General features: G+C 67.5%; 47 protein-coding genes, 2 tRNA genes and 1 pseudogene (2 of these 50 running past the window's edge). 33 read left to right on the top strand and 17 right to left on the bottom strand.

What is annotated here, in order from left to right:
• The 7 genes from GTZ93_RS18015 to GTZ93_RS17985 all read left to right on the top strand — a co-directional run.
• Nucleotides 1-1814, top strand: partial view of a PD40 domain-containing protein gene (locus tag GTZ93_RS18015; protein ID WP_139914894.1) — the 3' portion only. The gene continues 1663 nt to the left of window position 1, outside the view; 1814 of the gene's 3477 nt are visible here — the last part of the coding sequence; its start codon lies off the left edge, out of view; its stop codon occupies nt 1812-1814.
• 215 nt (nt 1815-2029) lie between these two features.
• Nucleotides 2030-2527 (top strand): Spy/CpxP family protein refolding chaperone, encoded by a 498-nt coding sequence (locus tag GTZ93_RS18010; protein WP_139914895.1) that lies wholly within the window; start codon nt 2030-2032, stop codon nt 2525-2527.
• Nucleotides 2528-2623: 96 nt separating this feature from the next.
• The gene (locus tag GTZ93_RS18005) at nt 2624-2770 is read left to right on the top strand and encodes a hypothetical protein (RefSeq protein ID WP_158620562.1); all 147 of its coding nucleotides are present in this window, start codon (nt 2624-2626) and stop codon (nt 2768-2770) included.
• Nucleotides 2771-2907: 137 nt separating this feature from the next.
• Nucleotides 2908-2979 (top strand) — tRNA-Val (locus GTZ93_RS18000).
• Nucleotides 2980-2992: 13 nt separating this feature from the next.
• Nucleotides 2993-3069: transfer RNA gene (locus GTZ93_RS17995), tRNA-Asp, on the top strand.
• A 232-nt stretch (nt 3070-3301) separates the two neighbouring features.
• Nucleotides 3302-4483, top strand: coding sequence for an amidohydrolase family protein (locus tag GTZ93_RS17990; RefSeq protein ID WP_257978892.1), 1182 nt, complete (start codon nt 3302-3304; stop codon nt 4481-4483).
• A gap of 21 nt (nt 4484-4504) precedes the next feature.
• Nucleotides 4505-7459 carry an Lcl domain-containing protein gene (locus tag GTZ93_RS17985; protein ID WP_139914897.1) on the top strand — a complete coding sequence of 985 codons (2955 nt, stop codon included), beginning with the start codon at nt 4505-4507 and terminating at the stop codon, nt 7457-7459.
• 40 nt (nt 7460-7499) lie between these two features.
• On the opposite strand, the gene GTZ93_RS17980 is transcribed toward GTZ93_RS17985, so the two are convergent.
• Both GTZ93_RS17980 and GTZ93_RS17975 read right to left on the bottom strand, forming a co-directional pair.
• On the bottom strand, nt 7500-8927 hold the full coding sequence (locus tag GTZ93_RS17980; RefSeq protein ID WP_126933040.1) for a sigma-54-dependent transcriptional regulator: 1428 nt from the start codon (nt 8925-8927) through the stop codon (nt 7500-7502).
• The gene (locus GTZ93_RS17975) at nt 8917-10413 is read right to left on the bottom strand and encodes a HAMP domain-containing sensor histidine kinase (RefSeq protein WP_139914898.1); all 1497 of its coding nucleotides are present in this window, start codon (nt 10411-10413) and stop codon (nt 8917-8919) included. Before GTZ93_RS17975 ends, GTZ93_RS17980 begins: the two co-directional genes overlap by 11 nt.
• A 172-nt stretch (nt 10414-10585) precedes the next feature.
• On the opposite strand from GTZ93_RS17975, the gene GTZ93_RS17970 reads away from it, so the two are divergent.
• Both GTZ93_RS17970 and GTZ93_RS17965 read left to right on the top strand, forming a co-directional pair.
• Entirely contained in the window at nt 10586-12349 is a 1764-nt protein-coding gene (locus tag GTZ93_RS17970) for a SulP family inorganic anion transporter (RefSeq protein WP_161662893.1), read from the top strand.
• A gap of 120 nt (nt 12350-12469) precedes the next feature.
• Nucleotides 12470-12922: a YciI family protein gene (locus tag GTZ93_RS17965; protein ID WP_139914900.1), complete on the top strand. Its 453-nt coding sequence runs from the start codon at nt 12470-12472 to the stop codon at nt 12920-12922.
• 18 nt (nt 12923-12940) lie between these two features.
• Here the strand turns inward: GTZ93_RS17965 and GTZ93_RS42325 are convergent, their stop codons facing one another.
• The 3 genes from GTZ93_RS42325 to GTZ93_RS17940 form a co-directional block, all read right to left on the bottom strand.
• Nucleotides 12941-13588, bottom strand: coding sequence for a hypothetical protein (locus tag GTZ93_RS42325; protein WP_180945976.1), 648 nt, complete (start codon nt 13586-13588; stop codon nt 12941-12943).
• A complete protein-coding gene (locus GTZ93_RS42320; protein ID WP_180945977.1) occupies nt 13585-15582 on the bottom strand; it encodes an AHH domain-containing protein in 1998 nt (665 codons plus the stop codon). Before GTZ93_RS42320 ends, GTZ93_RS42325 begins: the two co-directional genes overlap by 4 nt.
• 358 nt (nt 15583-15940) lie before the next feature.
• A complete protein-coding gene (locus tag GTZ93_RS17940) occupies nt 15941-16294 on the bottom strand; it encodes a hypothetical protein (RefSeq protein WP_139914901.1) in 354 nt (117 codons plus the stop codon).
• 67 nt (nt 16295-16361) lie between these two features.
• Here GTZ93_RS17940 and GTZ93_RS17935 point away from each other — a divergent pair, with 67 nt between their 5' ends.
• Nucleotides 16362-16970 (top strand): hypothetical protein, encoded by a 609-nt coding sequence (locus tag GTZ93_RS17935; protein WP_139914902.1) that lies wholly within the window; start codon nt 16362-16364, stop codon nt 16968-16970.
• A gap of 22 nt (nt 16971-16992) precedes the next feature.
• On the opposite strand, the gene GTZ93_RS17930 is transcribed toward GTZ93_RS17935, so the two are convergent.
• Nucleotides 16993-18651: an amidase gene (locus GTZ93_RS17930; protein WP_139914903.1), complete on the bottom strand. Its 1659-nt coding sequence runs from the start codon at nt 18649-18651 to the stop codon at nt 16993-16995.
• 160 nt (nt 18652-18811) lie between these two features.
• Here GTZ93_RS17930 and GTZ93_RS17925 point away from each other — a divergent pair, with 160 nt between their 5' ends.
• A complete protein-coding gene (locus GTZ93_RS17925; protein WP_139914904.1) occupies nt 18812-19702 on the top strand; it encodes a hypothetical protein in 891 nt (296 codons plus the stop codon).
• A gap of 117 nt (nt 19703-19819) precedes the next feature.
• On the opposite strand, the gene GTZ93_RS17920 is transcribed toward GTZ93_RS17925, so the two are convergent.
• Nucleotides 19820-20725 carry a bile acid:sodium symporter family protein gene (locus tag GTZ93_RS17920; protein WP_139914905.1) on the bottom strand — a complete coding sequence of 302 codons (906 nt, stop codon included), beginning with the start codon at nt 20723-20725 and terminating at the stop codon, nt 19820-19822.
• A gap of 407 nt (nt 20726-21132) precedes the next feature.
• Between GTZ93_RS17920 and GTZ93_RS17915 the strand changes: the two genes are divergently transcribed.
• From GTZ93_RS17915 to GTZ93_RS17905, 3 genes and pseudogenes are all read left to right on the top strand, one after another.
• The gene (locus tag GTZ93_RS17915; RefSeq protein ID WP_139914906.1) at nt 21133-21930 is read left to right on the top strand and encodes a chymotrypsin family serine protease; all 798 of its coding nucleotides are present in this window, start codon (nt 21133-21135) and stop codon (nt 21928-21930) included.
• Between the two features lie 160 nt (nt 21931-22090).
• Nucleotides 22091-23236: pseudogene (locus GTZ93_RS42830) on the top strand (fibronectin type III domain-containing protein); the annotation flags it as partial.
• A 269-nt stretch (nt 23237-23505) separates the two neighbouring features.
• Nucleotides 23506-24183 (top strand): S8 family serine peptidase, encoded by a 678-nt coding sequence (locus GTZ93_RS17905; protein ID WP_167548169.1) that lies wholly within the window; start codon nt 23506-23508, stop codon nt 24181-24183.
• An 80-nt stretch (nt 24184-24263) separates the two neighbouring features.
• On the opposite strand, the gene GTZ93_RS42820 is transcribed toward GTZ93_RS17905, so the two are convergent.
• On the bottom strand, nt 24264-24398 hold the full coding sequence (locus tag GTZ93_RS42820; RefSeq protein WP_257978893.1) for a hypothetical protein: 135 nt from the start codon (nt 24396-24398) through the stop codon (nt 24264-24266).
• A 57-nt stretch (nt 24399-24455) separates the two neighbouring features.
• Entirely contained in the window at nt 24456-25052 is a 597-nt protein-coding gene (locus tag GTZ93_RS17900; RefSeq protein ID WP_139914909.1) for a macro domain-containing protein, read from the bottom strand.
• Between the two features lie 54 nt (nt 25053-25106).
• Between GTZ93_RS17900 and GTZ93_RS17895 the strand changes: the two genes are divergently transcribed.
• Entirely contained in the window at nt 25107-25832 is a 726-nt protein-coding gene (locus tag GTZ93_RS17895; protein WP_139914910.1) for an alpha/beta hydrolase family protein, read from the top strand.
• Here the strand turns inward: GTZ93_RS17895 and GTZ93_RS17890 are convergent.
• A complete protein-coding gene (locus tag GTZ93_RS17890; RefSeq protein WP_139914911.1) occupies nt 25819-26928 on the bottom strand; it encodes an energy transducer TonB in 1110 nt (369 codons plus the stop codon). The two genes, GTZ93_RS17895 and GTZ93_RS17890, sit on opposite strands and share 14 nt — an antisense overlap.
• 139 nt (nt 26929-27067) lie before the next feature.
• Here GTZ93_RS17890 and GTZ93_RS17885 point away from each other — a divergent pair, with 139 nt between their 5' ends.
• The 3 genes from GTZ93_RS17885 (at nt 27068) to GTZ93_RS17875 (ending at nt 29309) form a co-directional block, all read left to right on the top strand.
• On the top strand, nt 27068-27460 hold the full coding sequence (locus GTZ93_RS17885) for a RidA family protein (protein WP_121776252.1): 393 nt from the start codon (nt 27068-27070) through the stop codon (nt 27458-27460).
• 192 nt (nt 27461-27652) lie between these two features.
• Nucleotides 27653-28399, top strand: coding sequence for a hypothetical protein (locus tag GTZ93_RS17880; protein WP_139914912.1), 747 nt, complete (start codon nt 27653-27655; stop codon nt 28397-28399).
• A 76-nt stretch (nt 28400-28475) separates the two neighbouring features.
• Nucleotides 28476-29309, top strand: coding sequence for a sugar phosphate isomerase/epimerase family protein (locus GTZ93_RS17875; RefSeq protein WP_161662891.1), 834 nt, complete (start codon nt 28476-28478; stop codon nt 29307-29309).
• A gap of 14 nt (nt 29310-29323) precedes the next feature.
• Here GTZ93_RS17875 and GTZ93_RS17870 read toward each other — a convergent pair whose 3' ends face one another.
• On the bottom strand, nt 29324-29605 hold the full coding sequence (locus GTZ93_RS17870; protein WP_139914914.1) for a hypothetical protein: 282 nt from the start codon (nt 29603-29605) through the stop codon (nt 29324-29326).
• 290 nt (nt 29606-29895) lie between these two features.
• Between GTZ93_RS17870 and GTZ93_RS17865 the strand changes: the two genes are divergently transcribed.
• The 6 genes from GTZ93_RS17865 to GTZ93_RS17840 all read left to right on the top strand — a co-directional run bounded on the left by GTZ93_RS17865 (nt 29896) and on the right by GTZ93_RS17840 (nt 36533).
• Complete coding sequence (locus tag GTZ93_RS17865; RefSeq protein WP_139914915.1) at nt 29896-30465, top strand: hypothetical protein; 570 nt, start codon at nt 29896-29898, stop codon at nt 30463-30465.
• 68 nt (nt 30466-30533) lie between these two features.
• Nucleotides 30534-31010, top strand: a complete 477-nt coding sequence (locus GTZ93_RS17860) for an SRPBCC family protein (protein WP_139914916.1) — start codon at nt 30534-30536, stop codon at nt 31008-31010.
• A 163-nt stretch (nt 31011-31173) separates the two neighbouring features.
• Nucleotides 31174-32736 (top strand): sensor histidine kinase, encoded by a 1563-nt coding sequence (locus GTZ93_RS17855; protein ID WP_306464171.1) that lies wholly within the window; start codon nt 31174-31176, stop codon nt 32734-32736.
• Complete coding sequence (locus GTZ93_RS17850) at nt 32733-34085, top strand: sigma-54-dependent transcriptional regulator (RefSeq protein ID WP_139914918.1); 1353 nt, start codon at nt 32733-32735, stop codon at nt 34083-34085. Before GTZ93_RS17855 ends, GTZ93_RS17850 begins: the two co-directional genes overlap by 4 nt.
• Nucleotides 34086-34266: 181 nt before the next feature.
• Entirely contained in the window at nt 34267-35838 is a 1572-nt protein-coding gene (locus GTZ93_RS17845; RefSeq protein ID WP_120575193.1) for a SulP family inorganic anion transporter, read from the top strand.
• Complete coding sequence (locus GTZ93_RS17840) at nt 35835-36533, top strand: carbonic anhydrase (protein ID WP_139914919.1); 699 nt, start codon at nt 35835-35837, stop codon at nt 36531-36533. Before GTZ93_RS17845 ends, GTZ93_RS17840 begins: the two co-directional genes overlap by 4 nt.
• Before the next feature lie 148 nt (nt 36534-36681).
• On the opposite strand, the gene GTZ93_RS17835 is transcribed toward GTZ93_RS17840, so the two are convergent.
• The 4 genes from GTZ93_RS17835 to GTZ93_RS17820 form a co-directional block, all read right to left on the bottom strand.
• Entirely contained in the window at nt 36682-37872 is a 1191-nt protein-coding gene (locus tag GTZ93_RS17835; protein WP_139914920.1) for a tyrosine-type recombinase/integrase, read from the bottom strand.
• The gene (locus tag GTZ93_RS17830) at nt 37869-38120 is read right to left on the bottom strand and encodes a helix-turn-helix domain-containing protein (RefSeq protein WP_120561459.1); all 252 of its coding nucleotides are present in this window, start codon (nt 38118-38120) and stop codon (nt 37869-37871) included. Before GTZ93_RS17830 ends, GTZ93_RS17835 begins: the two co-directional genes overlap by 4 nt.
• A complete protein-coding gene (locus GTZ93_RS17825; protein ID WP_161662890.1) occupies nt 38117-40846 on the bottom strand; it encodes a bifunctional DNA primase/polymerase in 2730 nt (909 codons plus the stop codon). The genes GTZ93_RS17830 and GTZ93_RS17825 overlap by 4 nt, the downstream gene beginning before the upstream one ends.
• 432 nt (nt 40847-41278) lie before the next feature.
• Nucleotides 41279-41527, bottom strand: a complete 249-nt coding sequence (locus GTZ93_RS17820; RefSeq protein WP_139914922.1) for a helix-turn-helix domain-containing protein — start codon at nt 41525-41527, stop codon at nt 41279-41281.
• A 457-nt stretch (nt 41528-41984) separates the two neighbouring features.
• On the opposite strand from GTZ93_RS17820, the gene GTZ93_RS17815 reads away from it, so the two are divergent.
• From GTZ93_RS17815 to GTZ93_RS17805, 3 genes are all read left to right on the top strand, one after another.
• Nucleotides 41985-42887, top strand: a complete 903-nt coding sequence (locus GTZ93_RS17815) for a DUF2381 family protein (RefSeq protein ID WP_161662889.1) — start codon at nt 41985-41987, stop codon at nt 42885-42887.
• Nucleotides 42888-42898: 11 nt separating this feature from the next.
• Nucleotides 42899-44734: a serine/threonine protein kinase gene (locus tag GTZ93_RS17810; RefSeq protein ID WP_139914924.1), complete on the top strand. Its 1836-nt coding sequence runs from the start codon at nt 42899-42901 to the stop codon at nt 44732-44734.
• Nucleotides 44735-44910: 176 nt separating this feature from the next.
• Nucleotides 44911-46095, top strand: coding sequence for a serine/threonine protein kinase (locus GTZ93_RS17805; RefSeq protein ID WP_139914925.1), 1185 nt, complete (start codon nt 44911-44913; stop codon nt 46093-46095).
• A 621-nt stretch (nt 46096-46716) separates the two neighbouring features.
• Here the strand turns inward: GTZ93_RS17805 and GTZ93_RS17800 are convergent.
• The gene (locus tag GTZ93_RS17800; RefSeq protein ID WP_139914926.1) at nt 46717-48033 is read right to left on the bottom strand and encodes a PIN-like domain-containing protein; all 1317 of its coding nucleotides are present in this window, start codon (nt 48031-48033) and stop codon (nt 46717-46719) included.
• Nucleotides 48034-48625: 592 nt separating this feature from the next.
• Nucleotides 48626-49522: a hypothetical protein gene (locus tag GTZ93_RS17795; protein ID WP_120613130.1), complete on the bottom strand. Its 897-nt coding sequence runs from the start codon at nt 49520-49522 to the stop codon at nt 48626-48628.
• Between the two features lie 968 nt (nt 49523-50490).
• On the opposite strand from GTZ93_RS17795, the gene GTZ93_RS17790 reads away from it, so the two are divergent.
• The 6 genes from GTZ93_RS17790 to GTZ93_RS17765 form a co-directional block, all read left to right on the top strand.
• Nucleotides 50491-51831 (top strand): hypothetical protein, encoded by a 1341-nt coding sequence (locus GTZ93_RS17790; RefSeq protein ID WP_139914927.1) that lies wholly within the window; start codon nt 50491-50493, stop codon nt 51829-51831.
• Nucleotides 51821-53353 (top strand): DUF2380 domain-containing protein, encoded by a 1533-nt coding sequence (locus tag GTZ93_RS17785; protein WP_161662888.1) that lies wholly within the window; start codon nt 51821-51823, stop codon nt 53351-53353. Before GTZ93_RS17790 ends, GTZ93_RS17785 begins: the two co-directional genes overlap by 11 nt.
• Nucleotides 53350-53820, top strand: a complete 471-nt coding sequence (locus GTZ93_RS17780) for an NUDIX hydrolase (RefSeq protein WP_139920935.1) — start codon at nt 53350-53352, stop codon at nt 53818-53820. Before GTZ93_RS17785 ends, GTZ93_RS17780 begins: the two co-directional genes overlap by 4 nt.
• Before the next feature lie 515 nt (nt 53821-54335).
• Nucleotides 54336-55007 (top strand): DUF4476 domain-containing protein, encoded by a 672-nt coding sequence (locus tag GTZ93_RS17775; protein WP_139920936.1) that lies wholly within the window; start codon nt 54336-54338, stop codon nt 55005-55007.
• A gap of 142 nt (nt 55008-55149) precedes the next feature.
• Nucleotides 55150-56322 carry an esterase/lipase family protein gene (locus GTZ93_RS17770; RefSeq protein ID WP_139920938.1) on the top strand — a complete coding sequence of 391 codons (1173 nt, stop codon included), beginning with the start codon at nt 55150-55152 and terminating at the stop codon, nt 56320-56322.
• A gap of 118 nt (nt 56323-56440) precedes the next feature.
• Nucleotides 56441-57014, top strand: the beginning of a protein-coding gene (locus tag GTZ93_RS17765; protein WP_139920940.1) for a hypothetical protein. It continues 3608 nt past the right edge of the window; only the first 574 of its 4182 coding nucleotides appear in the window; it begins with the start codon at nt 56441-56443; its stop codon lies beyond the right edge, outside the window.

Raw genomic sequence — 57014 nt, 5'->3', positions numbered from 1 at the left:
ACGCCACCATGGCCCAGGCACTCGCGGCGGAGCCCCCCGGAACACCGTATGCGTTCGCCCTGGAGCTGGGCCGCCACGTCAATGCGTTGAACGAGGAGCGCCCTCCCCGCCCCGTCCGTGACGCCCTGGTCGCGTTCTACAAACAGCAGACGGATCCGCTCCGCCGCCGCATGGTGGTGCAGGACGCCGCCGAGCGCGCGGCGAGCCTGGGCGCCGACGGCGTGATGGAGGCCCTGGCGACGCTCTACGTCGACGACGCGCCGGCCGGCACCGAGGAGCGGCGACGGGCGGAGCGGCTGTTCCGCCGAGCACTGATGGGCCGCGCCTACCGCCGCATGGGGCGGGACCGGATGGACGAGGCGCGCGCGGACTTCGACCTCGTGACGCGGCGGACGGGCTCGCTGGAGAGCGCCGTCGAGTCCATGAGCCTGCGCCTGCGCGCGGGCGTCGCCCCCGAGGTGGTGATCAAAGAGGTCACCACGGAGGTGCCGAGCAAGGCCGTGTCGCTCTCGCACTTCGTGAAGGCCTACGTGACGACGCGCCGGCTGTCCAAGCTGGATGACGACGCCCACGCCCAGGCGGTGAAGACCGGCCTCGCGGAGCTGCGCGCGGCGTGGCAGGAGCTCAAGAACCAGCGCGAGGTGCAGGCCCTCATGGGAGCCATCCACCACGAGGACTTCCTGCGCGGCCGCAATCCCGCCGCCGCCGAGCGCGCCAACCGGCACTACCTGGTCGCCCTGGACCTGGTGCGCAACAACGCGCGCTACAAGGCCATGATCCTTGGCGCGCTGGGGTTGCTGCACACGCAGGTGGGCAACTACCACATCGCCCTGGGCTACCTGGACGAGCGCGACAAGCTGCCCTACGCGGACAGCGGAGCGGGGCTGTCCGTGGCCTTGGCCCGGGCCCGGGCGCTCCTGCACGTCAACCGCGAGGCGGAGGCCGCGCAGGCGGCGGACAAGGCCCTGGCCACGGTGGAGTCCGTGCCGAAGATGGCCCGGTTCATCCCGTTGGTGATGGACCGCGCGGCGCTCTACAACTTGGCCGCGGGCCGGTTCGAACGGGCCCTGACGCTCTACGACCGCGCGCTGCCCGGCATCGAAGCCGGCCCCCGAGACGAAGAGGGCCTGCGCAACCGGCTGGTGCTGCGGCTGGCCCGCTGCGGCGCGGCGCTGGGCGCGGACCAACCCCAGCGGGCGCTGGAGGACCTGGACCAGGTGGACCGGGACCTGGCGACGCCCGCCGTGCGGGCCACGCTGAAGCAGGCGCACGCCACGCCGAAGTTCGTCCAACGCGCGTATCGCATCATCGCCGCGGGGCTGCGCGCCAACGCGGAGACGCGGCTCGGGCGCATGGACGCCGCCGCCCGAGCGATGGAGCAGCGGCGCGCGCTGTTCCTGGAGCAGTTCGACGAATTGGATCGCGACGAGGACATCCGCGCGGTGACGTTGGCGGAGCTGCGGCTGGCGGAGAACGCCGTGGACCGCCGCGACCCGGCGCAGGCGGCGCAATGGCTGGGCAAGGCGCTGGAGCACGCCGACTCGCTGATGGCTCGCACGCACGCGCCGGTCGATGCGGGCCAGTTGGACGTGCTCTGGTTCGCGGCGCAGCTGCAATCCGAGGACAAGACGCGGATGCCTTTCAACGTGCCCCAGCGGATGGAGCAGGCGCGGCGGACGCTCATCGAGCAGCGCGACCCGGCGTGGCGCACGTACCTGGCGTGGTTCAACATCTACCTCGCGCTCGACGGCAAGGTCGCTGCCTCGGCGGACAAGCCAGCCCAGACGCAGGAAGTCCAGACCGCGTCCGAATAGCGGCTGCAAACACATTCGGAAACGCGCGGGACATTTTCGCGGCACATGGCGGGAGCACCTTGCACCGTGTCAGCCCGGAAGCCCCGGGCCTGAACGGCACGGGACGCCGTGGGGGCAAACCCCTCCCAGTCGGTCCCTCACGGTGTCCACCGTGCCATCAGGCCAATGGCCTTCCGGGTGCCGTCATCACGCGCAATCTGGAGGCATCCATCACCATGAAGCGCCATCTGTTCATGCTGGGCCTGCTGTTCGCCGTTCCCTCCTTCGCCGGATCCACCACCACGACGCAGGACACGTCCCAGGGCGCGCGCCGCCCGCCTCCGTTCGAGCGCAAGTCGCCCGTCCAGGTGCTCATCGACCACCGCCAGGACCTGGCCCTCACCGACGCCCAGGCCGCGAGCCTGACCCGGATTCAAACAGCGCTCGACGCGAAGAACGCGCCCGTGAAGCAGTCCCTGGAGGCCCTGCGCCCGCCCGCGCCGCCGGACCGCGGCACACAACAGGGCACGCCGTCCGCCCAGGACCAGGCCGCCCATGAGCAGGCGCGAGGCCTGTTCGAGCAACTCCGCACCAACGACATGGCGGCCTACCAGGAGGCCGAGCAGGTCCTGACGGATGCCCAGAAGACCCAGGCCCGCACGCTCCTGGAATCGGAGCGCCGCTCGCACGGCCCCAGCCACGGCGGCCGCGGCGGTCCTCCCCGAGGCGAGTAGCCTCTCACCGCCAGTCCGGCCCCCTGCGCGTCAGGGCGGCCGGAAACCCGGCGGCTTGGAGTGTCGTTTCCTGAAAGTCACGAACTCCCCGTCAGGATGTCAGACGGCCTCCGTATGGTGTCGGGCATGGAGGCGATGATGCAGACGATGTTGGTGTTCGTGCCGGTGGCCCTGTTGGTGGGCGCCGTGGTGATGATTCCCCGTTCCCGCCGCCGCGTGCGTCGGTGGAAGGTACGGGCCTAGCAGGCGGATCCGCGCCCGTCGGATCCGCCCCCTTCCGAGGGAGCGGAGCGTGATTCAGGGGGCCCGAAAACAGATGCTTGACGGGGCCGAACGAGGACGGTACAAGCCGCCTCACTGAATCACGGCGGGGCCGCGCAGGGCGGATAGCTCAGCGGTAGAGCGGCGCCCTTACAAGGCGATGGTCACAGGTTCAATCCCTGTTCCGCCCATATAGATTTTTGTGGGGAGTTAGTTCAGTTGGTTAGAACGCCGGCCTGTCACGCCGGAGGCCACGGGTTCAAGTCCCGTACTCCTCGCCACTAGAGAGGCCCGGAACCGAAAGGTTCCGGGCCTTTCGCTTTTCTGGGGAGCCACGCCTTGCCCTCCCGGTCCCGGCGCCTGTTGACGACTGTCGTTGGCGCGCTCCTCCTGTGCTGCGCTTCCCTGCCGTCATGGGGCCAGACGCCCTCTCCCTCGGAACCCCCGCGCATCGCCCTCCGCGCCGCCAGGCTCTTCGACGGGAAGAGTGAGCGGCTCCTTCCGGATGCGGTCGTGCTCATCGAAGGCTCGTCCATCCAGGCCGTGGGCACCGCCCTCCCCATCCCCCCGGGGACACGGGTCATCGACCTGGGCGACGTCACCCTGCTGCCCGGGCTGATCGACGCGCATTCGCACCTGCTGCTGGAGGTCGACCCGGAGAACGGGGTCGACGGCCTCCTCACCCCCGTCGCCCAGAACGGCACCACCGAGCGCGCGCTCATGGGCGCGAAGCTGGGCCGCGAGTTGCTCGAGGCGGGCGTCACCACGGTGCGCGACGTGGGCAACTCAGGGGTCAACGGCGACGTGGCGCTGCGCAACGCCATCCAGCGTGGCTGGGTGCAGGGCCCGCGCATCTCCGCCTGCACCCGCGCGCTCGCGCCCCAGGGCGGTCAGTTCCCCACGCTCCAACCTCCGGCGCAGTCCCTCATCGAGCAGGAGTACGTCACAGTCTCCGGTGCGGAGGAGGCCCGGCGCGCCGTGCGGCAGGCGCTCACGGACGGCGCGGACTGCATCAAGGTCATCGTCGACAACGGGCACAACCTCCTCTCCTTGGACGAGCTGAAGGTCATCGTCGAGGAGGCCCACCGCATGAAGCGCCCGGTGGCGGCGCACACCACCACCGACGACAGCATCCGCATCGCGGTCCAGGCGGGCGTCGACTCCATCGAGCATGGGTACTCGCTCCCCGATGACGTGCTGGCGCCCATGGTCCGCAATCGCATCTTCCTGGTCCCGACGGATGGCCCGATGGACGTGTGCGACTCCTTCGATACCCAGACAGGCAATGCGGAGCGCCTGCGCCAGGTGAAGGAGCGCTGCAAGAAGAACATGGCCAAGGCCAATGCCCGCCTCCGCCGCGCGGTGGCCGCGGGTGTGCGGATCGCCGCCGGCTCGGACATGTACATCGTGATGCCAGGGTTGACGCGCGGACAGGCCACCGTGAAGTGGTTCATCGCCTATGCCGAGGCGGGGCTCAAACCCGTGGACATCCTGCGTGCCGCGACCGTGAACGCGGCGGAGCTGCTACGCAAGCAGGACCAGATTGGCTCGCTCGCGCAAAGCAAGCTCGCGGACCTGCTCGCGGTGGAGGGAAATCCACTGAAAGACATTCGGGCGTTGAAGCAGGTCCGGTTCGTGATGAAGGACGGGCAGGTGGTCCTGGATGCCCGCGACCCGAAGAGGAAGGAGCGCTGATTCGGTAGGATGTAGCGTTTCATGTCCACCTCCCCACCTCTTTGGCGCAGTGTCCCGCTCGCGGTCCTCCTCCTCGTCGCGGCAGGCTGTCACTCCGTCCAGGACACCCCCGAGCCAACCCCATCTCCGCCAACCCGAAGCGGGCTCACGGGAGGCTCCGGCGACTGGTACACCGACCTGGATGTCTCGGATGAGGGCAGCCTGCCTTCGCCCCTGGACGTCATGGACTGGATGGACAAGGGCGGAGACCTCTTCGACTTCCTCAAGGACGTCAGCGCCTGCATGGACACCGGCTTCAACAAGTCCGGCTGCTCCGGCAAGGACATTGTCTGGAAGGGCTCCTGCATGCTGCTGGGCTGGCAGCTGGGCGACATGCTGCTCTTCGATCCGGGCATCCCGTTCGAGGACATCTGCAATGGCGATCCTCCGCTGAAGTGCTGCAAGTACAGCCCCTCCGAGGACTCCTGCCATTCAGCCTTCAATTCAGAGCGCCCCATCAACTGCGAGGGCAATCCCAGCGCCACCAGTGCGGTGAGCTTTGGCCCGTGCCTGCCCCTGACGCGCTACCCCGGGGATCCGGGCTGTCTCTGTGACTACATTCCCCAGTGCACCGCGTCCGGGGCGTTGATGGCCCGGTCCGTCACTCCGCCAGGAGTGGAGGCCTGGCGCGGCAACCAACTGGGCGTGATGCTGGCGAGGGCCGTCGAGCAGGGCCCCAGCGCGCTCTTCCGGCAGTCCCCTGGCGACTTCGTTGATTACGTGAGCTTCGTGGGGACCCAGGCCCACCAACAGGTCCTGCTCCAGTCCGCGCCCTTCGCGAAGCCAGACGCGTTCCCCGAAGGCTATCCGCTGAGCGCCGACTACCACGCCAACGACAACGACCCGGACGCGCGCTACCTGCGCGGGCTGGTGACGCTCGCCGTCCAGCGCGTCTACTCCGGCATCCCCAACCTCTATGCCCGCTGGAACGCCGTCGCCGCGCGCAACTGGACGGAGCCGGAGGCTGCCGCGTATCTGGCCCAGGTGCCGGATCCGGATGCCGTGCTGGAATCCTGCGTGGGGAACTTCGGCCTGCGGATGCTCCAGCGCGCGGACCCGGTGCGCTACCGGCTTCTGACCGTGCCCCTGGCGGGTGAGACCGAGCCGGACTGCCGCGCGGGCTGGAGGGGCGGCGCGGCCCTGGGCTCCGCGCCGTCAATCACCGCGACGACCACCGTGGCGGGCGCCACGGTCACCCTCTCCCCCGACATCACCGACCCGGATGCGGCCCGCAACGCCTCGGGGCGCTACGCGGTGCGGCTCGACTGGGGGGACGGACGGGTGGAGGGACGGCTCTACACGGTGGCGGTCCCGGCCAGCCATGCGTGGTCGCACACCTACGAGCACGCGGGCAGCTACACGGTGACGGCGCGGGTCCTCAACACGTCCGGCCTGATGGGTGAGACGACGGTGCCGGTGAGCGTCACGCAAGGGTCCGGCGTCCCGGTGGCGCGCTCCGTGGCGCGCGTCCGCTTCGACCTGGAGGCCACCGTCACCGCGGGCACGCACGGATACGTGCGCGTGGAGGCCTTCGCAACGGATGTGCAAGGCAAGGTCCATGCGCTGGGCGCTCACTGGGCGGCACTTTCCGGGGCGTACAACACGACCGTCACGGCGCCGCTCTCCGGATGGCTGACGAACCGGAGCCTGAAGGACATCCGCTCCCTGAGCCTGAAGCCCTTCCACTACGACAGCAACCAGGTGGCGCTGCGCGAGCTGCGGTTGAAGGGCGTCACGCTGGAGCTCCACGCCTCGCCGGGAATGGCGCCAGCCACGGCGTCCTACGCGCTCACCAACCGGGACGTGAAAATCCACGCGGCCGGGGCGCCGGTGCCCACCTCACCGCTGATGGAGCCGGCGACGGGCCAACTGAAGCTGCCCCTCACCAGCGCGGAGATCGTCATCGACCTGCCGGCGCCCGGCGTGCCCCCTGACGCGGCGTTGGCCTACGGCTGCCGCCCCGTGTACGGCTCGGAGGCGCCGCTCATGCGCTCGGCGCAGGGTGGATGCGAGGACATCGACAGCGGTCTTGTCTTCGCGGTCATCCCCGCTCGGATGAACTGGCATGACGCCGTCTGGGACTCGGCGCTCGCGGGCAGCCCTGAGCCCGACGTCCACGACCACGGCCGGATCAATGACTTCCCTGGCGGCTATCGGGTCACCCAGGGACCCGACCTCTCGCCCTCGGCGTACTGTCACGACCTGGACCAGGGGGGCTTCAGCGACTGGCGGCTGCCCACCGAGGAGGAGCTGCTCAAGGTCGCGAGCGGGGCCCGGGCAGGCGCCTATTTCCCCTACGCCATGGGCTATGCCTGGACCTCCACGAACTGGGACGCCACCACCGCCGTGCTGCGCGACCTGCCCTCGGCTGCGCGGGGCTACGGCAACAAGAGCACGGCGCAGCACCTGGCGGTGTGTGTGCGCAGCGCGCCGCCCCCCGCCCAGCATGTCTGCCGGGTGCCGGCGGACGGAGGACAGACCTTCCTGACGGAGGCCGGAGGCTGCAGGGACACGCGGACGGGGGGACGCGTCTGGAGCAAGGCCTTCGTGGCGCCCCGCAGCTGGCACGCCGCCGTCTGGGGCTCGGAGCTTCCGGGCAACGCGCAGCCGGACCTCCAGGACAGCGGGCGGATGAATGACTACGCCGGCGGCGTGGTGCCCGCGAACCCGGATGCATCAACGGAGAACCTGTGCCACGACCTGGTGGAAGGCGGCTTCAGTGATTGGCGGCTCCCCACGGACAGCGAGCTGCGCGCGGTGAGGGGCACCAGCCTGGCGGCGGCGTACTTCGCCTTCGACACCGCGGATTACTTCTGGAGCTCGAGCACCTGGTCCTCACCGACGACCACGGCCCTGGGCATCCACCTGACCTCGGGCGGGAATTCGTTCAGCCTGAAGACGGCGCCCCAGCGCGTGGTCTGCGTGCGGACGCCGTAGGCGCCGCGGCGGGGGCGGGCTTCAGCGTGGGGGCCCGCCCTCAGGGTGTTTCCTTGAAGTCAGCGGCGGACAGGCCGTGCCGCTTGAGCAAATCGTAGAAGTCGCTCCGGTTGCGCCCGGCCATTCGCGCCGCGGCACTGACACTGCCGCTGCTGCGGCGCATGGCCTCCGCGAGGTAGGCGCGCTCGAAGGCATCGCGGGCCTCGCGCAGCGATGGCAAGGCCTCGGCCCCGACGGGAACACCCGGCAGCTGCGCGCTCTCGGCGGGGGGCCGCTCCAGCGCCTGCCCCAGGCGCGGCACATGTCGCGGTTGAAGCTCGTCCGCGCCGGCCAGGAGCACCGCGGCCTCCATCTCGTGGATGAGCTCCCGGACGTTGCCAGGCCAGCCATAGCGCTGCATCAGCTCCACCGTCGCGGGCGCCAGGCGTGGCGGACGCAGGCCATAGCGGTTCGCGGTGCGCTCCAGGAAGAGCTGCGCGAGCAAGGGGATGTCCTCGAGCCGCTCGCGCAGGGGTGGCAGCTCGATGGGCACCACGTGCAACCGGAAGTAGAGGTCCTGACGAAAGCGCTTCGCGGCCACCTCCTCCGCGAGGTCCCGGTTGGTGGCGGCGACCACCCGCACGTCCACGGACTCCTCCACGTCCGCGCCCACGCGCGTGAGCCGCTGCTCCTGCAGCACGCGCAGGAGCTTCACCTGCACGGACGGGGACGCCTCGCCGATTTCATCCAGGAACAGCGTGCCGCCGTTGGCCGCGCCAAACAGGCCCTCGCGCTCGCGCACGGCCCCGGAGAACGCGCCCTTCACGTGCCCAAACAGCTCGCTCTCCAGCAGCTCTGGCGGAAGGGCGCCGCAGTTGACGGCGACGAAGCGCCCCGCGTTGCGGCGCGAGAGCACGTGGAGCATCCGCGCCGCCAGCTCCTTGCCGGTGCCACTCTCGCCTGTGAGCAGGACGGTGGCGTCGGTGGGGGCAATGCGGGCAATCACCTCGCGCACGCGCGAAATGGCCTCGCTGATGCCCAGGAGCAGGGGCTCGCCCTCTTCCCCCATGCGCCGCCGCAGCTCGGCCACCTCCCGGCGCAGCAGCGAGCGCTCGAGCGCATGCGTGAGCTTCTGCATGAGTTCGTGGTCGTGAAACGGCTTGGTGAGAAAGCCGTAGGCGCCCTCCTGCATGGCCTGCACCGCGGTCTCGATGGAGCCGTGCGCGGTGAGCATGATGACGGACAGCTCGGGGGCCCGCTGTCGCGCGGCCCGGAGCACGTCCATGCCATCCATGTCCTCCAGGCGCAGATCGAGAACCATCGCATCCACGCGCTCCTGCGAGAGCCGGCGCAGGGCGCTCTTGCCCTCGCCCTCCACGGTCACGCGGTAGCCGCGTGACGTCATCCGCATGGACATGAGCTCCGCGAGCTGGAGGTCATCGTCCACCAGGAGCACGTGGGGCTGCTGGACGGGGGACTCAGGCGTCAAGACGGCCTCCAGGGGACGCGGGGTCTTCAAGGGGAATCCAGAAGGTGAAGGTGGCGCCGGGCCCGGACGTGTCCGCGAGTGACAGCTCACCCCCGTGCGCGGTGATCATCTCGCGCGCGATGGTCAGGCCCAGCCCCGTGCTGCGGCGCCCGCCCACTTCGAGGCTCGCGAAGGGCCGGAAGATCCAATCACGCGCATGCGCGGGCACGCCCGGGCCCTGGTCCGCGACGGACAGCTGGACCGCGGGCACGGGGTTGGCGGCGCCAGGGCGCTTGCGGGTCACCAGCTCACACGTGATGCGCACCGTCTTGCCTGCGCTGGAGACAGCGATGGCGTTGCTCACCAGGTTGGACAGGGCACGTTCGACCAGGGGGTCATCGATGGGCGCACGCACGGGCTTCGAGGCCGCGTCGTACACCAGCTGGACCTTGCGCTCATCCGCTTCGAAGGCGAGGTCCCGAAGGACATTCTGGACAATCAGGTCCACCGAGGCCCCGGCATTGCGCTGCAGCGGCTGGCCGGACTGCACGCGAGACAGATCCAACACGGAGGTCACCATGCGAATCTCACGCTCGCACGCGGCCTGTGCGAGCTTCACCACGCGGGCCTGCTGCGGCGTCAGGGGGCCCGTGCTGCCATCGCCCAGGAGCGAGAGGGCCTCGCGCACCCGGGCCAGCGGCGTGCGCAGGTCGTGGGACACCGAGGCCACGAACGCGCTCTTGAGCTGATCCAACTCCGCCAGGCGCCCCCGCATGCGGTCCAGGTCCAGCGAGAGCGCGCGCAGCTCCTCGGGGCCGCGCAATGGAGGCAGCGGGCTGAAGTCACCCTGGCCAATGCGGCGCGCATGCGTGGAGAGCAGCGCCACCGAGTTCGACACCGCACGCGCCTGCGACAAGGCGAGCACTCCCGCGGCGACGATGCCCAGGAGGCCGAAGAGCCCGCCTGAGCTCAGCGCCGCCGACCCGATGGAGCGCGCCTGGTCCTCCTTCGCCTGGATGGCCAGGCGCATGTCCCGCGTGCGCTCGGACCACACCGTGGTGAGGACCTCATCCAGGTGCAGCCGCCGCTCACGCAGGGGAAACGACAGCATCGACTCACAGGTGCCGGCCTGCTCCAATTGCAGGGCGTACTGCACATAGTCCTGGGCGCTCGCGCGGATGCCCGCATCCAGATGCACCGTGCCGGTGCCGAGCGCGGTCTGCAGCACGTGGCGCGCGCTGGCGACAGCGCGGTGCACGGAGGCCGCGCTGCTGTCGTGCTGCTCACAGGCCACCACTCCGCGCCGCACCGCCAGCTCGAGCGCCCAGGCCGCGACGTACACGCGCTGCTCTCGCTCGAAGGAGGCGAGCTCCTCGCGGCCCACGCTCGCCACCACCTCGTGGGTGCGCATGAGGCCCACGGCCATCTGGGAGAAGGCGGCCACCAGCAGCGCGGTAACCACCGCGTAGGACAACAGGAGCCGGGCACGCAGTCGAAGCACCAACATGGCGCGCAATCTAACCCGCGTCCGCGCGCACGGCCCGTCACTTCACACGGCCGTCTGTCGGTCCCAACAGTGTTGGTCCGAGCCGACAGGGGCGCTGAGGGGATGGACCGACAGCGGGGCACGCTCCCCTCTGAGACGGCCCTTGGCACGGCACCTGAAAGGCGTGTCGTCCATGCGTTCGACGACCGCTCTCTCCAAGCCATCCTTCTCGACCCGGCGTGCGGGCGAGCTCATCCACAGCTGGCGCGAGATGGTACAGCCCAGCAGCCTGCCAGCCGACGCGGCCGCCGGCCTGAGCGTGGCGTGCGTGGCACTTCCTCTCAATGTCGCGCTCGCGACCGCCGCGGGACTGCCCGCGAGCGTGGGGCTCGTCTCCGGCGTGGTGTCAGGCGTCGTGGGCGGGCTGTTCAGCGGCAGCCGCTTCCAGGTCACGGGCCCGGAGGCGGCGCTGCTGCCCCTGGCCGCGGCCATCGTGGCGGCGCACGGGGCCGCGGGCCTCGCCATCGCCACGGTGCTCGCGGGCGCCATGCAGGTGGCGTTGGGGCTCATGCGCGCCGGCCGGTTCGCGCGGCTCATCCCACGGCCGGTGGTGATGGGCTTCACGGTGGGCATTGGTCTGCTGCTGCTCAACACGCAGCTGCCGCGGCTGTTCGCGGTGGAGGACACGCACGCGGACGCCGTGGCGCTCGCGCTGCAGCACAACTGGGGCGAGCGCGTGGGCTGGCTCGGGGTTGCCGCCGGAGCCCTCACGGCGCTGGCCATGGTGGCCCTGCCCAAGGTGCACAAGCGCATCCCCGCGGTGCTCGTGGGGCTGACGATTGGCACCGTGCTCATGGTCTGGCTCGGGGCGGGCTACGACGCGGTGGGCGCCCTGCCGCGCTCGCTGCCCATGCCGACGCTGCCGTCCTTCGAGGGCGTGCACCTCGCGAGCCTCCTGCCGGCGGCCTTCGGCCTCGCGCTGCTTGCGTCGCTCGGCTCGCTGCTCGCGACGAGCTCGCTCGATGCGCTCACGGGTGCGAGCACCCACAGTGACCTGGACCAGGACCTGATGGCGCAAGGCCTGGCCAACATCACCGCCGGACTGATTGGCGGCTTCCCGGTGATGGGCGCCATCGTGCGCGCCAGCGCTTCCATTCAAGCGGGCGCGCGCACCCGCGCCGCTTCCGTCATGCATGCACTGTGGCTCTTCGTGGCCATGGCGCTGCTCGCGCCGCTGGTGGCGCGCATCCCCATTGCCGCACTCACCGCCATCCTGCTGGTCGTGGGGGTGCGCCTGCTCAATCTGGAGGGCCTTGTTGCCATGTGGAATCAGTCCAAGTCGACGTTGAGCGTGGTGCTCGTCACCGCGCTGGGGATCGCTATGTTCAACGTGTTTGTCGGCATCGGGGCCGGGCTCGCGCTGGCGAGCCTCCTCTACGTGCGTCGCCATGGCGCCCTGCGGCTGGAGGTGCAGCGGGTGACGGATGCGTCGCTGCTGCAGCGCGGCCTGCACATGCAGGCGCCGGAAGCGACCAACGCCCCCGAGGCGCTGGACCTCATGGTGGCGCGCGTGGACGGGCCCATCCTGTTCATCAACCACCTCAAGCTCTACGACCTCGTGGACGGTCCGCCCTGGGCGAAGCTGGTGGTCATCGACCTGTCGAGGGTGTCGCTGGTGGACGCCGCCGGTTTGGCGACGCTCCAGTACCTGGCGGAGTTCCTCGCCGTGCGCAGCGCGCACCTGGCGCTGGTGAAGGTGCCGCCCCACCTGGAGGCCGCGCTCGAGCCGCTCTCGAAGCACCTGCTCGAAGGGCGGATGCACGGCTCGCTCGAGGGTGCGCTCCTGGGGGCGGGCCTCATGCAGCCCGCGCCCGTGGAGGAGCCTGTCGCCCACCCCGCGCACGCGTATACCGCCGCGCACAGCAGCGGGCTGGCGCTCGAGGGGCGGGGCGGATAGCCCGCCGCGCTCAACGGCAGAAGCGAGCCGGAGCCTCGACGGTTCCGGCTCGCGGAGCACCCGGTTTCACCGCGGGACAATGGCGCGATGTCGGGTCAGCCCCCTAGGGTGCCCCACACCATGCTCACCACCACGCTGCTGTTGCTCGCCCTCTCCTCCACTCCTGCCGCGCCAGGCGCGCCGGCAACGAAGGCCGCGGCCCCGGCCGAGGAGAAGGTCGAGTTCGACAAGCACTACCTCGTCCTGCTCAAGCGGGCGCCCAACGCGCCCAAGATGGAGCCCGAGGCCCTCCAGAAGCTGCAGGGCGAGCACCTCGCGCACCTCAATCGCATGGGGGAGAGCGGGAAGATGGTGCTCGCGGGCCCCTTCGACGAGCAGGACGACGTGGGCATGCGCGGCGCGTGCATCTTCCGCACGGCCACGAAGCAGGAGGCGCGGCAGCTCGCCGAGCAGGACCCGATGGTCAAGGCGGGCCGGATGCAGGTGGAGGTGCTCGCCTGGTACACCGAGAAGGGCTACCTCGCCTTCCCCAAGGCGCCGCCCGCGGAAGCGCCGAAGCCCCCGCGGAAGTAGCGGCTCAGGGCAGGTTCGTCACCGTTGGGGACGCCACCAGAGCCCCTTCAGTTCCGCGCGTTCACACGCCTGCCGGGCCTCCTCCGAGAAGCAGTAGAAGGAGAGTTCAGGGACGGAGAACACCGGAGGAAAACCTCCCACTGGGGGGTTGAGGACAAGGGGGCGCGCCTTCTCCTTGCCCAGCAATCCCGCTCTGGACTGGTGGAAGGGCACCCCTTTCACCAGGGTACGTTCGCGGTCGAGGCAGTCGGTCTCCTCCAGCAGTTGGAGGATGACGAAGTCCTCGTTCTTCAGGGTCGGGTCTTCTACCGCGTGCCAGGTCCGTTGCCCGGTGAAGCGGTCGCGCACCAGGGACTTGATGCGTTCCGCGTAGATGACCGTGGGGATGAGTCGGTGGCGGAACGGCCCCACGGATTCGAGTACCCCCATCATGCGCCGAGAGAGCAGCAGCAGCCCCCGGGGTGCGGTGAACAGGTGATCGAGCCGGGCCGCGTTCTTCAAGTTGCCGACGAACTCGATGACCTCGGGAGCGCCTCGCTCCCGTTGATAGTCGATGCCCGGCTTGTGGAACGTGACGGACTCGAAGCCGTCGAACTCAATGAGGGTAGCGTCGAAGACACCTTCCTCCTCGATGTGCGAGATGTCGGCCGTCAATGCGTAAATCATGCCGTGAGTGACTCCTCGTGGGAGGGCAACTCCAGCAGCGCCAGCTTCTTGCCCACGACGATTCCATCCTCGCTCAACTCCTTGAGGACATCCATGGGGAGGTTGCCAGACTCAATGGCCTCGCGAAGGTTCATCTCGATTTCGAGGAGCGCGTCTTCGATCTCTCGCGGCGTCAGGTTGGAGCCAGGATTGCGCTTGCCCAGGGCGTCATCCAGTGATTCCAGTGCATCATCCAGCAGCGTGGTGACGTAGCTGTTGTATTTGGGATGGCTGCCCAGGTGCATGATCTTCCCCTTCGGATCCTTGCAGGGCATGTCGAGGATGTTCGTGCCTCGGTCGATGGTGTAGCCCTCGATCCGCTCCAGGGCCTTGCGGATCAGCGGATGTCTCTGGGCAACCGCGTCCGGGATGAGGTGGTGCATGGAGTTGCCGCTGCCAATGCGAACCTCCGCCGCCTTTCGAGCTGCCCGGCCGTGGGTCTTCTCAACCCAATCCAGGTAGTTCTTCCGGTAGCGACTGTAGATGCTGATGCGGGACGTCCCCTTACCGACCTTGAGCACGACCAGTCCATCCTCGGTGACGGTGAGTGCTCCGAGCTCGTCGCCCAGGGCTTTTCCATCCAGGCGGCGAATCCGGTAGGGCTGGGAGCCCTTGCTCATCTTCTCCAGACGGTAGCCTGCTGCCTCCAGTTCCTTCTTGAGGGCGTTGAACCCGGGCGTTCCTTCCTTCGGAATCTTGCGTCCGACGAGCTCCTTGAGCTTGTCCCAGTTGGGCAGCCTCTCCAGCAGCTTCTCCCATTCGGCGTCACTGATGGTGCGCTCGGTCAGGGGCGGTTCGGCATCCGCATGGGAGCCCGAGCCGTCCTTGGTGGCCTTTGACATCAGGGCCGAGCCAGTCCCCCAGGGATTGAAGGGGAGGTAGGTGGACTGCGCGGCGGTGATTGTACCCGGCTGATAGATGGGGACGCCCGCATAGGCACCTCCGGGACCTTGCGCTGCCATCATGTAGAAGCGGGGCGGGGTAATCTTTACTGAGTTCGCCAGCTTGAGGCCGCGTCCCAGGTTGGTCTTCGCTCCCATGACCGCAAGCGCGGCCATGGCGATGCTCATCAGCATCCGGAGGAAGGACTTGCTGGCTTCCTTGAGCTGATCCGGAGAGCCGTTGGCCTCCCAGGCCTGGGTGAGCCACAGTTTGGCGTGCTTCAGGGCCTCCACTCCCGCATCGAGGATCCCTTGAGCGCCGAAGGCCGCCAGTCCCAGCTGGATGATCGCCGCAGCGAGCTGGCCGACGCCCGTGGGCGTTGCCGCCAGTAGGGTGGACAGGGCTTCCGCGGCGATGAAGCCCGCGACAATGGCGCTGATCTCCCGCCAATTTTCCTTGATGGCCTGAGCGTACTGCCCTGTGACTTCTCCGAAGTACATCCCCGACTTGTCGACGGAGGCAATGAGATCCTCCAGGTGCCGGGCGACCTCTCGCGCTCGTGCGAGCGCTCCGCCGGTGATGGAGCCGCTCGGTACTTCTCCCTGGAGGCGGTTGGCGTACGCGATGCTGACAAGCCAGATGCGTTTCCCGGCAACCAACTCCACGCCGCTCCTACCGCGCCGGACTCCAACCCTGCCGTGCTTCACGTTCACGTGGTGGATGACGTTTTCGTAGAAGCGCAGGTCGCGTCCCGGCGCGATGGCATCTTTGTAGATGCGCGCGGCGATTGGCTCCAGCCGATCTCCTGACTGGACCTGATAGAGGGTGGCGGCGGGCTCTGGCAGGTCGAGCGTGATGCGGAAGTCCTGCACGTGACCTCGCAGCAGGTATCCACCCACCAGGGTCGATACGTAGGACCATCCCGGAGTCTGGGCATTGCCTTGGAGCACCGTCACCCGCGTACCCGGGGGAAGGGGAACGGGGGTCAAACAAGAGGAGCCCTTCTCGCCAGCCGGAAGCGTTCTGATGTTGGCGCCTTCGCTGTTGTCGATGAAACCGAATCGGATCGTCATGGACCCCTCCCGTCGAACCGCCGGTGCGAGAAGGAACCATTCAATGGGATGCACCGGCAGTGAAGGACCGGGCGCGTGGGTATGACCTGGCGGCTCCCACTGCTCGGGGCGGGCATCTCCACCTCTCAACTCCTTTCATTCAAGGCGTGGACCAGAACCTCCTGGGACGGGTTCCTGTGCCTCGTCCGGAGTATCTGTCGTGAGATCTTCACGGAGTCATGCAGGACTGGAGGTAGCTGTTGGGACGCGTATAGGCGGGAGAGAAGCCATGTTGAGGGTAAGAGCTGGAGTGGAGGGGCCGAGGAGGACTGGCGCTGAGACGTAAGGGCAGACGCATCCCAGGTCAGTGGGCGCGGCGTCAGTCGGACGGTTCGTCGTCGCGAAGACTTCGGGTGAGTCGGTCGACCCACTTCGCGTCTCGACGTGCCACTCCCCGCCGCAGCCTGTCCAGCCAGGCCGGCGAACCGATGGGGTCCATCCAACCGCCGACATACGGTGAAACCAGCGCCTGGCTTTCACAGCCGGCCTCACGCAGGCGCATCACCTCATGCCATGCGGCCGCGCAGTCCCGGGTCATCCCGGCGACATCAAGGTCGCCGCCATTGCCCGGCACGGCCCCTTCCCACAGCGCCTGGTTCTGGAGGCCGTGCTCGCCCAGTTCGGCCAGCATCGCATTCAGCGAGCACACGATGGCTTCCTGTAGCGCGAGCAATGCATTGCCCCGTACGGTTGACGGTGCGGCTCGACTTCGAAGGGGGACGCATGGTGCAATGACGCACATGCCCAGAGTGTTTCTCTACAATCCCTTCAAGAGCGACTGCATCGAAGACCTCATCGACAGGTGGATCAAGGCAGAGGAGACGCGGGGCTGGACCAAGGACCTGGTGCGGGTGCGACACGGTCCGTACAAGCCGCTCGATGAGCTGGAGGCCGGCGACACGCTCTACATCATTGGCCACGGCGACGTGACGCCGAACCACATGGTCGACCGGGGGCCCACGGAAGGTGGCACCCAGGAAGTCCTCCAGCCGCACGAGCTTGCCGCGCGGGTGTTCTCGGACGGGCTGACCGACAAGGCGATCACCATCAAGATCTACAGTTGTCTGGCGGCCCGGGGCGTCCTGGACAGCTTCGCCACGAACGCGGCGATCCAGATCAAGCTCAAATGTGGAAGCATGGGAGGGATGTCGTGCAAGTTCGACATCTACGGCTACGACGAGATCGTCTCCATCCTGGTCCTGAATCCCAAGACGGGGGAGTACGGTAAGTTCGTCGGTGAGCTGAAGGAGGACGTCACCGGCGTGAGCGAAGACACCATCGAGCTCACCACCGTGAAGGCGAGCTCCTCCAGAAAGCTGCTCGTCAAGAAGGGCTTCGGCTTCATGTAGCGGCCGAAGCCTCCGCCCTCCCCTACGCGCCGCGCAGGTCCACGCTCCGGACGAATCCAGGCTTGCGCCGCGCGTGCGAGGCCTGCTCGTAGGCGTAGGCGAGCTTGAGCAACACGGGCTCACTCCAGGCCCGGCCGATGAAGGACACCCCCACCGGCAGCCCGTACACATCGCCCGCGGGCACCGTGATTGTCGGATAGCCAGACACGGCGGCGGGCGTGGAGCTGCTGCCCAGCCAGTGGTCGCCCAGCACCAGGTCGATGGGCCCCGCCGGGGCCTGCGTCGGAGCCACGAGCGCATCCAACTTGTGCTTGTTCATCACCGCGTCCAGGCCCTCGGCGCGCGAGTACCGGCGGCACGCCGCGAGCGCCTTCTTGTAGGCGGTGTCCGTGAGCGGGCCCTTCTTCTGCGCCTGGAGCAGCAGCTCCTGACCGAAGTAGGGCATCTCGCGCTCGCGGTTCTTCTCGTTGAAGGCGATGAGGTCCGCGAGCGTCCGCACGGGGGCGCCCTCCCCCAGCTGTGCGAGCCAGGCCTCCAGGCCCGCCTTGAACTCATACAGCATCACTTCCAACTCAGGCTCGTCGAGCTTCGCCATGTTGGGCAGCACCACCGGATCCACCAGCACGGCCCCTTGCGCCTTCATCACTTCGAGCGCGCGCTCCACGACCGCGTCCGTGGCCGGGTGGTAGCCAAAGAACCGCTCGCGCGGCACACCGATGCGCGCACCCTTGAGCCCCTGGGGGTCGAGGAACTTCGTGTAGTCCGGGTGGGCGCGGCCCTTGCCCGCGGCGGTGGCCGCGTCGCGTGGGTCCTCGCCCGCGAGCACGCTCAGCAGCGCCGCGGCGTCCGCCACGGTGCGCGTCATGGGACCCGCGGTGTCCTGGGTCGAGGAGATGGGGATGATGCCCGCGCGGCTGACGAGCCCCACCGTGGGCTTCAAACCCACCAGCGCACACGCGGACGCGGGTGAGACGATGGAGCCGTCCGTCTCCGTGCCCACCGACACGGCGCAGAAGCTGGCCGCGGTGGCCGCGCCCGAACCGGAGCTTGAACCGGAAGGGGTCCGGTCGAGCGCATAGGGATTGCGGCACAGGCCGCCACGGCCGCTCCAGCCGCTCATCGAGTGCGTGGAGCGGAAGTTGGCCCACTCGCTGAGGTTCGTCTTGCCCAGCAGGACGGCGCCGGCGGCGCGCAGCCGATCCACGATGAAGGCGTCACGCGGGGGAACGGCGCCCACCAGCGCGAGCGAGCCCGCGGTGGTCTGCATCTTGTCCGCCGTGGCGATGTTGTCCTTGATGAGCACGGGGATGCCGTGCAGCGGCCCGCGCGCGCCCTTCGCCTTGCGCTCGGCGTCCAGCGCGTCGGCCAGCGTGAGCGCGTCGGGGTTCAGCTCGATGACCGAACACAACGGCAGGTCCCCGGTGCGGTCGAGCGCACGGATGCGCCCAAGGTAGGCCTCCGTCAGCCCCCGCGCGGTGTGCTTGCCGGACTCCAGGCCCGCGCGCAGCTCCGCGACGGTCGCCTCCTCGAGCGCGAAGGCCCCGGGCGCGGCGGCGGTCGACGTGGCGGCGCGCGCATCACGGGCGGCCAGCGCCCCCGTCACTGCCGCCGCGGCCCCGAGGAGCGTGCGGCGGGAGAGACCCGTCGGGTTCACATCGGAAGCAGCCGTCTTCTTCGTCATGGAGCAGGCACCCGTTCGTGGAGGGGCGCCAAGTGGACCCCATTCCCCCACCGGGAGGAAGAGCCGTGACGAGTGTCTTGTGACAAGGCTGGCACAATCCCAGTCAGGGGCGGTGTCAGGGGCGTGTGATACAGATAATGCTTCACCTGGAGATCCCCCCATGCATCTACGTGCCCTTGCATTGACCTGCCTCACCGCGCTCGCGGCCTGTGACAACACCCCCATCGAATCCGAGTCCCAGGAGGAGCTGGGCGTCAGCACCGCCGCGGAGACGGCGACCCGCCTCTACGCCACGGTGGGCAACAACGAGCTGAGCTTCGAGACGCTCGGCACCTTCGAGCAGCGTGACGGCGTCCGCGCGCTCGTCATCCGCGCCACCGCGAACCGCTACCTCGCGGACGTCCTCAGCTTCGTTCCGGACGACGCCTTCGGCGACGCGAACGTCATCAGCGAGCGCCGGTTCGAGATCGTCCTCCACGAAGGGCACGAGCTCAACACGATGCTCTCGGGCCTGCCGCTCTTCGTCAAGGTCACCACCAACACGGGCACGCCGCGCTCGTATACCGCGCGCATCGTGGTGGCCCCGCGCTTCTACGACTTCCGCGGCGACTCGGGCATCTGGATCGACGAGGCGGTCACTCCCCGCTACGTCGTCCAGGGCAACGAAAACCTCATCTACCGGGGCCACGCCTCGGTCGCCGGCTACACCGACTGGCTCTCCGTCACGGCGCCGGACGGCATCCCGTCCGTCTACGGCCGGCCCAACTACAAGCTCGACTGGACGTACACGAAGCTGCACGAGGCCATCGACCCGCACACGGTCCCGCTCGCCTTCAGCGCTGGCGGCGACAACGGCGCGACGATGCAGAAGACCGCCCGGCTGGTGGCGCGCGTGACGGAGTTCGCGCTCACCGACGGCGACGCCTACGACGTCTGGCCCAGCGCGCCCTGCGACCCCGCCGTCTCCGCCTGCTACCACTCGAAGCCCGCAGGCACGACGGACTTCAGCCAGTGCGGCACCTACCGCCAGGTCCTGCGCTGCACGTACTGAGCGACCCGCGGCAGGTGTAATCCAGCGGTCGTCGTGAACGGGCCTGTTCCCTCGTGAGGTGTCCTGGGGGAGCAGGCCTGTCGTGTCAGTGCTTCAGCCGTGCACGGGCAAGGACGTTCACGGAGCCCTGCGCGGCTGCAGCTCCTCCGCGGTCGCGCTCGTGGCCAGTCTCCGGGCGACCAGGGCGCCGAAGACTCCGGCGGTGAAGAACATGATGACGCTGTAGATGGCCGCGGGAATGGCCATCACGCCGTCGTTGAGCAACCGGGGGCTGGAGGCAATGGCGATGGCGAGCGTGCCGTTGTGGATGCCGACCTCCATCGCGATCGCCACCGCCTGCTTGCGCTCGACACGCAGCAGGATGGGCACCACGAAACCCACCGCCATGCTGGCCAGGTTGAAGGCAAGCGCCGCGAGCCCCACGCTCTGGAAGTACGTGCTCAGCTGATCCCGCTCCTTGAGCGTCGCCGCGAGCACCACGAGCACCAGGAACAGCGCCGAGATGATACGCACGGGCCTGTCCAGGCCATTCGCGAGCGCAGGCCGCTTCGCGCGCACAAGCATTCCCATCGAGATGGGCACCAGGACGATGCCGAACACCTGGACGATCTTGGCGAACTGCAACGGAATGGCGCGCTCCTCCCCCATGAAGTGCGCCAGGGAGAAGTTCACGATGAGCGGCAGCGTGAGCAACGACAGCACGCTGTTGACCGCCGTCAGGCTGACGTTCAACGCGACATCGCCCTTGGCCAGGTGGCTGAAGAGGTTCGCGGTCGCACCGCCCGGCGTGGCGGAGAGCAGCATCAACCCCACGGCGAGTTGGGGAGGCAACCCGAAGCCGGTCGCGATGGCGTAACAGACCGCGGGCATGAGCAGCGTCTGACAGCCCAGGCCCACCAGCGCCGCGCGCGGATACACCGCCACGCGGCGGAAGTCCGCGAGGGTGAGGCTCAGCCCGAGGCCGAGCATGATCACCCCCAGGGCAATCGGCAGGAACACTTCCGTGATGACACTGCTCTGCATGGCGGGCCCCCAGCGAAAGCACACACTCTGCCAGAAAGACCCGCTCCGCAGGAGCCCGAGCCCAACCCGACCCACTGCACCGCGACGCTGGCTGGGCTACGAGCACCTGGCCCTGGGCTTCAAGGACGACCCCGCGAAGACCTCCGGGTTCGACGACGAGGGCCAGCGCGCCAGCGACAGCTCCTACTCGTACTTCAACCCGGGCTGGAGTTCAGCACGCGCATCGCGCCCGGACCGCTCAGTGAGCTGTACGGCTGACGCCCCAGCGAAGCGCGTCCTTCCCGGCCAGCGCTGCGTTATCTTCGGACGCAGCGCTCCGGTGTGAGCCCATCCTCCACGAGCCGGCCCGCGCTGGCACATGGATTGCTGCCGCCCCTCCTGCACCCCATTCCATCCCCAAGGACGCAATGCCAACGACGCTCAACAGGAAGCCCGCGCCGCCTGAAGAGACTCACATCCAGGTGACGCCCGGGCTGTCCATCAGTGGTGCGACCATCGCGGACAAAGGGACCCTGGGTGCGTTCGTCCAGATTGGAGGCGTCAATTGCCTTCTGACGAACCACCACGTCGCGTTTTCCGATGAGGCCGAGCAACAGAAGGAGCTCCAGCAGCGGATGCCCATGCGAGCAACCTTGTACGAAAGGCCGCTGCCGGCCTGGTGGACCAAGGCCACGACCAACAAGTTGCTCCCCATCTTCCACCCCAAGTACGGCGGGGGTGGAAATCGCTTGGCGCGTGTCATCGCCTATGCGACGCCGATGCTTGCCAACAAGGCGCTGGATGTCGCCATCTGCCCCTTGGAAGACAACGTCAACTTCAGCTTCTACGCCCGAGGGAATCCGCCGTATCTCATTGGGCCAGCAGTGGCCCCACGCCTGGGCATGATCGTGAAGAAGTCAGGGGCGGTGACCGGAGTCACCTACGGGCGGGTTCATCATCTCGACGACAGAATGCTGATCATCCAGGCAATCCAGTCCCCTGTCACCAATGACAAGGGCGTGCAGTTCGTCATCATGCCCTTCGCAGGCGGCGCCGTCGCCGACCATGGCGACTCGGGGTCCGTCTGGGTCGATGCCGAGACGAATGAGGCGGTTGGGCTGCTTTACGCCGGAAAGTACGACCTGGAGACCCGGGACAACTACTCGCTCGCCACGCGAATGGACGTTCTTGAGAGGGAATTCAAGTTCACGTTCACGAGGAACTGACCCTCCTATTCGCTCCCAGAGCATCCTTCCCATATCACTGGCGCTGAGACGTAAACGCAGACGCGCCCCAACTGTTCGGCAAGCCAGCCCCCCTGGAATGTCAGACGGGAGGAGCAATGTCTTCAACTCCTGACGCCCCCTGACAGGAGAAAAAACGCGAATGCGAACTGCCTTGTTGTTCCTGACGACGACCCTCATCGGTGTCGGTACGCTCGGGTGTGGAGCGGAGCCTTCCTCCGCAGTGACAGTCCAGAAGCAAGCCATTGCAGCCCCCTCGGGTGTCACCGCGGTCGCGGGCATCCGGGAGATGACCGTCTCCTGGAGATACACGCCGGACGGCACCGGCAGCCCCCTCGCCTCTTTTGAAGTCGTGGCCACGCCTGGAGGAGCCAGGGTCGTCACGGGCCCCACGGCCCGGAGTACCGTGGTGACGGGGCTGGCGAATGGGACGACCTACAAGTTCACCGTGACCCCCATCCTCACGGATGGCACCCGCCAGACTTCGAGCACATCCGCTTCCGTGCGCACCTTCGACGTCCCCACCAGTCCCTACTGGCTCACGTACAGGGCGGGAGACCAGCAGGTGGAGTTGAACTGGAACACCTCGTCGAACGGGGGACAGCCCATCCAGGGCTATACCGTCACCGCCTCCCCCGGAGGGCAGACGTATCTCTCCACGGGGCCGTCGCTTGTCGTCACCGGGCTCACCAATGAGCAGCCGTACACGTTCACGGTGGTGGCCACCAACGCCGTGGGCAGTTCACTGCCTTCCTATTCGACGGGCCCCCTGCGGCCCGCGGCCCTTCCGAGCGCGCCCCAGAGCGTGACGGCGACGGCGGGCATCCGTTACGCGACGGTGCGCTGGACGGCCCCCACCAGCAATGGCGGTGCGGCCATCTCCGGATATGTCATCACCACGCAACCGGGCGGCCTCACCCAGCTCGTGGGCTCCACCGTGACCTCCGCGACCATCGGAGGCCTGGCCAATGGCGTGACCTATACCTTCGACGTGGCCGCCCAGAACTCGACGGGGACGGGGACCGCGGCGACGTCCAGCGCGGTCACCACCCCCTCCCTCCCCTCCGCGCCCATCAACCTCACGGGCGTCTTCCACCAGGGAAACCTCGAACTGGATTGGCGTCCGCCTGCCTCTGACGGAGGCGCTCCCGTCACCTATTACAGGCTGACGTCCACGCCCGCGGGCGCGGAACGCACGGTTCCCGCCAACCTCCTGGTCGCCTCCATCTCCGGGCTCGCGCTGGAGACGCCGTATACGTTCACCGTGAGCGCGCTGAGTGGGGTGGGTGAAGGCCCGCCGGCCTCGTTTGGCCCCGTCATCACGCGCCCGCAGCCCCGGGCGCCCACGGATGTCCGCGTCACCTCCACCGTCCAGGGCGCCGTCGTGCTCTGGAACCCGGCGACCGCACCCGCGGGAGATGCCGTCACGGAATACCAGGTCACCGCGTCGCCCGGTGGGGGCTCCGTCACCGTCCCGGCGGGCACGCACATCGCGACCGTGCCGGGCCTCGTGTCCGGCAACACCTACCGCCGTGGTTCTCGAATCACGGTCCGACGGTGGCGCTCGCGGCGCCCGGGGAGAATGTCCTCTCGACGTACAACTCGGGCACCACCGTCCCGGGGAGCGACACGTATGACTACAGCTCCGGCACCTCCATGGCCGCGCCGCACGTGGCGGGCGTGGCAGCGCTGATGTTGTCGGCCAACCCATCCTTGCGAGTCGACGCGGTGACCTCGCTGCTGCGCTCCACGGCCAGGCCCTTCCCGGCGAACTGTATGGGATGCGGCGTTGGAATCGTCGACGCGACCGCCGCCGTGAATGCCGCAATCAGCTACGGAGCGGCCAACCCCCTCGCCCAATCGAGCTTCTTCGTGCAGCAGCTCTACTACGACGTGCTCAAGCGCAAGCCAGACACCTCCGGGTGGAACTACCACCTGGGTCTGCTGAACGCGTGCAATGGCGACCCGACGTGCGTGGCCTCCACCCGGGCCACCATCGCGCTCGACATGCTCCGGTCGCCGGAGAGCCAGTCGATGTACCCCGAGCTCAACCCGTCATCGCCCAACTACGACGACGCCTTCCTCAACCACGTCTATTGGAAGTTCCTCCAACGCACCCGCGACCCCGACGGCGTCCTCTTCTGGTACCGGTACCTGCTCGATACGGGGGATTACAGGGGCGTCGTCAACGGCCTCATCACGTCCTCGGAGTACCGGCAGCGCTTCGGCCCGTAGGGAGGAACCCGGCACGCGCCGGGTGGCAACAGGGAGGGCAGGCGGTCCGCGTTGGGAGGTGCACGCGGCCCCCTCTTCCGTCACCGCGCGCGCGGCGGATTGCTGACCACATTCACCGTGGCCGTGGCGCTGGCCACGATGCCGAACTCATCCTGGTTGATGATCAGGTCCACGGTGTGAGTGCCGCGCGCGCCTGGAGGCACGGTCTTGGTCATCGTGACGCGGATTTCAAAGAGGCTCCCTGCGTGAGCCTCGCGGCGCGTGCCTCCGCGCTAGACGGAGCGCATCGCGCGGTGCACGAGGTGGATGTCCCGGAAGGACGGGATGCGCGCGGGGTCGAGGACGTGCATCAACGCCATCCGCATCTGGACGGCGCAACGCCGGACATCCATCCCGCCGATGCCGGTGCCGAGCCCCGGGCAGACCAGGGTGCGAATGGCCTGAGCGCCCGCGGACTGGTTGTGGCGCTTCACGGCGAGCAGGACGGCGCGGAACGCGAGATAGGCGTGAACCGTCTGCGCGATGCTCTCCGGGATGCGCATGGTCGGCGCGGCCACGAGAAACGGCCAGCGCGTATCTCCGGAGGGGACGACCACCGCGGCGCCGACGGGAAGCTCGCCGTGGTGCTCCGCCAGGATGGCGCGCTGCACGGCCTCCTGGACCTGGAGGCCCAAGGTGTCGCGGATCGCCAGGTCCAGTCCGCCGTCCATGATGCCGAAGCTGTTGGCTGGACTGACCATGGCGTCCGTCGGAATGGCGAAGAAGTCCTCCTCCCGCGCGGCGACGAAGTCGAACGGTTCAAAGGCTTCCGTCCAGGCCCGCACCAACTGCGGTGAGCGGTCGATGAGGTAGATCTTCTCGGGGAGCATATCCTGGGGTCTAGCACTTCGCGGCAAGTGCCCTCGTCACAAAGGAGTCTGGCCATGAGTCTCCACACGTCGCGCTTCGTCCTGGCCCGGGCTCCCGTGCTGGGCGTCCACCAGGGGTCGAGGCAGGAAGCGCTCCGCCGGGGCGTGGTCCTCTTCTTCCACGGACTGGGCGGGGGCAAGGAGGTCCACGAGCGCGAGCTGCGACTCTTCGCGGACCAGGGACTCTTCGCGGTGGGGGTGGACGCCGTGGGACACGGCGAGCGCCGCTTCCCGGACTTCGACGCGCGCTTCGCCGATGGGAATCCCCGCTGGCTGGAGGAGTTCCTCGACGTGGTCGAGTCCACCGCGAACGAGGTGCCCGCCCTGATCGATGCGCTGATAGGGGAACACGGCGCCGACCCGGCTCGCCTGGGAATCGGCGGTGTCTCCCTGGGCGGATACATCACCTACGCGGCGCTCGTGCGGGAGCAGCGGCTGCGCGCCGCCGTGCCGTTCCTCGGATCACCAGAGTGGGGCCTGCCCAGGCCAGCCAGCCCGCACCACCACCCGCAGCGCTTCTTCCCCACGGCCCTCTTCAGCCAGACCGGAGGGAAGGACGACGTGGTGCCTCCCGGTCCCGCGAAGGCGCTCCACGTGCAGCTGACGCCCCTCTACGCCGAGGCACCGGAGCGGCTGCGCCACCGCGAGTTCCCGGAGTCCGGCCACATGATGCGAGAAGCGGACTGGCAGGAGGCGACCCGCGACGCGGCGGACTGGCTGTCACGCTTCATCTTGCGCTAACGGCCGGGGCCGCACCGCACGTGGCTTCGTACTCCTGGAGCCTGTGCTTGAAACGCTCACGTTCAGGGGAGGGCCACTCGCTGGGCAGCTCGTCCACGGCCTGCCGTTGCGCGGCCAGTGCCTCGGCACACCGATAAAGCCCGAAGTGCGCTGCGGCGGCGGTTTCCAGCACGTAGGGATTGGGGTGTTCCCGCTGCTCGGAGTCATGCAGCGCGGGGCGGATGGCCGAAAGGGCAGCGGCGTACTGCCCCGCCTGGACCTGCCGCCATGAATGTTCCGTGGCGACCCACCGGGCCCGGGGCGCCAGCGCGTATGCCCGTTCGATGACCTCCGGATACTCCGGAGCCTGGGGTTCGTGCAGGGCGAGTTGCATGGCCAGGTTGATCCAGGCCGCCGGGCTCTCCGGGAAGCGGGACACCCTCAGCCGGGCCCATCCCATCTTCTGCTCCAGGGGCAGCTTGTATTTGTAATTCCCTCCCCTGCTGCACGTGACGGCGAACAGGTACTCCGAGGCGAACCGGTGGCCGGCGAGCGTCGCGGGCTGGAAGGGGTGCGCGCCCAGTTGCTCGATGAAGCTCCGTGAGAACTCCCCCGCCCCGTCCTCGATGACATCGCAGCCCCGCATCCGCCCGTCCGCGGAGATGTGGCATTGGACGATGACCACCGCGAACTCGACGCCCCCCGGGAGCTTCTTCACATCCGGATACCTCAACGGGTGCTCGCTGCGCTTGGGCTCCTGGAACTCCTCCTCCAGGTACGTGCATGCCGGCTCATGGCCCGCGTCACACGCGGCCCGCAGGTCCCCCAGCGCCCGGAGGACCTCGCCCTCCGTGGGCTTGCCCTTCAAGGTCCGGACGACCTCTTCGTGGACGAGGGCCGCCTGTGCGGCATCCAGCTCCAGGGAGGGAGCATCGGTCTGCGCCATGCGGAGGACGGGCACCCCGAAGTTCTCCGCATCCAGGAGATACGGATAGGAGGCCTTGTGCCTCAGGTAGGCGTCCATCGCCATGGTCAGGTGACCATGGTTCGCGTTGGGAGGAGGAAGGCCGTAGTGGCTGCATCCGGACAACAGCCCCAGCACTGAAAGAATGAGCAAGCACCCGCGCATGGACGCGCAATCTAGACGTGCCATTGTCCTGCCGGGAATCGCCGCCCGGTGTGGGGAGCCGCACCGGGAGAACGGGCTGCGTCAGCAGGCCGGGCAGGCGCCCCTGCCGGACAAAGGAGACACACCCATGACGTCAGCGAAGCATCAGCCCATCGTCGCGCCTGGACTGCCCAAGCCCGCGGGCCCGTACTCTCCCGGCATGCAGTTGGACCGGCTGCTCTTCATCTCCGGCCAGGCGGCCAGGGACCCTTCCACCGGAGTGCAGGCCGACGGAATCGAAGCGCAGACGGAGCAGGTGCTGCGCAACCTGGAGCGCATCCTCGTGGCCGGCGGCTCCAGCCTCCAGCACGTCCTGCGCTGCGGCGTCTTCCTGGTGGACATGCAGGAGTTCGCCCGGATGAACGCCGTCTACGAGCGCGTCTTCGCCGGTCACCGGCCCGCGCGCACCACCGTGCAGGTCTCCGCGCTTCCGGACGCGGGCCTGCGCGTGGAGATTGATTGCATCGCCTACGTGCCTTGATTCGCCAGAGACGGAAAGCGCTGGGAAGAGCCTCTGCCCGGGTCAGCATGGCCACGTGCTGGGAATCCGTGGCGGCATGACTCGCCTGTCAGCCATCCGCGGACCACGGTAGGGCAACGCCTCCCCGCTTCCAGTGTAGGGCTTCCCTGGCATGGTGGTTGCGTATGGGGCCGCCACCACGACGGGGGACCCATGACGCCACATCGCATCTGCCTGCTCATGTTGTCGTTGGCCCTCCCTGGCGCCTCCGTCAGCGCCGAGGAGCTGGCTCCGGCATCGGCCCGGGGTTGGTTCGAGAACCCCACCCGCACGCGCGGACTGCTCGGTTCAACGGCGCTGCCGCTGCATGCGGGAGAGGGCTTCGTCGGACAGCAGGCGTTCTTCGCCACCGTCGCGCAGGTGGGCCTGAGCGAGCGCGTGTCCGTGCACCTGGCCACGTCGACCCCGTTCCAGCTGGTGTATGGCGACACAGCCTTCAGCCTCATGGGGGGCATCAAGGTGTCCACGCCGCTGACCGAGAAGCTGCATCTGGCGTTCGGCATGCAGGGCGGCACCTATGACAGCGACTTCCCTGGCTCGCAGGGGCTTCACAACGCCGCCGCCGCCTACGGCACCCTCACCTACGGGACGGCCGACGCAAACCTCTCCCTTACTGTCCAACCCATCTACGTCTGGGCCCGGGAAGACAACGGGGGCTTGATGGTGTTGCCCATGTTGGGAGGCTTCCTGCGAGTCAGCGAGCACTGGGGCTTCGCGGGGGAAGTCGCCATCTCACCGGTGCCCGCCATGTCCGACGCGTTCGCCTTCGCGACGGCGGGCGCGCGGTTCATGGGGCCGCGGTGGTCCGTGGACCTGGGGATCCTCGCCGGAACGCAATTGCAGCACCAGGACACCCCCGCCTTCGTTCCCGGAGCGTCTTTCCTGTACCACTGGCGCTGAAGCGCAAATGCAGACCTGGATTGTCCCCCTTCCCTCGAAGTTCAATCCCGTGACGATGCGGACGACTGCTTTCCTGATGCTCCTGGCATTCGTGGGCTGTGCTGAACCACGGCGCTCCGAGCCACCCGAGGCTCCGCTCGGTGCGTTCAATTTCACGCTGGAGTCGCGGCCGGTCGCCGCGCAGGTGGAGCTGCTCGACTCGCTCGGATACTCCGGGGTGACGCTGTTCTGGCCGGGCCGCGAGGCCTTTGACAGCTACGCCCGCCAGCCCGCGGTGGAGGCGGGGCGGGTGCGGCTTCCCGCCGTCCTCTTCGGCCTGCCCTTCGACACGGCCTGGGACCGCGAGGAGCTGAACGGGATTCTGGCGGCGCTCGCGCCCAGGCGGACCGCGCTGTGGCTCATCCTGATCGGTCCTCCTGGCGCGAAGACGGCCATGGTCGCCTCGGTTCGTGACGTGGTGGACCTGGCCACCGCGCATGGCGTGGACGTCGTCCTGTACCCGCACGACGGCGAGGCCATCGAGAACGTCGAGGAGTCGCTCGCGCTGATGGCCGCGGTCGACCGTCCCCGCTTGAAGACCTCGCTCCACCTCTGCCACGAGCTCAGGGCGGGCAACCGCGACCGGCTGGCGGAGATCATCACCACCGCCGCCCCCCAGCTCGCCCTCGTGAGCATCCACGGCGCCGCGCGCGAGTTCGACCCGAACGCCTCCACCTGGTCCGACGTCATCCAACCGCTGGACCGGGGCAGCCTCGACGTGGGGACCAAATACCTGCTCCCCTTGCGCCGGGCCGGCTACGACGGCCCCGTGATGCTCCACACCTTCGGCATCGAGGACCCACCGGAGGAACACCTCCGCCGCTCGATGCTGAAGTGGCGTGAGCTGTCGCGCCTGGCGGGGCCTGGCTGAGGGGCGCGGTCACCTCAAGGGCAGACCCATCGCCTGTTCGAACAGCTGCAGGTGGCGGTCCTGCAAGTGCTTCCGTCGTACCAGGAGCACGCCGTCGTGCCGCCGCCATTCCCGCAGTTCGTGAAGTTCAGGGCGTCGCAATCCGGCGCGATACACGTACAGCTCCCGTCGGAGCACACCGCGGCCTCGGAGGTGCCCACGGGCGTGGGGCTCGAGTCGCGGACGTCGCCACAGGCCACCAGCAGCAGCCCGGACAACAAGGACAGCAGAGCGGATTTCTTCAGATGGGTTCGCATGGCTTTACGCTCCTCATTCAGAAAGAGCGTACTCGCATTGCCTTGTCGCGGGAAACCTACGGTGGCGATGCGTAGGGAGGAATTGAGCCTGGAGCCCGTGCTATCCCGGAGTCATGCCCCCATCCCGCGGCCAGCTCACCGGAGAAACGTCCATGCGCATGTCATTGATTCGGGGTCTTGTCGTGGCGGTGATGTCCTGGGGCGCGTCCGCGTCCGCGCAAACGAGCTTCTCTCTCACCCCACCCTGCGCACCGGGGCTCTGTGGCGCGTCGCGCCTGGGTGCAGCGGCCATGAAGCCAGCGGGCGCGGTGGGTGATTCGCAGTACATCGAAGTGGATGTCGCGGCGACGCAGTTGCTGCAGTCCAGCAGTGAGCACATCGCCATCAGCGGCTTCGCGAACGGCCACCCCTTCACCTCCAGCGGTGCGTTCGGCACCAACGCACCGAACGGTGGCATCGGCATCGCGCTGGGGCGCATCGACACCGCGTCGCACCCGAGCCGCCCCGTGGACCCGTCGGACTCGAAGGTGGAGTTCGCCATCGAGCGGTTCGCCTGGAATGACATCTACGGGTCGGACATCCTGCACTGCGTGTCGTTCGACAAAGCGGCGCTGAACGGCGTATGGAAGCTGCGCATTGGCATCTACGTGTCGTGCGTGGGCACGACGTGCAGCGCGTCCGCATCGCTGGAGGATCCAGTCACCTTCGTGCAGTTCGGCGCGGTGTCCAGCAGCGGCATCACGCTCGCGAACCCGAACACGGCACGCCGGCCCCGGTACGCGGTCACCAACTTCGCGGCCGAGCCGTTCAACTACAGCGCCACCTTCTGGGTGCGCTCGGAGTCTTACAACTCCTACTAAATCTGGGCCTCATGCTTCACTGAAACAACAGGAGAAGGTCCATGGACGCAAGAACAGAGAGTGAACCCGTGAAGAACGTCACCACGACGGAACGGAAATCCGAGCGCGAGTTCGTCGTCACGCGAACCGTCAACGGCCCGGCGCGCATCATTTTCGAGGCGTGGACCAGGCCCGAGCTGCTCAAGCGGTGGTGGGCACCGAAGTCGTTTGGGATTTCCTTCATTTCCTGCGAGGCCGATGTTCGTGTCGGGGGCACGTACCGTTTCGTGTTCGGCCACCCTGCCTCGGAGCAGCCGATGGCGTTCTTCGGTAAGTACATCGAAGTGACGCCGCACTCGCGCCTCGCCTGGACGAATGAGGAAAGTGCTGAGGGGGCCGTCACCACGGTGACCTTCGAAGAGGAAGGCGGCAAGACACGGGTCGTCGTGCACGACCTCTATCCCTCGAAGGAAGCTCTCGACGGTGCCATCGCCTCCGGGAGCACCTGTGGGATGGTCGAGACGTTCGAGCAGCTGGACGAGCTACTCGTCGCCCTGGGCGTCTAGAGCAGAGGCCTTCACCGCGGCCACGCAGAGCCGGTCGAAATGTGTTGATGATGGGCCCATGTCGCCGCCCCCGGCCCATCCCTCCCTGACCTCTCTCGTACCCCCACCGGGCGAGCTTCTTCGCACGCAGAGAAAAGCGGGCCGGTCCGCCGTGGTCGGCCTGATGCTCCTCTGGTGCGCCGCCTTCGTCAGTCCCTTCGTGACCTACCAGGCGGACGTGAAGGCGGCGGAGGGTGAGCTCCTCGTTCACCTGTCGGACCGCGCGGGCCTTCAGGCCCAGGCACTGGGCGCGCATCTCGGACTGCTGCGCTCGGAGCTGCAACGGCTGGCGGAGCACCCGTCGCTCAGACCCGAGGACGGAGCAGCAGGCCCCGAGGTGGCGCTGCTCGAGAACGCCTTCGGCCACACGTCGCTCTTCTCGGCCGGAGTCGCGCTGGTGTCAGCGAACGGCCAGCGCATCTGGAGCGACCCGTTGAACATGCCGCTCGGGCGCACGCCGCTCACCTCGCGCCCGTGGTTCCGGCGGATGGTGGAGAAGCGGGCCGCGTCGGTCGGACTGCTGGACGAGGAAGGTGGAGGCCTCATCGCGGTCGCGGTCCCCATCGTGCGCGACGACCGCGTCGTGGGCCTCCTCGTGGGCGAGCTCGCGACGGCGAGCGAGCTGCTCCCGGTCCATCGCGGGACGAACGAGTCCATGGTCGCGCTGCTCGGCGAGCGCGGCCGGCTCCTCCTGCCGGCAACGCCCCCGCCACTCCTGCGCCAGCCGGAGCTCGCCGCACACCTTCGCCCGCTGGTGGAGACTCCCGGGGCCATCACGCTCGGAGGCACGCGGCTGCTCGGCGCGGCGGCGCTCGTCCCCGGAACCGAGATGCTGCTCGCCGTGCTCGAGGACGAGGCGCGGGACCGCGCGCTGCTCAAGCGCCGCTACCTGGGCCAGCTCGGCTTTCACACCGCGCTGCTCGGCGGAGTGCTCCTCCTCTTCACGGTGCTCCTGCGCCGCTCCTACCGTTCGCTGATGGCCGCCGAAGAACAATTGCGGCGCCAGGAGACGATGGCGGCGCTCGGCACCGCCTCCTCGCTCATCGCCCACGAGGTGAAGAACGCGCTCAACAGCATGCAGGCCGCGCTCAGCATGATTCGCGCGAAAGGAGGGGAAACGACGTTGCCTGTCCAGGCGCTGCGTTCCCAGGCGGACCGGCTCGGCCACCTCGCCCGCTCCTTGCTGAGCTTCGCCTCCCCCCAGTCCACGCAGCGGCGCAGCTGTGAGATGTACCTGCTCGTCCAGGACGCGCTTCAAGCCGTGCGGCTCCTGCCGGAAGCAGCGGATGTCACCATCGAGACCACACTGCAGGAGGGGCTCTTCGTGAAGGGGGACCCGACGCTGCTGGTCTCCGCTGTCGACAATCTCATCCGCAACGCCGTCGAAGCCGGGGCCGTGGCCCATGACACAGGCCAGCAGCCGACGCCTCGCGTCGAAGTCCGGCTCCTTCGCGAAGACACAGAGGTGGTGCTCGTCGTGGAGGACAACGCGGGAGGAGTGCCCCCGGCCTTCGAGCCCAGGCTCTGGGAGCCATTCGCGGTGGGCCGTTCGAAGGGAATCGGGCTCGGGCTTCCGATGGTGCGCACGGCCATCCGCGCGCATGATGGCGGAAGCGTCTCCTATACACGCGTGCCCGGGGGCAGCCGCTTCACGGTTCGCCTTCCGCTTGAGAAAATGGCCTCATGAGCACCTCCCTGCTGCTCGTCGATGACGACAGGACCTTCTCCTCGCTCGCGGCGTCCATGCTGAGCCAGGAGGGTTTTCGCGTCCGGGTCGCGCGCTCGCTGCATGAGACCCGCGCCGCGCTCGCCGCAGAGGCGCCGGACCTCGTGCTGCTGGACCGGAGGCTGCCGGACGGAGATGGGCTCGTCTTCCTGCCCGAGCTGCGTGCCCAGCTTCCGGGGACCGTCGTGCTGATGGTGACCGCGCACGGAGATATCGAGAGCGCCGTCGAAGCCATCCGCGCGGGTGCTCGCGACTACCTGAGCAAGCCGGTCGAGATTGACGACCTGGTGTTGCGCGCACGCCGCGCGGCAAGCGACCTCCAGCTCCAGGAACGGCTGCGCCAGGCGGAGAGCGTCCTCGAAGGACGGCATCGGATGGCGGAGCCCCGCTCGCCAGCGATGCAGCGAACCCTCCAGATGCTGGAGCGGATCGCCACCACTCCGCGAAGCCCCGTCCTGCTGCTCGGAGAGACCGGGACCGGGAAGGCGGTGCTCGCCCGCCACCTCTACGCCTTGCGCCAGAAGCAGGGCGCCTTCGTGCAGATCAACTGCGCCGCGCTTCCGGACACGATGATGGAGAGCGAGCTCTTCGGGCACGAGCGCGGCGCCTTCACGGATGCGAAGACAGCGAGGCGCGGGCTCGTGGAGCTCGCGAGCGATGGGCTCCTCTTTCTCGACGAGGTGGGTGAGCTGCCGCTCGCGCTCCAGGCGAAGCTGCTCACGTTTCTCGACAAGGGGGCCTTCCGGCGACTGGGTGGGACGACGGAGCTCACGAGCACCGCGCGCATCGTGGCGGCCACCAACAAGAACCTCGAAGCGGAGGTCGCCGCCGGGCGCTTTCGCGAGGACCTCCTCTTCCGGCTGAGCGTGTTCCGGGTGGACGTGCCCCCCTTGCGCGAGCGTCGCGAGGACGTGCTGCCGCTCGCACGGACGCTCGTGCAGGAGCTCTCCTCGGAGCTCGGCCGGCGCCCGGTCCCCTTCTCTCCCGCCGCCGAGGAGCGCCTGCTCAGCTATCCGTTCCCCGGCAATGTCCGGGAGCTGCGCAACGTGCTGGAGCGAGCGCTCGTGCTCGAAGGCGGGCCCACGCTCGAGCTGCAGTCGCTCGCCAAGGGAGGCGGCGCGCCGGCCGCGGTCGACCCCAACGCATTCTCCGTGTCAGGCCCACCCCGGTCGCTCGATGAAGTGGAGCGGCTCTATGTGCGCCACGTGCTCGAGCAGCTCGGAGGCAGGCGCATGGAGGCGGCCCGCGCACTGGGCCTTTCCTATCCGACCTTCCTCCGCCGTCTGGAGGAGAACCCGCCCTCGGAGTGAAGGACTTTAAAATTCGTTCATCGTCCGGGCCGCGGGCTTCAAGTTTCTTTCATCGCCTGCTCTTGAAGCGCCACGCCCCCGACGGGGAGTGCCCGGGACGGGCTGGCACAACGCTTGCGTAGCTCCCCTTGTCACCTCGAGCCCGGGTTGAGGCCCGGCGGATGACAGGGGAGCTCAAGCAATGACTTCGGATGTAAAGGCAGCAGAGGCGAAGCCGTCGTTGAAGGCGATCCTCGCTTCGGATTTGCCAGCTTCGCTGGTGGTGTTCCTGGTGGCCCTGCCCCTCTGTATGGGCATCGCGCTCGCCTCTGGAGCGCCCATCATGGCGGGCCTCATTGCCGGCGTCGTGGGAGGCCTGGTGGTGGGCCTCATGGGTGGCGTGCCGCTTCTCGTGAGCGGCCCCGCGGCGGGACTCGCGGTGATGGTCTTTGGCTTCATCCAGCAGCTGGGCTTCGCCGTGACGTGCGCGGCGGTGGCCGCGGCGGGACTCGTGCAGGTGGCGCTCGGCGGGCTGAAGGTGGCGCGTTCGGCGCTGGCCATCTCGCCGGCCGTGATCCACGGAATGCTCGCGGGCATCGGCATTCTCATCGTGCTGGGGCAGGTCCACATCGTCCTGGGTGGCTCTCCGCAGAGCAATGCCTGGAACAACCTGCGGGAGTTGCCCGGGCAGGTGCTGAACCTTCATGGAGCGGCCACGCTGCTGGGCCTGATGACGCTGGGAGTCCTCATCGCCTGGGGGTTCCTGCCGAACGGGCGGCTGAAGAAGGTCCCGGGGCCGCTGGTGGCGGTCGTGGGCGGGACCGTGGTCGCGGCGGTGATGAACGCGGACGTGGCGCGGGTGCAGCTGGCGGCGGATGCGCTGTCGGCCATCAAGCTGCCGGCCCTTCCGGAAGGCTCCATGTGGGGCGCCTTCTTCGTGGCCGTGCTGTCCCTCGCCGTCGTGGCGAGCGCCGAGTCGCTCCTGAGCGCCGTGGCGACCGACAAGCTCCACACGGGCCCGCGGGCGAACCTGGATCGCGAGCTGCTCGCGCAGGGCGTGGCGAACACCCTCTCCGGTCTGGTCGGCGGTCTGCCCATCACCGGCGTCATCGTGCGCAGCGCGGCGAACATCAACGCCGGCGCGAAGACGCGCTGGTCCGCGGTGCTCCACGCGGTGTGGATGCTCGCCTTCATCACGCTGCTGGGGAGTCTGGCGGCGTACGTGCCCCTGACGGTGCTCGCCGGCCTGCTCGTGCACGTGGGCCTGAAGCTCGTGAACCTCGCCCACATCCGGGAGCTGCGGCACCGCGGTGAGCTGCCCGTGTACCTCATCACCGTGGCCGGCGTCGTGGGCATCAACCTGCTCGCGGGCATCGGTCTGGGACTCGGCGCGGCCATCCTCCGGCTCCTGTGGCAGCTCGGCCAGGTGCGCGTGGAGATCCACGCCGCCAATGGCGTTCACCAGGTCTGCATCAGCGGAGCGCTGACGTTCGTCGGCGTGCCGAAGCTGTCGACGGCGCTCGCGAAGGTTCCCGCGGGCTCCAGGGTGGAGGTGGACGTGGCGGTGAACACGCTCGACCACTCCGGCTTCGAGGCGCTCGAGAGCTGGGCGGACACGTATCGCAAGACGGGCGGCACCGTGACCATGGAGCCGCTCGAGGATGTCTGGACTCGACGCAGCGCGCGTGCGGCCCCCACGGCGGGGCCTGCCGCTCCATCCCATTCCTCCCCCGTTCATCACGTTTCGACTCTCTCCCCCGGAGGTGTGCAGTGAAGAAGCTCATCAGAGGCCTGCTCGATTTCCAGCGCCACACCTTGCCCTCGTACCGGGCGACCTTCGCGCGGCTCGCGAAGGGGCAATCCCCTGACTGCCTCTTCATCAGCTGCTCGGACAGCCGCGTGGTGCCCAATCTGCTGGTCTCCACGGACCCCGGTGACCTCTTCACCGTGCGCAACGTGGGCAACCTCGTTCCGCCGGCCAGGCCCGGTGGCCAGCCCTCGGCGGACCGCGGGGAGGCGGCGGCCATCGAATTCTCCCTGGGCTTCCTGCCCATCGAGGACGTCGTGGTCTGCGGACACTCGAGCTGCGGCGCGATGAAGGCCATCCTGGCCGGAGGCGCCGTGGACGGAGCGCCGAACCTCGAGCAGTGGCTCGCTCACGGCTCTCCCTCGCTCAAGGCGCTGCGCGAGAAGAACACCCAGGTGGGCGAGGGGCTGCCGGACGCGGATCGCCTCTCCCAGCTGAACGTCCTGGTGCAGCTGGAGCACTTGAAGACCTACCCCATCGTGCGCGACCGGCTCGCGGCGGGAACGCTGCGGCTGCACGGCTGGTGGTTCGACATCGGGGCGGCCCAGGTTCACGCCTACCGCGACGACCTCGGCCGCTTCGTGCCCATCGACGAGGCCGAGGGAGATCGCCTCCTGACGTCGCTGACGGACGAGCAGCCCGCGCTCCGCGCCGTCCAGTAAGGCAGCATCGAGCCTCGGTGCACGCCGGAGGCCACGGGTTCAAGTCCCGTACTCCTCGCCACAGAAGGCCCAGCAATCCTAACGGGTTGCTGGGCCTTCGCTTTTTCTGCGTCCCGTCATGTGCCCCCCATGTGCCCCTCCGGCGTGGCTAGCCCGGAACGGCGTGCGCTTGCGGGATGGGTCGGTCAAGCGCCTGCACCGCGCTCTCCCGCGCTTCGGGTGACAGGTGCGCGTACCGCATCGTCATGTCGATGGTGGCGTGCCCCATCAGCTCCTGGATGACCTTGAGGGGGATGCCCCGCATCGCGAGGTGGCTGCCGTAGGTGTGGCGCAGGTCGTGCCATGTGATGGCACCCTGTTCGCGGGTGATGCCCGCCCGGCCCACGGCCCGTGTCAGCCGGTGCTCGGTCATGCTGGCGGTGAGGGGCTGGCCGTCGGGCTGGCAGAACACGTAGGGGCCGCGCAGGTGGCGGTGGCCTTTGAGAGCGTCCACGGCCGATGTGGGCAGGTCCACTGTCCGTCCCCTACCTCCCTTGGGCAGTCCCGTCACCCCCTGCCAGATGGAACGGCGCACCTGGAGCTTGCCGCGCGGCAAGTCGAGGTCGCCCCACTGGAGCCCGATCAGCTCTCCGTGGCGAAGTCCCGTCTTGAGCGCCAACAGGATCAGCGTCCGCCACTCCGGTTCCGCCGCGTCGATCAGTCGCTCGGCTTCCTCGAAGGAGAGGAAGTCGAAGGCGGGCTTCGCCGTCTTGAACAGCTTCACGCGCGGGACGTGTTCGAGCACGCCCTGTTCCTGGGCCAGTGCGAGCAACTTGTGCAGCACGGTCAGGACGTTGTTGACGGACTTGAGACTCAGGAGCTTGCCCCCGGCGCCCTTGCGCTTGCGCAGGGCATCCTTTGAGGGGGCGTCCTTCCTGCCGGGAATGCCCGCTGGCTTCTTCCGCATCGCGGACTTGAAGTCCTCGATTTCCGCTGGACCGATTGCATCAAGAGGCGTGTTCGCGAACGCGGGGAGCAGGTGGTCATCAAGGATCTGCCGCTTGGTGATGACGCTGGAGTGCTTGTTGTTGTTCTCGCTGTACGTGATGAAGCGCGGGACGAACTCGCCGAAGGTGAGGATGCGGCCCGGCTCGTGCTGCTTCTCCTTCCCGAAGGTTCCAGTCAGCAGGGCGTGACGGACCTGACGCTCGTACTCTTCAGCGCCCCGACGGGTGTTGATGGGCGATGCCTTGCGCACTCGCTCCACCTTCCCGCTGGGGTGCTGGTACTTCACGTCCACCCACCACGCCTCCTGCACCTTTCCCTCCTTCGTCTTCCACTTCCGCTGCCTGACGCTCATGGCTTCTCTCCGAGCGCAGGACCGCTGTTACCCGGCCGCCATGCTAACAACGCGTCGCGACGGATGCGGATGGATCTGCGGAGATGGAGAACTCCCGGCACCTGCCCCAGTCGGATCGACTCGTAGAGCGTCTTCCGGTTCACGCGCAGGAGCGTTGCGGCCTCGTCCACGGTGAGGAAGTCGAAAGCCGCATGGGTGGGCGCGTCCGCTGGTGACCTGGGCCCGTTCTGGCAGGCGCGACGGCTCATGACGTCACCTTCCCCATTTGCGACGGGAGCGCATGGATCCGCTGGACGTTCTCCGCACCTGCCTTCTCGTCATCCAGCACCAAGCAATAGGCACGCACACGCTTGCCCGCGACGGAGACCTTGCGCGTCAGGTGGCCCTCTTCCTTGAACACCAATCCCTTCGCGGCAAGCTCCGTCATCACCTGTCGGGTGTCGAAGCGTCCTTCCCTCGCGATGTCGTGCATCGTCGTCTGGAAGATGGCGACGACACGTCTCCCGCTGGAGTCCCTGTCGTCCATCAGCATCCCGGGGCGTTTGATGGGGACAGGGCTTTCAAAGCCAGCCCAGTTCGCGGCGACGTAGCTCATGATGAAGTCATAGGCCGCATCGGCTGTCGTCCTCGTCTCGCGGGACTCCTTCAACACCGCCGCGCAGAAGGCGTGCCCCGCTTCGAGCGCGGCTGCCTGGGCGTGGGCATCGGCCTCGCCGCAGATGTGGATGCGCGCGAGTAAGTCGGCCAACACGAGGAGCGCGGCGTAGCGTGCTTGCTCCGTTGTCTCCGTCACCATCTGGGCTGCAAGCTTGCGGTGCAACTCGCGGAGTTCGTCGAGTCGTTCCGCGCCCGCGTAGTGCTCCATGAGAGCGCGGATGAAGGCGGGCCCCGCGTGGCCGTGGTGCTTCTCCAAACCTTGATGCGTCAGCGTGGCGAGGCCCGCGTCCCCCAATGGCTGGGCGCACACCTCCAGCGTCCGGTTCTTCGCCCCTGCCGCGCCTCCAATCTGCAACAGCGGCTTCTCCCCCGAGATGAAAGCCAGCGAGCGCCAGGTCTTCCGCGTGCGCAGCTCTCCGGTCTGCGTCGCCCGCGCGCCACTCGTCTCCGTCCCCACGATGTAGGCCATGAGGTTCGTCATCCCCTCGCGCGTGACTTGGGTGTCGTCAATCCAGGTGGGTAGGTCGCGGTGACGGGACAGCTCTCCCTGCAACGCGGCTGACGAGACGTCCCCGCTGACCTTGAGGCCAGAAGGACGCCCCCACACCGACGTGGTGGTGGCCTGCACGGCGGACTTCCCCGTTCCAGAGGCACCCCAGATGGACAGGCACATGCTGCGCAGGCCCAAGAGGCGCAACAGGGGTGCCGCGAAGCCAGCAGCCCACGCCATTTCAGCGAAGGGGCTCCTGTCACGAACGGCCAGCATCAAGCGCAGGTGTTCATCCGCCGAGCCCCGCGGCTCAAGCGCATCGAGGAAGGCTGCTTCTCCGGGCATGATGACGCGGCCGGGCTCGCCAATCACCTGCCGTCCCACGACGAAGCTCTTCATGTCGTGGGACCAGCCGCTCTGGGTGAAGATGCGCACCCGGGGCAAGCTCGCGTGACTGTGCTGCTCCTGGGCTTGGAGGAAGTCCTGGACCTTCTTGCTGTTGCTGCTGGTGAGGGGGGCTCCGCGACCGGCCAGTTCCAGGATTTCGTTTCCCGAGACCTTGGCGCGCGGCATCGTCTCCACTCGCTCGCGGTGCCCGTACATCCACCGCGCCGTCACGTAGCAGGTGCCGTGCTCGTCCTCCCCTGTTTCGGTGATGTTGATGGGGGCGGCGGCGATGGTGGAAAGGTTGCCCTTGTCGGTGAATTTGAAGATGCCGAGCGACTGGCCATCGTAGATGGCGTAGCCCGGAGCTGCCATCCAGCCATCAGCGCCAGAGGGCGCATCGAGGGTGGGAGGAGCCCCGGTTGACGGGCGGGAATCGGCCGTGCCTCTCAGTGCGGCGGTGATCAGCACGGACTCGGCCAGCGCGGCGCCGTAATCCTCATTGATTCGTCGGAGGCGCTCCGCAACATGCGCGGTGTCGTGCTTCGCGCAGTTCATCGCCGTCACGGACGGAGCCAAGAGCCGCAACAGGGTTGCGTCCGATGCCTCGGGAGCCTTGAAGCGCAGGTACGAGAGGAAGGCCCAGAGGTTCCCTTCATGATGCCCAGTGGGGAACAAGGGCTGGCCCTGCTTCATGCGCTTCACCGCCGCCGCATGCTCCGTGGCGCTTGTCGCGTGCCACCGCGTCCAGAGCTGGGATTCGGTGAGTCCATCCCCGGTTGGGGACTGCCACATGCTCACCGCGGCTTCCCCCTTCGCAAGCGTGGGCCGCGTGCGCTTCGCCTGGGCTGCATCGCGAACCCACTGTGGCGCTTCGGCGGGTGGAACCTCGGAGGGGGACGCTCCCTCAAGCCATGCGTAGCGCTCTCCCGTGCGGTGGATGCTCGGGGGAGCGATGACGTAGCCACCATTGCCCCGGGTGTCGATACCGGGCGCGAGGCTGCCAGCCTTCGACACCATGCCCGCGTGGCGGAAGTAGACGTGACAGCCGCCGCCACTGGTGCGGGCCGTGACGGTATCGGGCAGCTCGCCTCGCTCCTCCTCCAGCCTCACGAGGGTCGCCACTCCGTCGGCCTTCGCGTCCGCGTCCACAACATCCACGCCGGAGAGGGCACCCGTGGCGATGGCGACGTTGGCGAACGGCCACTGCTGCCACCACTCGCGGATCTGGGCCTCGTCCGTCGTGGCGTCCTTCACTCCGTTGCGTGTGCGTGGGTGTTTACCCGCTTGGCTGCATTCCGCTCCCTTGGGGCAAGCGCAAACGAGGGCGCCGGAGGGCGCGCGAACGGGCTCGAAACAGGGGAAGACATGCCAACCGCGCCCCGCGTACTCCAGGGCGGCGGCTTCCAGTGAGGGAGTCGAGTTCGGGTCAGAGGCTTCCAAGGGACATCCGAGGGCAAAAGAAGGGAATCGCGGCGAGCCCAAGGGCTGCTGCGCTGGCCACCCGGTGCAAGACCGGGGCGGATTGAGTGGCGGGGCGGAAAGCGGGGCGGGCTTAAGCAGCGAGAATCACTAGAGAATCTGGCGACCTGCCCCGCTGCCCCGCTGTTTCAGCGGAACACACGCAGTGGTGCATGGAGAGAATGAGAGGAGTTGAATGTCTGCAATTGCTCTCTGGGGTATGTTCTTCTCTTTCTCTCTCTTCTTTGAAACAGGCGGGGCAGGCGGGGCAGTGAGCAAAAGGGGCTCGCCAAGCCGTTGATTTCTTGGGCGTTTCTCGCGTTCGAGGGTGCCCCGCTTTGTGCCCCGGTATGCAGGGAGGCGGGGCAGTGAGCCGACAGCCGGAGCGGCGTCCTGGATGCGTTGGGGGGGCGCTCACGGCTCACCCTCGCGATTCGCGTCGGTGAGGCTGTAGGCCCGAGGCACCACGCCGCGCGCTCCGGGCGTGTACTTCGCGGCCTCGCGCAGGACGCCAGCCAGCACGAGGGCGGCGAGGCAACGGCGGACCACCTGCTCTCCGGCTCCAAGCGCGGCGCACAGCTCCTTCACGGTCAGCCCCTGCGGCGAGGCCTTGGTGAGCGCTTCGATGATGAGGGGTCGGTACTGCTCAACAAGCTCCAGCATGGTTCGAATCTCCCTTTCCCCTGTTCAATGGGGGCGCCTCCTGGGAGTGGCTCGCTCGCTCCGTCGTTCTCTCGGGCGAGCGCTTCGATGATGCGGGGCCGGTACTGCTCAACCAGCTCCAGCATGTTTCGAATCTCCCGTACCCGCGTAAATGCCTGCGGCTTTTGGGACTGGCTCACGTGCCCTGTCGTTTTCTCAGGAGCGGGACGGCTTGCCCGGCCTGGCGGGGGGCGGGAGTGGCTCCCCCCCGGCTCGGATTTCCGGAGCCCGGCCTCTTCAAGGCTTGCTCGGCGGTCCCACACGCTCGAAAAATTCTCAGGAAAAATGCGGGGCCTCGTTATGTGCGGCGTACCACCTGATTCCTTGCCGAAACGACCGCGTGCGAAGAATGCGCGGAGACCTGCGCCCCCATGGCACCTGCTACGGTCGGCGCCGTCTTCTCGGAGGTTGCCCGCCGGTGCTCCTGGTTTCCCGTCCGTTGCTGCTGCTGTCCCTTCTCTTGCTGGGAACGAACGTCACGGCTCAGGAGATCCTACGCGGGCGTGAGCTGGTGCAGCGTCGCGTCGCGCTCTCCCAGTCCGCAACCGGCATGCCGGTGGAACTGCATGTCGCGTCAGGCTCACTCACCGCACTGGAGTTCGACTCCTCTGTTGACCGCGCGGGTGTGAAGATGGGGGACGCAAGAGACCGCTTGGAGCTGCTCGTAGCCACTGACCGGCTGATCATGATCAAGCCCATGGCCGATGTGGCAGCGAGTGAGCGCGTCCTGCTGACTGTGCCCTTCGCGGACGGCATGTCCCCGGCACGTGTGGTATTCGCGCTCGTCACCAATGCCACGCAGGTGGATGCTCAGGTTCAGGTGTCCCGGTTGCCGCGCACAGCCGAGGCGGTGCAGGCCGAGTTGGACGAGGTGCGCTCCGCGTGCGCGGGCAAGGATGCCGAATTGGCTTCGTTGCGGGCACGAGGCGCGGCCACAGGGCCTTCAGGCATGATCTTGGCCGGGACGATGGGCCCTGAAGGCGTCCAGACGAACGAGCCCACATTGCAGCCAACGAAGCCTACTGACGGGCTGAAAGCAGACCGTGTCATCGTCTTCCGAGGGAAAGGGTGGGTCGCGCTCTCGCTTGACGTCACGAATGAAGGGTTGGCGCCCTGGACACCCACGGAGGCCCGGCTGTCCCCAGTCCGTTCCAGTGCCGTCACGGTGACGATGAGAGAGCCGCACGTCGTCCCAGGAGGGCTGGCGCGGGTCGTAGTGGAATTCCGTGGCGAAGACTGGCCCAAGGGCGACGCACGCCGGGTGGAGCTACGTGACAGCACGGGAGGGCGGCGCCTTCTCATCCCCTCCGTGGTGTTCTAGAAGCGCGGGCCATGCTGCTTTTCATTCCCGCCAGCTTGAAGCCCGGGCAGATGGTGGATGGATGGCGCGTGGTGAAGGCCCTGGGTTCGGGCTCCTTCGGCGCCGTCTACCTCGTGGAGAAGGAGGGCCAGCGTTTCGCGCTGAAGATGGCCATGCACCGCGCCAGTAGTGGAGACGCGGAGCAGTCGGACGCGCGCCTGATGCGGGAGATGGTCTGCCTGGCCCAGGTGAGCGGCCATCCCAACATCGTGCGCACGTACGCCCACGGCCGATGGAACGACGCGACACGGGGCTGGCTCTACGTCGTCGAGGACTACGTGGAGGGCTACACGCTGGGCGAGTGGATGGAGAAGATGCACCCCACGGCGCACGAGGTGGTGGCCCTCTTCGTCAAGCTCGCCTCCGCCCTGGCCCACGTGCACGCGCGGGGTGTGTTCCACCGTGACTTGAAGTTGAGCAACATCCTCGTGCGTGCCTCCGACGGCGAGCCCTTCCTGCTGGACTTCGGGGTGGGCAGCTACGCGCAGGCGCCCGAATTGACGGACTCCCCGCTGCCGCCCGGCACCCGGCGCTACCGCTCCCCCGAGGCCACGAAGTTCCTGCGCGAGCATGGCGAGGAGTCCGAGGCGCGCTACGCTTTCAGAGCTACGGATGATGTCTACGCGCTGGGCATCTGCCTCTATGACCTGCTGACGGTTGCGCGCCCCTGGAGTGAATCTCCGGCCATGTTCCTGGGGGGCAGGCTGGAGTTGCCCGCGCCGCATTCGCTCAACCCTCGGGTGCCCGCGGCTCTGGGCGCGGCTGTCCTCCATTTCGTTGCCCGGGACCCGGAGAAGCGTGCCCCCATGGCGGAGGTGATGAAGCGCGAGTTGGCGGCACTGCTGCCTGAGGTGGGAGTGGCGTGGAGGGAACCATTCCACGTTCCCAAGCCTCCCATCCAACTCGCCCCTGAGGCGCCCTCCTCCGCCCTGTCGCAGGACGAGCCCGCCCCGGTTGCCCGGCCTGGACTCGCGAACACGCGAGGGGCCTTCGTGGTGGCGCTCGCCGTGCTCGTGGGCGGCCTCATGCTCTGGCACTTCATGACTCCCTCTGAGTCTCGTCCGGCGTTACAGCAAGCGCTGGTAACCCCCTCCTCCGCACGGCAGGAGGCCCCAGCGTCGAAGCCACCTGTTCCCCCTCCAGCGCCCGCCATGACGCCCCCTGAAGTAGCCTCTCCCGTGTCTGCACCCGAGCCGAAGGAAAGTCCTCCCGTGAAGCGCGCTCCCGCTCCTATGTCGTCTCCGCCCGCTCCCTCCGCCGGGAAACCGAGGCCTTTGGCCGTCTCTCAGGGCTGGCCCTCGGTGCAATGGGGTGGCTTCCTCAAGACGTGCGCGGGCCTGACGGCCGCAGCCGCCCTCCAGTTGGGGTGCCCGGGAGCCCAGGTTCGGCCCGAGCCTGCGGAATGTCCCGAGGCCGCACGCCGGGCGATGTTCAACAGGAAGAAGGACGGCGGTCTGGCGATGGAGAGGGAGGCCACTGTCCCCTTCTGGGTGGACGCGCGGCAGAAGGGCATGGGGGACTTTGGGGTCTACCGCGAGGGGCCTGTGACGGGCGAGGTGTATACCGACGAAGTGACCGCACTCCCCAAGGGCACGCTGCTTTCCGGCTACCTGTGGACGGGGAACAAGGACCGGCTGTTAGCTCGCTACACCGAAGCCCGACTTCCGAATGGCCAGAGGGTGCCGGTCTGCATCGAATTGGGAGATCGGAATGAGTCCGGTTGGCCCACTCTCGAAGAAGAGTCCAAGCCGGGCGAGATCGTGACCCGCCGTAATTTGGCCGGCATCGCCGTCGAACGTTGGCGTTGAGGCGTCTGCCCGACGTAACGCCTGTTTACGATTCAGGCCCGGTCCTTCTCACCCAGAGTGTGAGGGATTTCGGAAAACGTTGAACCCGCCGCGTCGTTCCCCTTGGGCGGTGCGAGCCCTACCTTGCACATTCCTTCGCGCGAACTCCTATCGCGCGATCGCAAGGGGGTATCCGCATGGCCCACCCATCTGATCCGCCGCTCTCCAGCGGTGTCGTGCTCTTCACGCAGGGGGATACCTCCTACGAATTCTTCCGGGACCTGGGAGTAGGGCGGCTCGGAGAGCGCGTTCTGCTCGCCTTCGTCAGAACGCCCCAAGGGCTGGGTGATTGCGTGGTGCTCAAGTGCATCCCGCTGCCGCAAGGCGAAGAGCCGCCCGAAGGCTTCCAGCGCACGCGGATACGGTTGGAGGAGGAGGTGCAGCTCGCGCGCTACCTTCAGCACCCGCGCATCGCGCGCGTCCATTGTCTTGTCGAGATGCCACATGGGCTGTGCGTGGTGATGGAGAAACTGGAGGGCTTGTCCCTCAACACGTTGCTGTCGGTGGCCCAAGTTTGCGGGCGTTACTTCTCCGAGTCCTTCGTCCTCTACGTGGGTGCGGAGGTGGCGGCAGTGCTGGATTATGCGCATACGCGCACGGATGAAGCGGGCACGCCGCTGGGCATCGTCAACCGCGACGTCAACCCGGGCCGTATCCGCCTGGGGCCACGCGGCGAGGTGCGCATGACGGACTTCGGCGTGGCCCTCTCCCGGCTGACGGGACGCGTGGCGACGTCCTTCCCCAGGCCCCAAGGCGAAGTCCTCTATGCTGCGCCCGAGGCATTGCTGGGCGACGAGGTGGACGCGCGGGCGGACCTCTTCTCCCTGGGGCTGACGCTGCTGGAGTTCGCCACCGGCCGACACCTCTACGACCCGGGCCACCTGCTCGCGGAAGGGGTGGAGGCGCGGCTGTCGCGGGTGGAGCGGGAGAAGGTGCTGGCGGCGTCCGTTGCCTCCCTGGGGCTGACGCTGCCTCCCTTCGCGGAGGACCTCATCCGGTGTTCCATGTCCTACCGCTCCGTGGACGTGGAGCACGCGGCGGAAGGGCTGTCTGTGCCCCTGCGCGACATCCTCCACATGCTGCTGAAGCCCGAGCCCTCGGAGCGCTTCGCCACGGCATCGGAGTTGGAGGGCCTCTTACGTGCGCGGCTGGCGCAGTTGGGGCCATACACGGGTGAAGACGCGGTGAGGGAGGTTCAGCGGGCGCTCGTAGAGGCAGGTGACAGGCTCTGGGATTTGGAGGTACCGGACGACGAAGGTGGCATCACTCCTCCCGTCGCCGAGACGCGCAGCCCGGACGAAACTCCAACAGAGGATGCGTGAATTTCATCAGGCGTGGGGACAGCCCGGAAAACGCCTCGCGCTGTAGCACCGCTCACGGTTCCTCGCTGCTCATGCCCTGTGCCGCCGCCAGCACGCGCAGCCTCTCCCTTGGCGTCCACTTCTTCGGCGCAGGCCTCTTTTCTGAAGGCGAGGCGTTATGGCCGCCACTCCATCTGCTTCGCGCAGCCACTGCGACAGCGTCAACTGCGAGACTACCGCGTGGCGGGGCAAGGCTGCGGCACTCACCGAAGCCGAGCCCACCATCGGCTTCACCAGCTGAGCCTTGAACCCATCCGTGCACGGCACCTCGTCCTGCCTGCTCTCACCCCCAGTGCGTCGCTAGCTCGGCACGTTATCCGAGGCGACAACTTCCCTGACACCGGGGGCTGGCGGGGGCGTCGCCGGTAGACTCCACGGGGAAGAAGTGGAGCTTACCCGGTGGCAAAGTGGTGGGCATCAAGGGGAGCGCGCGCAACTCGGCTGCCCCTGTACCCTCAAGCTGTGGGAGGTAGGGGCCGCGCACCGTCACTCACAGGAGCGTCACATTCCCGGCCGGGTCGAAGACGGAGCATTGAACAAGGCCCGCCATGTACTCCCAATGTGCTCCTCCAGTATAGACGTCTAAAAGTGAAGCCCAGTTGTAATCTTCATATGGAGCTCAATGAATTCTTCGGCTAGTTCGCGCAGTTCACGCTGCTGTTCAGTTGTACTCCTCTTCATGCGCGCAGCGTGATAGGCGATTTCTCTATTCAATTCATCCATACGAATCAGCAATGCCAGAACCCTCTTGAGGGTTTTGGGCTGTCCAAATTTTAGATCATTTTGCGTCAAGTACACAGATAGAAGCTCCCCGAATCGCTTCACAAGTGCACTGAAACGCTGGTCATGTATATACTCATACTCTGCGTCTTCATCGGACTCATCAGGTCCGAGAAAGGCCATAATTGAACCATGGAGTCGGTGAAATACGGCATCCAGGTCTAGTGTTTCTACATTCGCAATCGCCGCGAGGAAGTCACTGGCTATCTTAGTTGCGAAAGACGTGCTCGGGACATCCGTGGTGGACGCGACCTCAACTACAGTTCCTGGCGCAGCACCAAGCAACTCAAGGAACCGATCGAACGGAAGTATCCAGAAGCGATGTCCTGTCGTACGATGGAATTCTGCAATCAATTCAAATTTCGGAAACAGTCCTTCGTCCCCCCCTCTGACCATCCAATCAGGCTTGGCATCGTTGGACACGAAGATGACATCACGTTTCCTATCACTTCCCAACTTCAGGATTGTATGCCAGATGGCCACATCGCCAATCCCACCGTCCGGCTTCGCCTTGTCCTTGAAACCCGGCGGAATGCCATGGATTGTGCGACGCTCAAGGTCGGCTGACAAGTCTTCCAAGCTCTTACCATGTTCGATGACATGAGACTCAAGAAATATGCTCGCGTATAGCGTGCTGACCGGATCGTCACCGTGCCAATTCCGAACTTGAGATAACAATTCTTGCAGCTTTGACTTGTACTCCTTAACCGCACTGCGCACTTTGTCGGCCCCCTCCCCAACCGCTGTGTATGCCGGAACATCCTCGAACATGGGAATTGCCAGCGGTTGAGGATTGGACGGCAAAGAGGAAAGCTTCTGCTGAATGTGCGTGTAGATGTCCGCGATCTTCGATGCCCGATGTTTGGCATACTCACGGACTGCCTGCGCAGGCAGAAATAGGCGATCCTGGCTAACTAGGCTTGCGAAGACCTTCTTTACGTCTTTTAAGCTTTCTTTCCCGATTAAAAATGGCGCAAGTAGCGTGTTCGCATCCAAGACGAACAGACATTCCTTCGCCATGACGTTCACTGCCGGTTGCTTGTCCACCAGAAGGGCTGCTGGGGCAGGAAACACCTTCTCGATGACAAGGGGATCGTATTTAGAGTCCTTTTCCGCCATGGCGGCGTAACTTACCCGAGCGTTCTAATAAGCGCCCGCTCCTTCTTTTGAGAGTTCCCCGGTTCCGTGGACACCCCCAATGTGATGGAGGTGTGTTTAATCGAGGAACGCGCTGTGTTGAGGGTGGTGGGCAGGTGTATAGACGCCAAGGAGAGCTGCGGCTGGATGCCTCCTGGCTGTGCGCCGAACCGGTTCAGAAGCCGAGCAGCCCTTGGGGTACACACCTGCCTATGCGGCCCACTCAGGTGGCAGGCAGCAGTGGCGTGGGCTTGTGCGGCAGCGTGAGAGCTTGGGGCGCAACACCATGCGCTCTGGGGCAGCCCTTGCGCTGGCGCCATCTGAACCCCGGCCGCGTAGGCAGAGCCAAGTGCTCAAGAATGGCGCTTACCCTGTCGAGGGCCGTCAGTTACTCCAGCAACCGGCGCCGACCTCCACACCGAACGCAGGTCAACACGTCCAGCACGAACGGCCTGTGTAGCAGTCCCGCCCAATCCAAGTGGGGCGTGCGCTCCTTCTGCAACTCCTCCACTCTGGCGCCCACCAACGCGCTCTCCTCCTGCGGCCCCGGCTCCGCCCTCGCTTGAGGGGCGCCCTACGCCTCGTGCTCCAACGCAATCTCGCGGTACGGGTAGAAGGGCTCGGCCGCCAAGTTCAGCCTCTTCCTTTTGGCCCTGAGGAGGTCCTGGAAGGAGATGCCACCGCTCAGTACGGCGTGCAGGTCGACCCCGTCGGTCAGCAGGATGGACTTGTTTGGGTTCTGCTTCAGGAGGGGCACCACGTTCGGCGACCAGCCGTTCATCGACAGGAAGAGCCCCATCGTCTGCCTGCCCGAGCGCGCCACTTGGCCGAGCAGGCCATCCAGGTCCCGCCCATCGGCCGGTTTCCGGCGCCAGCGGCACTCCACGAGGTAGTACCAGCCGTCCAACTCGAACGCCCCGTCAATCTGCTCCCCACCCTCGCTCCGGGTGAAGCTCTTCGCCGCAGGCACTTGGTGCAGGGCGAGCAACTCATTCAGCAAGTCCTGGAGCGCGTAGCCGCGCGTCTGGGCGAAGCCCGAGGTCGCCAGTTCCTCGAAGCGCGTCAGCAGGGCCCCCCGCGTGCGCTCAAACTGCGCGCGCCGCTTCGCCCGCTCCTCGTTCTGGAGCGCAGTGACATCCGGAGGGGCGGCCGTGGTGCCCGGGACGTCGAAGCTGGCTCGGCGAAGTGCATCGTCCAGCCTGGTGCACAGTTCCGGTTTGTGGTGGGCCAGCTGGTGAAGGAAGGTGCGCACCGCCTGAGAGCGAGCCGTCGGCTCCATCTCCGTGCGCCCAACGGTGCAGAGCCAGTTGAAGATGCTCTTCGCCCGCTGTGAGGTGATGCCCACCATGGGGAAGGGCTCGACTGCAACCCGGAACACGGCTGCGCCGAAGCGGTCAATCTCGTTGAGGGCCGTCTCGGACTTCAGCAGATCGCCGGCTTCGACGGCGAGGACGCGGATGTCAGGCTTCATGGCACGGGCTCGCGCTCGGGGAGGCCAAAAGGGTACGCGCCCGGCGGACGACTGCAAATAAACCTCTCCGCACATGACTGCAGTCCGAGAGCAGTCCCATATCCTTGAGTAGCCCCCACCGGCCCCAGTGCGGAAAAGACAGCGTTCACTTCCGGTAGGGCACGTGCGGCAGCACCCGCTCCACCAAGTGCACCGCCGTCACCTGTGCGCCCATCGCGTTGCAGGAGGGAACACCCCTCGCTCCTTACATACGGCGACGAGAAAGCAGTGTGGCGAGGTTGTCCCTCACTGCCTCGTACAGCACCGCCCCCTCCGGCTGTCTCCGCCGGTACGCGCACCCGCGATCCTTCACCTGCCCCTCCCCACCAGTCACGCCTTGCCAGGGCACACGCTACCGTCAGCCTCCCACGGGCTTCTCATGAACCCTGGGAGACCGGGGAACCCTGGCCGCTTGCGTCCGTGAGCGGATTGACCTGATTGGGCTGCATGTGCCCCCAGTGTGCCCCTTCAGCGTGGTTCAACGGGGCACACCCCGGAACGGGTTGGGACGGGGAGGAATAATGAACCCGAGGGAACTCAGGGCGATAGCGGGTAACAGCGCGTCCTGCTTGAGGTTTCCTATCGCCCTGCCCACGGGTTCAAGTCCCGTACTCCTCGCCAATGAAAGCCCAGCAAGCCTACGGGGTTGCTGGGCTTTTGTTTTTTCTACGGCAGCAACCATGGCCTGAGCGCCAGGTGTCACCCCTCTGAGGGAGGAGCGCCATGGCTCGGACGACGGCTCGCCCCGTAGCCACCCGGGAGGTGAAGGTCGACAGTGGGCGGCGCTGTGAGGCGTGCGGCACACGGACGCGAGCGGCCGATCCCATGCGCTCAAGACTCGCGATCCGTTTGGCCGACCCGCTTGCGGTCCATGACCCCGGTCCCTGACACTTTGCTCTCCTCGGAGGTGTCTCTCCCAGGGGGCGTGGATGCGAATGACGCGAAGTGGGGCTGTCTGGCTGTGGCTGCTGTTGCCGGTCGCCACATGGGCCGAGGACGTCCCGGAAGTGCCGCCCGTGGAGGAGGAACGGCGCCCACGGGACGAGGCCTGGCGCAACCTGCTGCGCGTGGAGGCGACGACGCTGGCCTTCCTGCCGCACGCGGGCGTCGGCGCGGACGAGGGTTTCCTCCAGGTGGAGCCGACCCTCATTCTCGACGGAGGCGAGGACTTCGGCCTCAACCTGGGCACGCCCGTGCGGTTGCGCCTCTGGGGTGGTGGAGGGGCCGCGGGCTTCGTGCGGAAGGAGGACTGGGACAGCCTCTCGGACTTCGGGCAGGTGGTGCGCGGCCTCAAGCTGGGCTCGAACGACGCGCCCGTGGGCGTCTGGTTTGGCGCGCTGGAGTCCTACAGCCTGCTGTCCGCGCACCTCGTGCGGCGCTACTCCAACCGGAGCAATCCCGATTACCACCCAGCGGGCGGCTTCCTCACGGGCTCGCTGGGCCCCATCTACGCGCAGGCGTTCGCATCGGATGTGCTGGGCGCGCGCCTCCTGGGGGCGGAAATCGCGCTGGACCTGGAGCACATCCTCTTCGGCCAGCCCCGTGAGCCGGGCCGTTACACGCTGGCCCTCTCCGCCGTGCATGATTGGGGAATGGCTGGAGGAGACGCGCCCCCGGTGACGCTGGCGCACCTGGACGCAACCGCCGTGGTGGTGGTGCGGCCGGGCTTCGAGGCCCACTTGCTTGCCGGTTGGGGAGGACGGCCCGGTACCAGTGGCGCATGGGGGGCGGTGGTGGGCGCTGGCGCGGATGCGGTGACGCCCACGCTGGACCTGCGGTTGCGGTTGGAAGTGCGCAGGCAGCATGGCGGCTTCCGACAGGGATACTTCGGCCCGGACTACGAACTGGCGCGCTTCCACGCGGCGGGGCCGGAGGGCGTGCCACTGGCGGAGGCCCACTTCCCGGACGGGACTTCCGCCTATGGCGAGGCGGAGGTGGGCTGGGACGCGGTCCGCTATGGCGGCCTCTCCAAGCACCTGAAGCTGTCGCTGGGCGCGGAAGCCTTCAACTGGGGCCGCTTCGACGTGGACGGGCGCGTGGCGGTGCAGCTCTTCGCGCGCAGCCTCGAAGTGGCGTTGAAGGGGCTCGGAGTAGGCATGGGTCAGCCCGGGGCACGCTTCCTGGGGGCCGCCGAAGCCCGCTGGCGATTGCTGGGCGGGAAGCTCTACGCGATGGGGACGGGCGGCACGCTGCTCTTCCCCACGCGGGAGGGGACGCTGCGGCCTGGCGTGTTCGCCTCGGTGGGCCTGGGGGTGGACAATGCGCGCTGACGTCCTCTTGCTGGCCCTGGTGCTGCTGGCCACGGGATGCGCCTCTGTGTCGCAGGTGCCTGGGCGTGGCCGAAGCTTGAGCTACGCGCCGCGAGAGGACTCCCCGCCCACCTGGGGGGAACCCCCGAACGATGAGCCCCCGCGCCCCTGGAACTCTCTCCCGCGTGCCCTCTCCGGCCCCGAGCAGCGGCTCCTGCGCCGCCAGCAGCCGCGTGACGACGTGACAGCCGTGGGAGACGTCAGCAGGGAGGGCGCTGTTGGGGGCGTGGCCCGGAGCGCTGCATCGACGCGGCAGGCAGTCCTCGACGCCACTGACGAGGTGAAGGGCTCCCTGCGCAGCGTCGAGGCCGCGTTCACAAAGCTGGCGGCTCGCCCTCCGGACCTCTGGGGCTGGAGCCTCACCGGCGTCTTCACGCGCTACCTCGACCAGGGCTCCAAGCAGGTGTCGTGGCTTCATGGCGCGCTTGGGAGCGCCACCACGTTGACGGAAGCGGCCTCGGAAGTTGGCGACACGGACATGAAGCTGGGCCTGTTGCGCATGACGGGGCCGAAGCTCCAGGCGGCTCAGTTCGGGACGCTCCTGCTGGCCACCTGGGTGGACTTCCTCCACCTCGCTGACGCCATTCTCAGAAACTGTCCGATGTGCAGCGTCGAGAAGCTCTTCACGGACCTGTATCGCGTGCAGGGGCTGATGGAGCCCACGCTGACGGACCTCGCCTCACTGGACCCGGAGCGGGTGGAGGCAGCGACCACCGCGATGCCCGAGCTGATGGGCAAGCTGACGCGTGAATTCGACACGCTCCAGCGGGAGACCCGCGAGACCCTGAAGCTCGGCGGGCAGGTCATCGCGGCGATGCAGGCGGTGGAGATGGTCACGATGATCTCCACGATGAAGATGGCCATGCCACGCGTGCCGCCTTCGGCCCCTGTGACACTGGGCGTGGGACTGGCAATGAGTTCAGGCGGCGTCATGGTGGGCTCGCGGCTGGTGGTCTCCGCCGAGTGGGTGGAGATGATGCGAAGGCTGGTGCAGGCGGGCGTCATCTCCGTGCCTGCCGTCGGCGCGGCCGTCCTCATTCAGGGCGGACAGGTCACGATGGCCCAGGCGCACCAGGACCTGCCCAAGGGCGTGCGCGAAGCGCTGGGGGACAGCCCGGAGGTGCGCGGCATGCAGGTGACGGGCAGAGCGGGGGCGGGCATGTCGGACGCCCCCAAGCACCATGTACTTCCGCAGGAGCACCGCGAGTGGTTCGAGCAGCGCGGCTTCAAGGGTGACATGGACATCGATCAGTTCTGCGTCCGGATGGAGCAGGCCCACCACGAGGCGATCCACGGCGGGGGAGACTGGAAACTGGGGCGTACATGGCCCGACGAGTGGAATCGAATGATCATGCGCACCCTGAGTGATGCGGAGATGGCGGCAGGCCGGATGTTGACCCGCAACGACATCCTGAGCATCGTTGCTGAGCGTATGAAGCGCTACGACATCCCGATGAACTTCGTTCCTGGAAGCCGCCGATGACCGACGGGCGTTCGTGGCTGGGGAACTGGAAGGCACGCCTGTATGAACGGGTCCGCGAACGAGGGTTTGACTCGTTGACGGCCTTCGCCGAGTCCCGTCCTGCGATTCCTCTGGATCAGCTAGCCGAGGAGCTTGGCAAAGACGACATCGCAGGGGTGCAGGTGATGAATGGTCTACTTGTCGAGGGGGAGCGCCGCAGGCAGCTCACCCGCGTTGTTCGCGATTTGCTCGTGCGTGAGTTGGCCGGCGGTCTTCCTAATGGTTGGCCAGCAGCGCTTGACGACGTGAACCGCTTCCAGGTCGCCAAAGCACTGAGCCTGTGGTCCGGTTCCACTCCAGAGGCGTATTCGGAGCGCGCGAGGCAGGTGATTACCGTGCTTCTCGCCAGTCCTCCGCCTGCTGGGTGGCGTCCGCTCGGTCCTGACGACGAACTTCTCCTGACGCTCCTTCCCGACGAGGAAGCCTGACCGGAAGCGGCGACCGGGCATCCAGTGAGGACCAGCCGGCTGCTGGCATACGTTGGCGGGCCAGCGTCCTCGCGCAGCGCACGGCACATCCCCAGGGCCGTGATCGCCACCAGGCGCTGGACTCATCGGGCTCCGTTGCATGGAACGTCACGGGCTTGAGGGCGCTCACAGGTTGCTCCATCCCGGCTTGACCTTGAAGTCGAAGACCTTGCCGGCAGGACTCTCTGTTCCGGGTCGTCCCCTTCTCGACGGCCTCGAACCTGGAGGGATGCGCCAGCGGCGGCGCGCATCCGACGCAAAGCAGCCCCAGGAAAGGCGTGCGGCGATGCCGGAGCGCCCCTGGGACCGCCCCGACCCGGTGGGCCCCCGTTTCTCTCAGACAATGAGTCTGGGTCCGCTCCGCCGAACCATGTGTTTCATGTGAATAAATGCACGAACGGTGCGTGGAGAGGGCACGGCGGCGAGAGCGCACAGCGCTCCGGCCGCACCGAACCCGTTTCCCACCAGGACTTCACATGAACCGCATCGTCCGTGCCGCACTCGTTTCGTCCCTGTTCGTTTCGTCCGCCAGCTTCGCGCAGGACGCGGAGTTCAACATGCAGGTGGACATCAATGATCAGGACGTGCCCTCCGCGCGCATCAAGATGAAGACGACGACGAACGTCGATGGCGAGGAGACGACCACCGTGAAGGTGCGCGGCGGCGGCGCCCGGATGGACGTGCAGATGACGGGTGGAACGACGGAGTCGGAGAGCTACTCGGAGTCGCGGACGACGGAGACGCGGCGGGAGCCCCGGATGCACTCGCGCCCGGAGATGCCGGTGGCCGCCGAGGCCGCTCCCTCGCACCGCGACTGTGGCACGCGTTCGGACGAAGGCTGCATGATGCGGCGGGATGGGCAGTTCCCGATGGACGCCTCCACCTGGAGCGGCTTCTACCAGTCGCTCAAGAGCGAGAACAACGAGATCGTCCGCCAGGAGAAGGCGGACAAGATGCTCAAGCGCGTCTACCTGACCGCGATGCAGTTCGGCATGGTGCTGGACCTGTTCAAGAATGAGATTGTCCGCCTGGACGTCGCGCGCATCGCCGCGCCGCACGTGGTGGATCCGCAGCACGCGCTGGGCTTCTCCTCCAAGTGGCGCAACTCCATCAGCGGCAGCGAGTACACGGACATCATCACCCAGTAGTCCCAGGCAGCCCCGCGCGTCTCGGGCGCATCACCACCCGAGACGCTCCGGTGGAAGGACAGACATTCCGGGCAAAGGGTTCGGGACTTCACGTTGACCCCTCCCCGGCGTCTGGGGCGGTCCTCACGTTAGGCTTGTCCCCATGACCCACCGCCACCGCGTCTATCTGGTCCCCGGCTTCTTTGGCTTCACGCAGATGGGTGACAAGGAAACGGAGCGCATCGCCTACTTCCAGAACGTCCCCCGTTTGCTCGAGCAGCGGTTCCAGGAGCGAGGCATCGATGCGCGGGTGCATGCCATCGCCTCCGCCCCCACCTCCGGGCTGGAGGCGCGGGCCCGCGACGTGTTCCGGGAGATGGCTCGGACCGCGAACGAGGACGACGCGCAGCTCCACCTCGTCGGGCACTCCACGGGCGGGCTGGATGCACGCAGTGTCGTCTCACCGCGCATGGCGCGGGAGGCTCCGGACTTCGTGAAGCGCGTGCGCTCGGTCGTGACCATCGCGACCCCGCATCAAGGCACCCCGCTGGCCAGCTTTTCCAACCAGGGCGGCGTGGGGAAGACGCTGCTGCGCTACCTGTGGCTCTTCACCTTCCTCACCCTGCACCGCAAGGCCATGCCCTTGCGGACCGCCGCGCTGCAGGCGTGCTACTGGCTCGTCCTGCGGAGCGAAGAGGCGAAGCTCCCGCCCAACCTCTTCAATCAAATCGTCCGGCTGACGGCGGACCTCTCCGAGGGCGAGCGCGAGGAGCTCATCCAGTTCTTCAGCCAGGTGGGCGAGAACCAGGTGCTCATCCAGGACCTCATGCCCATCAGCATGCGGGCCTTCAACGCGAACACGGCGGACCGGGAGGGCGTGCGCTACGGCTGCGTCGTCACGGGCGCGCCACCGCCCAGGTGGTCCTTGCCCCTGCTGCTCACCCCCGACGCGCTCCTCCACGGACTCTTCGCCTTCCTGTATGCGAAGAGCGCGCCCCAGTCCCGGGAGCTCCAGATTCCCGAGCGCACGCCGGCCCAGACCCAGGCCCTCCAGGATGTCCTTGGCCGGAGGTTCGAGTCCAAGAGCGATGGCATCGTCCCGAGCCGCTCCCAGGTCTGGGGACAGGTCCTCCACGTCGCGACCGCGGACCACCTGGACGTCATGGGCCACTTCGACCAGCCCCCGGAGCACATCAGCTGGCTGAAGTCGGGCTCCCACTTCCAGCAGCCGCAGTTCCAGGCGATGTGGGACCGGGTGATTGACTTCACGGTGGGCGGCGCCGCGACCGTTCACCCAGGCAAGGAAGAGGAGCGACGCGCGTCCAGCGACGGGTGACGTCCCGCCCGCCTCGCGTTGTCTGTCTTTCGGTTCACCCCCACGTCCGGTAGAGTCCACGCCGACGACGGGGGGACAATCCAATGGGCATGAAGCCTCCCCCCCGGGAACACCTTTCATGCGCCATCTGCTCCTTCTGCTCGCGGTCACGTTCCTCGCCTGCTCCTCGGCGCCCTCTTCCGGCCCCGATGCTGGCGAGCCCGACTCGGGCGGGGTCTGCGGCCCTGGAAACTGCGCAGGCTGCTGCGACGCCGCCGGTCAGTGCCGCGAGGGCACGGAGCAGACCGCCTGCGGCATGGCGGGGGCGGCGTGCAGCGACTGTGTCACCGCCGCTTGCGTCACCGGTGGGTGTGAGACACCCGTGGAGTCCATCGGGGATACCTGCGCCACGCCCTACGCGCTCGCGCTGACCGAGGGGAGCGCCACGTTCCAGGGCGACCTGCGCCGCTACGTGCCCAACAGGCTCGGCTGCGTCGCGGGCTCGCGCGACGCGGTGTACGCCTTCACGCTCGCGGCCCCCGCGGAGGTGGACCTCTCCGTCGTCTCGCGCACCCCGGGGTTCGAGCCCGTGCTCAGGGTGGGCAACACCTGCGCGCGCCCGGACTGCAATGCCTCCGGATTGGAGCGCTCCCGCTTCGAAGGCGTGCTGGCCCCGGGGACGTACTTCGTCGTCGTGTCCACGCGGACCCTCA

Source organism: Corallococcus exiguus (assembly GCF_009909105.1).
GTDB classification, from domain to species: Bacteria; Myxococcota; Myxococcia; order Myxococcales; family Myxococcaceae; genus Corallococcus; species Corallococcus exiguus.
This window is presented reverse-complemented; position numbering and strand designations above follow the sequence as displayed.

Excerpts from the sequence above, each read along its gene's own strand:
- GTZ93_RS18010 (WP_139914895.1), top strand. The coding sequence starts at position 2,030 with ATGAAGCGCCATCTGTTCATGCTGGGCCTGCTGTTCGCCGTTCCCTCC.
- GTZ93_RS18005 (WP_158620562.1), top strand. The coding sequence starts at position 2,624 with ATGTCAGACGGCCTCCGTATGGTGTCGGGCATGGAGGCGATGATGCAG.
- GTZ93_RS17985 (WP_139914897.1), top strand. The coding sequence starts at position 4,505 with ATGTCCACCTCCCCACCTCTTTGGCGCAGTGTCCCGCTCGCGGTCCTC.
- GTZ93_RS17975 (WP_139914898.1), bottom strand. The coding sequence starts at position 10,413 with ATGTTGGTGCTTCGACTGCGTGCCCGGCTCCTGTTGTCCTACGCGGTG.
- GTZ93_RS17970 (WP_161662893.1), top strand. The coding sequence starts at position 10,586 with ATGCGTTCGACGACCGCTCTCTCCAAGCCATCCTTCTCGACCCGGCGT.
- GTZ93_RS17965 (WP_139914900.1), top strand. The coding sequence starts at position 12,470 with ATGCTCACCACCACGCTGCTGTTGCTCGCCCTCTCCTCCACTCCTGCC.
- GTZ93_RS42325 (WP_180945976.1), bottom strand. The coding sequence starts at position 13,588 with ATGATTTACGCATTGACGGCCGACATCTCGCACATCGAGGAGGAAGGT.
- GTZ93_RS42320 (WP_180945977.1), bottom strand. The coding sequence starts at position 15,582 with ATGACGATCCGATTCGGTTTCATCGACAACAGCGAAGGCGCCAACATC.
- GTZ93_RS17935 (WP_139914902.1), top strand. The coding sequence starts at position 16,362 with ATGCCCAGAGTGTTTCTCTACAATCCCTTCAAGAGCGACTGCATCGAA.
- GTZ93_RS17930 (WP_139914903.1), bottom strand. The coding sequence starts at position 18,651 with ATGACGAAGAAGACGGCTGCTTCCGATGTGAACCCGACGGGTCTCTCC.
- GTZ93_RS17925 (WP_139914904.1), top strand. The coding sequence starts at position 18,812 with ATGCATCTACGTGCCCTTGCATTGACCTGCCTCACCGCGCTCGCGGCC.
- GTZ93_RS17920 (WP_139914905.1), bottom strand. The coding sequence starts at position 20,725 with ATGCAGAGCAGTGTCATCACGGAAGTGTTCCTGCCGATTGCCCTGGGG.
- GTZ93_RS17915 (WP_139914906.1), top strand. The coding sequence starts at position 21,133 with ATGCCAACGACGCTCAACAGGAAGCCCGCGCCGCCTGAAGAGACTCAC.
- GTZ93_RS42820 (WP_257978893.1), bottom strand. The coding sequence starts at position 24,398 with ATGACCAAGACCGTGCCTCCAGGCGCGCGCGGCACTCACACCGTGGAC.
- GTZ93_RS17900 (WP_139914909.1), bottom strand. The coding sequence starts at position 25,052 with ATGCTCCCCGAGAAGATCTACCTCATCGACCGCTCACCGCAGTTGGTG.
- GTZ93_RS17895 (WP_139914910.1), top strand. The coding sequence starts at position 25,107 with ATGAGTCTCCACACGTCGCGCTTCGTCCTGGCCCGGGCTCCCGTGCTG.
- GTZ93_RS17885 (WP_121776252.1), top strand. The coding sequence starts at position 27,068 with ATGACGTCAGCGAAGCATCAGCCCATCGTCGCGCCTGGACTGCCCAAG.
- GTZ93_RS17880 (WP_139914912.1), top strand. The coding sequence starts at position 27,653 with ATGACGCCACATCGCATCTGCCTGCTCATGTTGTCGTTGGCCCTCCCT.
- GTZ93_RS17875 (WP_161662891.1), top strand. The coding sequence starts at position 28,476 with ATGCTCCTGGCATTCGTGGGCTGTGCTGAACCACGGCGCTCCGAGCCA.
- GTZ93_RS17870 (WP_139914914.1), bottom strand. The coding sequence starts at position 29,605 with ATGCGAACCCATCTGAAGAAATCCGCTCTGCTGTCCTTGTTGTCCGGG.
- GTZ93_RS17865 (WP_139914915.1), top strand. The coding sequence starts at position 29,896 with ATGAAGCCAGCGGGCGCGGTGGGTGATTCGCAGTACATCGAAGTGGAT.
- GTZ93_RS17855 (WP_306464171.1), top strand. The coding sequence starts at position 31,174 with ATGCTCCTCTGGTGCGCCGCCTTCGTCAGTCCCTTCGTGACCTACCAG.
- GTZ93_RS17850 (WP_139914918.1), top strand. The coding sequence starts at position 32,733 with ATGAGCACCTCCCTGCTGCTCGTCGATGACGACAGGACCTTCTCCTCG.
- GTZ93_RS17845 (WP_120575193.1), top strand. The coding sequence starts at position 34,267 with ATGACTTCGGATGTAAAGGCAGCAGAGGCGAAGCCGTCGTTGAAGGCG.
- GTZ93_RS17835 (WP_139914920.1), bottom strand. The coding sequence starts at position 37,872 with ATGAGCGTCAGGCAGCGGAAGTGGAAGACGAAGGAGGGAAAGGTGCAG.
- GTZ93_RS17830 (WP_120561459.1), bottom strand. The coding sequence starts at position 38,120 with ATGAGCCGTCGCGCCTGCCAGAACGGGCCCAGGTCACCAGCGGACGCG.
- GTZ93_RS17820 (WP_139914922.1), bottom strand. The coding sequence starts at position 41,527 with ATGCTGGAGCTTGTTGAGCAGTACCGACCCCTCATCATCGAAGCGCTC.
- GTZ93_RS17810 (WP_139914924.1), top strand. The coding sequence starts at position 42,899 with ATGCTGCTTTTCATTCCCGCCAGCTTGAAGCCCGGGCAGATGGTGGAT.
- GTZ93_RS17805 (WP_139914925.1), top strand. The coding sequence starts at position 44,911 with ATGGCCCACCCATCTGATCCGCCGCTCTCCAGCGGTGTCGTGCTCTTC.
- GTZ93_RS17800 (WP_139914926.1), bottom strand. The coding sequence starts at position 48,033 with ATGGCGGAAAAGGACTCTAAATACGATCCCCTTGTCATCGAGAAGGTG.
- GTZ93_RS17795 (WP_120613130.1), bottom strand. The coding sequence starts at position 49,522 with ATGAAGCCTGACATCCGCGTCCTCGCCGTCGAAGCCGGCGATCTGCTG.
- GTZ93_RS17790 (WP_139914927.1), top strand. The coding sequence starts at position 50,491 with ATGCGAATGACGCGAAGTGGGGCTGTCTGGCTGTGGCTGCTGTTGCCG.
- GTZ93_RS17785 (WP_161662888.1), top strand. The coding sequence starts at position 51,821 with ATGCGCGCTGACGTCCTCTTGCTGGCCCTGGTGCTGCTGGCCACGGGA.
- GTZ93_RS17780 (WP_139920935.1), top strand. The coding sequence starts at position 53,350 with ATGACCGACGGGCGTTCGTGGCTGGGGAACTGGAAGGCACGCCTGTAT.
- GTZ93_RS17775 (WP_139920936.1), top strand. The coding sequence starts at position 54,336 with ATGAACCGCATCGTCCGTGCCGCACTCGTTTCGTCCCTGTTCGTTTCG.
- GTZ93_RS17770 (WP_139920938.1), top strand. The coding sequence starts at position 55,150 with ATGACCCACCGCCACCGCGTCTATCTGGTCCCCGGCTTCTTTGGCTTC.